At 48.4% G+C, this 57,671-nt stretch carries 55 protein-coding genes (1 of these 55 running past the window's edge); 23 read left to right on the forward strand and 32 right to left on the reverse strand.

Annotated features, from left to right (window positions below):
• Positions 1–15 precede the first annotated feature (15 nt).
• A complete protein-coding gene (locus ACYVAM_RS21525; RefSeq protein WP_461070868.1) occupies positions 16–732 on the reverse strand; it encodes a hypothetical protein in 717 nt (238 codons plus the stop codon).
• Between the two features lie 66 nt (positions 733–798).
• Positions 799–1,011, reverse strand: a complete 213-nt coding sequence (locus ACYVAM_RS21530) for a hypothetical protein (RefSeq protein WP_461070870.1) — start codon at positions 1,009–1,011, stop codon at positions 799–801.
• Between the two features lie 112 nt (positions 1,012–1,123).
• Between ACYVAM_RS21530 and ACYVAM_RS21535 the strand changes: the two genes are divergently transcribed.
• The 3 genes from ACYVAM_RS21535 (at position 1,124) to ACYVAM_RS21545 (ending at position 6,068) form a co-directional block, all read left to right on the forward strand.
• On the forward strand, positions 1,124–1,582 hold the full coding sequence (locus ACYVAM_RS21535; RefSeq protein ID WP_461070872.1) for a helix-turn-helix domain-containing protein: 459 nt from the start codon (positions 1,124–1,126) through the stop codon (positions 1,580–1,582).
• A gap of 33 nt (positions 1,583–1,615) precedes the next feature.
• Positions 1,616–3,574, forward strand: a complete 1,959-nt coding sequence (locus ACYVAM_RS21540) for a DUF262 domain-containing protein (RefSeq protein WP_461070874.1) — start codon at positions 1,616–1,618, stop codon at positions 3,572–3,574.
• A 283-nt stretch (positions 3,575–3,857) separates the two neighbouring features.
• A complete protein-coding gene (locus ACYVAM_RS21545) occupies positions 3,858–6,068 on the forward strand; it encodes an ATP-binding protein (RefSeq protein ID WP_461070876.1) in 2,211 nt (736 codons plus the stop codon).
• Between the two features lie 50 nt (positions 6,069–6,118).
• Here ACYVAM_RS21545 and ACYVAM_RS21550 read toward each other — a convergent pair whose 3' ends face one another.
• From ACYVAM_RS21550 to ACYVAM_RS21570, 5 genes are all read right to left on the reverse strand, one after another.
• Positions 6,119–6,379, reverse strand: a complete 261-nt coding sequence (locus ACYVAM_RS21550) for a hypothetical protein (protein ID WP_461070878.1) — start codon at positions 6,377–6,379, stop codon at positions 6,119–6,121.
• Positions 6,380–6,635: 256 nt separating this feature from the next.
• Positions 6,636–7,652: a fasciclin domain-containing protein gene (locus ACYVAM_RS21555; protein WP_461070880.1), complete on the reverse strand. Its 1,017-nt coding sequence runs from the start codon at positions 7,650–7,652 to the stop codon at positions 6,636–6,638.
• A 670-nt stretch (positions 7,653–8,322) separates the two neighbouring features.
• Positions 8,323–9,825: a TolC family protein gene (locus ACYVAM_RS21560; protein ID WP_461070882.1), complete on the reverse strand. Its 1,503-nt coding sequence runs from the start codon at positions 9,823–9,825 to the stop codon at positions 8,323–8,325.
• Positions 9,822–11,180, reverse strand: coding sequence for an HlyD family secretion protein (locus ACYVAM_RS21565; RefSeq protein ID WP_461070884.1), 1,359 nt, complete (start codon positions 11,178–11,180; stop codon positions 9,822–9,824). Before ACYVAM_RS21565 ends, ACYVAM_RS21560 begins: the two co-directional genes overlap by 4 nt.
• A gap of 25 nt (positions 11,181–11,205) precedes the next feature.
• Positions 11,206–12,207, reverse strand: coding sequence for an ABC transporter transmembrane domain-containing protein (locus tag ACYVAM_RS21570; RefSeq protein ID WP_461070886.1), 1,002 nt, complete (start codon positions 12,205–12,207; stop codon positions 11,206–11,208).
• Between the two features lie 604 nt (positions 12,208–12,811).
• On the opposite strand from ACYVAM_RS21570, the gene ACYVAM_RS21575 reads away from it, so the two are divergent.
• The 5 genes from ACYVAM_RS21575 to ACYVAM_RS21595 all read left to right on the forward strand — a co-directional run bounded on the left by ACYVAM_RS21575 (position 12,812) and on the right by ACYVAM_RS21595 (position 17,801).
• Positions 12,812–13,504 carry a response regulator transcription factor gene (locus ACYVAM_RS21575; RefSeq protein WP_461070888.1) on the forward strand — a complete coding sequence of 231 codons (693 nt, stop codon included), beginning with the start codon at positions 12,812–12,814 and terminating at the stop codon, positions 13,502–13,504.
• 11 nt (positions 13,505–13,515) lie between these two features.
• Positions 13,516–14,880: a HAMP domain-containing sensor histidine kinase gene (locus ACYVAM_RS21580; RefSeq protein ID WP_461070890.1), complete on the forward strand. Its 1,365-nt coding sequence runs from the start codon at positions 13,516–13,518 to the stop codon at positions 14,878–14,880.
• 440 nt (positions 14,881–15,320) lie between these two features.
• Positions 15,321–15,620, forward strand: coding sequence for a hypothetical protein (locus tag ACYVAM_RS21585; RefSeq protein ID WP_461070892.1), 300 nt, complete (start codon positions 15,321–15,323; stop codon positions 15,618–15,620).
• Between the two features lie 89 nt (positions 15,621–15,709).
• A complete protein-coding gene (locus tag ACYVAM_RS21590; RefSeq protein ID WP_461070894.1) occupies positions 15,710–16,105 on the forward strand; it encodes a TerB family tellurite resistance protein in 396 nt (131 codons plus the stop codon).
• A gap of 676 nt (positions 16,106–16,781) precedes the next feature.
• The gene (locus tag ACYVAM_RS21595) at positions 16,782–17,801 is read left to right on the forward strand and encodes an SDR family oxidoreductase (protein WP_461070896.1); all 1,020 of its coding nucleotides are present in this window, start codon (positions 16,782–16,784) and stop codon (positions 17,799–17,801) included.
• Between the two features lie 86 nt (positions 17,802–17,887).
• Here ACYVAM_RS21595 and ACYVAM_RS21600 read toward each other — a convergent pair whose 3' ends face one another.
• The 3 genes from ACYVAM_RS21600 to ACYVAM_RS21610 form a co-directional block, all read right to left on the reverse strand.
• Positions 17,888–18,595: a beta propeller repeat protein gene (locus ACYVAM_RS21600; RefSeq protein WP_461070898.1), complete on the reverse strand. Its 708-nt coding sequence runs from the start codon at positions 18,593–18,595 to the stop codon at positions 17,888–17,890.
• A 167-nt stretch (positions 18,596–18,762) separates the two neighbouring features.
• Positions 18,763–19,674: a CE1 family esterase gene (locus ACYVAM_RS21605; protein ID WP_461070900.1), complete on the reverse strand. Its 912-nt coding sequence runs from the start codon at positions 19,672–19,674 to the stop codon at positions 18,763–18,765.
• Between the two features lie 226 nt (positions 19,675–19,900).
• A complete protein-coding gene (locus tag ACYVAM_RS21610) occupies positions 19,901–20,437 on the reverse strand; it encodes a CAP domain-containing protein (RefSeq protein WP_461070902.1) in 537 nt (178 codons plus the stop codon).
• Positions 20,438–20,452: 15 nt separating this feature from the next.
• Between ACYVAM_RS21610 and ACYVAM_RS21615 the strand changes: the two genes are divergently transcribed.
• The 3 genes from ACYVAM_RS21615 (at position 20,453) to ACYVAM_RS21625 (ending at position 22,092) form a co-directional block, all read left to right on the forward strand.
• Entirely contained in the window at positions 20,453–20,575 is a 123-nt protein-coding gene (locus tag ACYVAM_RS21615; protein WP_461070904.1) for a hypothetical protein, read from the forward strand.
• 125 nt (positions 20,576–20,700) lie between these two features.
• Positions 20,701–21,279 (forward strand): TetR/AcrR family transcriptional regulator, encoded by a 579-nt coding sequence (locus ACYVAM_RS21620; RefSeq protein ID WP_461070906.1) that lies wholly within the window; start codon positions 20,701–20,703, stop codon positions 21,277–21,279.
• 69 nt (positions 21,280–21,348) lie between these two features.
• The gene (locus ACYVAM_RS21625) at positions 21,349–22,092 is read left to right on the forward strand and encodes an SDR family oxidoreductase (RefSeq protein ID WP_461070908.1); all 744 of its coding nucleotides are present in this window, start codon (positions 21,349–21,351) and stop codon (positions 22,090–22,092) included.
• 260 nt (positions 22,093–22,352) lie between these two features.
• Here the strand turns inward: ACYVAM_RS21625 and ACYVAM_RS21630 are convergent, their stop codons facing one another.
• On the reverse strand, positions 22,353–23,240 hold the full coding sequence (locus tag ACYVAM_RS21630; RefSeq protein WP_461070910.1) for a Nif3-like dinuclear metal center hexameric protein: 888 nt from the start codon (positions 23,238–23,240) through the stop codon (positions 22,353–22,355).
• Between the two features lie 218 nt (positions 23,241–23,458).
• Between ACYVAM_RS21630 and ACYVAM_RS21635 the strand changes: the two genes are divergently transcribed.
• The gene (locus tag ACYVAM_RS21635) at positions 23,459–23,770 is read left to right on the forward strand and encodes a hypothetical protein (RefSeq protein WP_461070912.1); all 312 of its coding nucleotides are present in this window, start codon (positions 23,459–23,461) and stop codon (positions 23,768–23,770) included.
• Here ACYVAM_RS21635 and ACYVAM_RS21640 read toward each other — a convergent pair.
• The 5 genes from ACYVAM_RS21640 to ACYVAM_RS21660 form a co-directional block, all read right to left on the reverse strand.
• Entirely contained in the window at positions 23,758–24,228 is a 471-nt protein-coding gene (locus ACYVAM_RS21640) for a response regulator (RefSeq protein WP_461070914.1), read from the reverse strand. The genes ACYVAM_RS21635 and ACYVAM_RS21640 overlap by 13 nt on opposite strands.
• Positions 24,229–24,428: 200 nt before the next feature.
• Positions 24,429–25,421, reverse strand: coding sequence for a nucleoside hydrolase (locus ACYVAM_RS21645; RefSeq protein ID WP_461070916.1), 993 nt, complete (start codon positions 25,419–25,421; stop codon positions 24,429–24,431).
• Between the two features lie 158 nt (positions 25,422–25,579).
• Entirely contained in the window at positions 25,580–26,383 is an 804-nt protein-coding gene (locus ACYVAM_RS21650) for an FkbM family methyltransferase (protein WP_461070918.1), read from the reverse strand.
• A gap of 706 nt (positions 26,384–27,089) precedes the next feature.
• On the reverse strand, positions 27,090–28,790 hold the full coding sequence (locus ACYVAM_RS21655; protein WP_461070920.1) for a tetratricopeptide repeat protein: 1,701 nt from the start codon (positions 28,788–28,790) through the stop codon (positions 27,090–27,092).
• Between the two features lie 73 nt (positions 28,791–28,863).
• Positions 28,864–30,600, reverse strand: a complete 1,737-nt coding sequence (locus ACYVAM_RS21660) for an alpha-L-fucosidase (protein ID WP_461070922.1) — start codon at positions 30,598–30,600, stop codon at positions 28,864–28,866.
• Between the two features lie 274 nt (positions 30,601–30,874).
• On the opposite strand from ACYVAM_RS21660, the gene ACYVAM_RS21665 reads away from it, so the two are divergent.
• The gene (locus ACYVAM_RS21665) at positions 30,875–31,327 is read left to right on the forward strand and encodes an OmpA family protein (RefSeq protein ID WP_461070924.1); all 453 of its coding nucleotides are present in this window, start codon (positions 30,875–30,877) and stop codon (positions 31,325–31,327) included.
• A 74-nt stretch (positions 31,328–31,401) separates the two neighbouring features.
• Here ACYVAM_RS21665 and ACYVAM_RS21670 read toward each other — a convergent pair whose 3' ends face one another.
• Positions 31,402–31,800, reverse strand: coding sequence for a hypothetical protein (locus ACYVAM_RS21670; RefSeq protein ID WP_461070926.1), 399 nt, complete (start codon positions 31,798–31,800; stop codon positions 31,402–31,404).
• A gap of 580 nt (positions 31,801–32,380) precedes the next feature.
• Here ACYVAM_RS21670 and ACYVAM_RS21675 point away from each other — a divergent pair.
• From ACYVAM_RS21675 to ACYVAM_RS21690, 4 genes are all read left to right on the forward strand, one after another.
• Positions 32,381–32,770: a DoxX family protein gene (locus ACYVAM_RS21675; RefSeq protein ID WP_461070928.1), complete on the forward strand. Its 390-nt coding sequence runs from the start codon at positions 32,381–32,383 to the stop codon at positions 32,768–32,770.
• Between the two features lie 145 nt (positions 32,771–32,915).
• Positions 32,916–33,701 (forward strand): 2Fe-2S iron-sulfur cluster-binding protein, encoded by a 786-nt coding sequence (locus ACYVAM_RS21680; protein WP_461070930.1) that lies wholly within the window; start codon positions 32,916–32,918, stop codon positions 33,699–33,701.
• A gap of 20 nt (positions 33,702–33,721) precedes the next feature.
• Complete coding sequence (locus ACYVAM_RS21685; protein ID WP_461070932.1) at positions 33,722–34,741, forward strand: FAD binding domain-containing protein; 1,020 nt, start codon at positions 33,722–33,724, stop codon at positions 34,739–34,741.
• A gap of 21 nt (positions 34,742–34,762) precedes the next feature.
• Positions 34,763–36,883, forward strand: a complete 2,121-nt coding sequence (locus ACYVAM_RS21690; RefSeq protein ID WP_461070934.1) for a xanthine dehydrogenase family protein molybdopterin-binding subunit — start codon at positions 34,763–34,765, stop codon at positions 36,881–36,883.
• Positions 36,884–36,962: 79 nt separating this feature from the next.
• Here the strand turns inward: ACYVAM_RS21690 and ACYVAM_RS21695 are convergent, their stop codons facing one another.
• The 8 genes from ACYVAM_RS21695 to ACYVAM_RS21730 all read right to left on the reverse strand — a co-directional run bounded on the left by ACYVAM_RS21695 (position 36,963) and on the right by ACYVAM_RS21730 (position 46,673).
• Complete coding sequence (locus tag ACYVAM_RS21695; protein ID WP_461070936.1) at positions 36,963–37,400, reverse strand: response regulator; 438 nt, start codon at positions 37,398–37,400, stop codon at positions 36,963–36,965.
• Positions 37,401–37,500: 100 nt separating this feature from the next.
• On the reverse strand, positions 37,501–40,338 hold the full coding sequence (locus ACYVAM_RS21700; RefSeq protein WP_461070938.1) for an ATP-binding protein: 2,838 nt from the start codon (positions 40,336–40,338) through the stop codon (positions 37,501–37,503).
• Positions 40,339–40,695: 357 nt separating this feature from the next.
• Entirely contained in the window at positions 40,696–41,256 is a 561-nt protein-coding gene (locus tag ACYVAM_RS21705) for a DoxX family membrane protein (RefSeq protein WP_461070940.1), read from the reverse strand.
• Between the two features lie 137 nt (positions 41,257–41,393).
• Positions 41,394–41,948, reverse strand: coding sequence for an RNA polymerase sigma factor (locus ACYVAM_RS21710; RefSeq protein WP_461070942.1), 555 nt, complete (start codon positions 41,946–41,948; stop codon positions 41,394–41,396).
• Between the two features lie 305 nt (positions 41,949–42,253).
• Positions 42,254–45,001 carry a family 78 glycoside hydrolase catalytic domain gene (locus ACYVAM_RS21715; protein ID WP_461070944.1) on the reverse strand — a complete coding sequence of 916 codons (2,748 nt, stop codon included), beginning with the start codon at positions 44,999–45,001 and terminating at the stop codon, positions 42,254–42,256.
• A 174-nt stretch (positions 45,002–45,175) separates the two neighbouring features.
• The gene (locus ACYVAM_RS21720; protein WP_461070946.1) at positions 45,176–45,577 is read right to left on the reverse strand and encodes a hypothetical protein; all 402 of its coding nucleotides are present in this window, start codon (positions 45,575–45,577) and stop codon (positions 45,176–45,178) included.
• Positions 45,578–45,842: 265 nt separating this feature from the next.
• Positions 45,843–46,073, reverse strand: coding sequence for a DUF6965 family protein (locus ACYVAM_RS21725; RefSeq protein WP_461070948.1), 231 nt, complete (start codon positions 46,071–46,073; stop codon positions 45,843–45,845).
• A gap of 372 nt (positions 46,074–46,445) precedes the next feature.
• Entirely contained in the window at positions 46,446–46,673 is a 228-nt protein-coding gene (locus tag ACYVAM_RS21730; protein ID WP_461070950.1) for a hypothetical protein, read from the reverse strand.
• Between the two features lie 97 nt (positions 46,674–46,770).
• Between ACYVAM_RS21730 and ACYVAM_RS21735 the strand changes: the two genes are divergently transcribed.
• Positions 46,771–47,811, forward strand: a complete 1,041-nt coding sequence (locus tag ACYVAM_RS21735) for a Gfo/Idh/MocA family oxidoreductase (protein WP_461070952.1) — start codon at positions 46,771–46,773, stop codon at positions 47,809–47,811.
• On the opposite strand, the gene ACYVAM_RS21740 is transcribed toward ACYVAM_RS21735, so the two are convergent.
• Both ACYVAM_RS21740 and ACYVAM_RS21745 read right to left on the reverse strand, forming a co-directional pair.
• Positions 47,808–47,942, reverse strand: a complete 135-nt coding sequence (locus ACYVAM_RS21740) for a hypothetical protein (RefSeq protein ID WP_461070954.1) — start codon at positions 47,940–47,942, stop codon at positions 47,808–47,810. The two genes, ACYVAM_RS21735 and ACYVAM_RS21740, sit on opposite strands and share 4 nt — an antisense overlap.
• 341 nt (positions 47,943–48,283) lie before the next feature.
• Positions 48,284–49,066 carry a hypothetical protein gene (locus ACYVAM_RS21745; RefSeq protein ID WP_461070956.1) on the reverse strand — a complete coding sequence of 261 codons (783 nt, stop codon included), beginning with the start codon at positions 49,064–49,066 and terminating at the stop codon, positions 48,284–48,286.
• Positions 49,067–49,416: 350 nt separating this feature from the next.
• Between ACYVAM_RS21745 and ACYVAM_RS21750 the strand changes: the two genes are divergently transcribed.
• Positions 49,417–49,671, forward strand: coding sequence for a hypothetical protein (locus ACYVAM_RS21750; RefSeq protein WP_461070958.1), 255 nt, complete (start codon positions 49,417–49,419; stop codon positions 49,669–49,671).
• A 224-nt stretch (positions 49,672–49,895) separates the two neighbouring features.
• Entirely contained in the window at positions 49,896–50,138 is a 243-nt protein-coding gene (locus tag ACYVAM_RS21755; RefSeq protein ID WP_461070960.1) for a hypothetical protein, read from the forward strand.
• Positions 50,139–50,305: 167 nt separating this feature from the next.
• On the opposite strand, the gene ACYVAM_RS21760 is transcribed toward ACYVAM_RS21755, so the two are convergent.
• Together ACYVAM_RS21760 and ACYVAM_RS21765 are read right to left on the reverse strand one after the other, a co-directional pair.
• A complete protein-coding gene (locus ACYVAM_RS21760) occupies positions 50,306–50,710 on the reverse strand; it encodes a hypothetical protein (protein WP_461070962.1) in 405 nt (134 codons plus the stop codon).
• Positions 50,711–51,043: 333 nt separating this feature from the next.
• On the reverse strand, positions 51,044–51,175 hold the full coding sequence (locus ACYVAM_RS21765; protein WP_461070964.1) for a hypothetical protein: 132 nt from the start codon (positions 51,173–51,175) through the stop codon (positions 51,044–51,046).
• A gap of 9 nt (positions 51,176–51,184) precedes the next feature.
• Between ACYVAM_RS21765 and ACYVAM_RS21770 the strand changes: the two genes are divergently transcribed.
• Complete coding sequence (locus tag ACYVAM_RS21770; protein ID WP_461070966.1) at positions 51,185–51,958, forward strand: tyrosine-protein phosphatase; 774 nt, start codon at positions 51,185–51,187, stop codon at positions 51,956–51,958.
• Positions 51,959–51,980: 22 nt separating this feature from the next.
• Here ACYVAM_RS21770 and ACYVAM_RS21775 read toward each other — a convergent pair whose 3' ends face one another.
• From ACYVAM_RS21775 to ACYVAM_RS21785, 3 genes are read right to left on the reverse strand one after another with little or no spacing between them, the layout of a single operon-like run.
• Positions 51,981–52,970 carry a glycosyltransferase family 9 protein gene (locus tag ACYVAM_RS21775; protein WP_461070968.1) on the reverse strand — a complete coding sequence of 330 codons (990 nt, stop codon included), beginning with the start codon at positions 52,968–52,970 and terminating at the stop codon, positions 51,981–51,983.
• Positions 52,967–54,586 (reverse strand): hypothetical protein, encoded by a 1,620-nt coding sequence (locus ACYVAM_RS21780; RefSeq protein WP_461070970.1) that lies wholly within the window; start codon positions 54,584–54,586, stop codon positions 52,967–52,969. Before ACYVAM_RS21780 ends, ACYVAM_RS21775 begins: the two co-directional genes overlap by 4 nt.
• 49 nt (positions 54,587–54,635) lie before the next feature.
• Positions 54,636–55,385 carry a hypothetical protein gene (locus tag ACYVAM_RS21785; RefSeq protein ID WP_461070972.1) on the reverse strand — a complete coding sequence of 250 codons (750 nt, stop codon included), beginning with the start codon at positions 55,383–55,385 and terminating at the stop codon, positions 54,636–54,638.
• A 108-nt stretch (positions 55,386–55,493) separates the two neighbouring features.
• On the opposite strand from ACYVAM_RS21785, the gene ACYVAM_RS21790 reads away from it, so the two are divergent.
• Positions 55,494–56,609: an acyloxyacyl hydrolase gene (locus ACYVAM_RS21790; RefSeq protein ID WP_461070974.1), complete on the forward strand. Its 1,116-nt coding sequence runs from the start codon at positions 55,494–55,496 to the stop codon at positions 56,607–56,609.
• A 266-nt stretch (positions 56,610–56,875) separates the two neighbouring features.
• Positions 56,876–57,671: the 5' portion of a capsule assembly Wzi family protein gene (locus tag ACYVAM_RS21795; protein WP_461070976.1), read on the forward strand. The gene runs 719 nt beyond the window's last position; the window shows 796 of its 1,515 coding nt (coding positions 1–796); it begins with the start codon at positions 56,876–56,878; its stop codon lies beyond the right edge, outside the window.

The raw sequence follows: 57,671 nt of genomic DNA on the forward strand, positions 1-57,671 counted from the left end.
CAAAAAACTAAGCAGTTATCGATGCTCAAACGACGGAAAAGTCATATTTTTCAGCGAGTACAAAGCGGTTAAAACCGTCTCATCTCTTTTCACCCGCATCTGTCCACTTTCGGTTGACGACGTACAGTTACAGGTACGCTTTAAAAACTCAGCATGTAGAACCGCATGGTTATGACCATGTCCGAAAGTACGTTTACAGAAGTTGACCAAATTTTGAGCATCGACTAGTTTAAGATCGCTCAGTTTAAGATGTGGGTTGCTGTGATGCGTGATAACGTATTGCTTTATACGTTGCACAATGTACCGTTTCTTCTCAACGGTCTTGTGTTCATAGTCAATGCCCGTTAGAGCTTCAAATTCATTCTTAAAAAAGGTCTCTAAACACTCAGTCAATGTTGGTATCGTTGGGTCTGCACTCAGCTTCTGTAAAACAACATCCTTTATTTTTCTTAAATCAGGAGTTCGCTTTGTTAGTAAGAAGTCAGTAAACGTCCGTTGAAAGTCAGCTCGTAAGTTTTGCAGTAAATTTGTGGCTGATTCATTCCCTTCAATGCTAAAAGCCTTTTTATCCAACTGTTTAGGACGACATGATAAGCCGGTAGAAAAGGAGATGCTTTTCCCGTTATAAGACAGTTTAAGATACAGGTTGGCAACTCGTAAATACGGCTGAACACTTAAGCGGTTCATTCGCTTTTCCTTTGCTGACGGTTCAGCAGGTCTTAACTTTGGCATAATCTATTTAGTGATAGGTTGAGAATTAGCCCTGTACCGCCTGGCCGCGTTACAGGGCTTTTGCGTTTAAAGAAGTTTGTTGGCTGGAATCTGAAAGTGAGCAGCGATTGCATATAGCTCATTCCGTTGTGGCTGTATCTCTCCACGCATGATTTTAGAGAAACGATGCTTATTTATGCCTACCTGCTGGTAAAAGTCTTTGGTAGGCTTAAATTGCATATTAGCAGGTAAAGCTTCACTTATAAGCTCTTTTATTGGCTTTAAAACGTTTGTTTGCATATTATTACAAGTTGATTTATGCAACAAACGTAGACCTAAATCGCATATATACCAAATGTACATATGCGATTTAGGTCTATAAAATGCAATTTAGAATAATTATATATAATAAATGTCTAAAGTATACGATAACATCCGCGCTATTCGTACAGCAAAAAGCCTTAAGCAGGATGAAGTTGCACAGAAGCTAAGTATGGCACAAAGTAACTATGCACGCATGGAGAAAGGGCTAACACAGATTACTGTAGATAGGCTAGAACAGTTAGCAGAGGTATTTGAAATGTCAGTTGCAGCCATTTTAAGTTATGAGGCAGATCAATTACAACATAGTTTAGAGGATATTACCTATTATATTGACTTATGTAAAAAATATGAAAAAACTATTGATAGTCAAAAGAAACGCATTTCTGAGCTTGAAGAAGAAACGGTTAACGATTGGAGCCGTTCAAATAGTGAACTAAAAGCAGCCAAATCTAAAATTAAAGATTTGAACGAACGATTAAAGGAAAAAGAAAAAACAATTCAATTGCTTTCTCAAGCAATTGATACAATTACTAAAATGAAAAACTAACTTAACTCTAATTGTTATATCACTTACTAAACAATGGATAGCCAGCTACAATCAATTTCAAAAATTTTTGTCGATAAACTATATCGTATTCCAGACTATCAGAGAGGGTATGCTTGGGGAGACAAACAGCTTAAAGATTATTGGAGTGATATTGTACAATTAGAAGAGGATAAAAACCATTATATAGGTGTTTTAACGCTTGAACAAGTTCCGAAATTAACCTACGAAAGTTGGGAAGATGATCTTTGGATTATTAAATCGAAAACATTTATACCTTATTTTGTTGTAGATGGTCAACAAAGATTAACAACTACGGTAATTCTTATCCAAGCAATAACAGAAATAATAGGACCTGGTAATACTTTAAATTATACTACAGTAGAAGACATCAGAAAAAGATATATATATGACTCAAAAGATAATGGATTCTCTAGGTCTTATATGTTCGGTTATGAAAAGGACAACCCTAGTTATGAATATTTAAAAACTAAAATATTTAAAGAGGTTTCTAGCAGTGGATATTTGGGAGAACAAACCATTTATACATTAAATTTGATTTATGCAAAAAATTTCTTCTTAGAAAAACTACAAAACATACCCTTATCACAAATAGAAATAATATATAAAAAAGTTACTCAGAATTTATTATTTAATATATATTCAATTTCAAGTGATATTGATGTTTTCGTAGCATTTGAAACAATGAATAATAGAGGGAAGCCTCTCTCAAATTTAGAATTACTTAAGAATAGACTGATTTATTTATCAACTAAATTTGACATTGCAGATTACGAGAAAAGCCGATTAAGGAAAGTAATTAACGATTGCTGGAAGTCTCTTTATCATTTTTTGGGTAAAAATAAAAGTAATCCTTTAGACGATGATCTGTTCTTAAAAGATCATTTTTTCACGTATTTTGGCAAGCAAATCAAAGAGAGCGTACCAAGAGATCAATCAATCAGAAAATTAATAAATTCATATAGAGATGTGTATATGGATTTTTTATTGGACGACAAATTCAATACAAAAAAAATCAATCTCACTGATCTAAACGAGAAGTTGAATATAAAAGACATTAACAAATATGTCGAGAATTTACAACAAGCGATTCCCATTTGGTATAATTTATTTAATCCCCTTGAAACTGATTTTTTCTCAGACGAAGAAAAATATTGGCTAGAAAAACTAAACCGATATGGCTTAAGCAGATATTTGCCTATACTATTAATGCTCTATTTACAAAAACCTACTAAAGAAGAAGCAGTTGAAATCCTCATAAATTTAGAAAAGACCAATTTTCTTATTTCAATATTAGGTTCTAGAATTATTTTCACCGGTGCGGATTCTTATGAGAATCTTTTATATATAAGCTCAAAAAGAAACAAAGTTAAGGAAATCAAGAAATTATCTCAGGATAGATTAAGTAGGATAGCATCTGTATTTGCAACATCTGACAGACTAATAGATGCTTTTAGAAGAGGATTTTATGATTGGGATGGTATAAGATACTTCCTATTCGAATATGATTTAAGCTTACAAAGCAAATCAAAAACACATAGAGAAAAAATCAATTGGGAAGAATATAATAATATTAGCTTTGATTACATCAGTATTGAACATATCTATCCTCAAGAAAGTAGTGATTCTTGTTGGGATATAATTAATAATAAATATAATTTAAAGGAAAGAAGAGCTATAGTTGATTCATTAGGAAATTTATTACCATTGTCTAGACCAAAAAATTCTAGTCTTCAAAACGGATGTTTTAAAGACAAAGTAGATAATGGTAAAGGCTCAATTGGCTACAGGTATGGTTCTTATTCCGAAAATGAAGTAGCCTCTTATCAAGACTGGGATGATGTAGCAATTTTAGAAAGAGGTTTAAAATTATTAGAATTTATGGTGAATAGATGGGATATTCCTCTAGGAGACAGAAAAATGAGAATTAAAATGCTCGGCCTGACTTTTGTTGAAGATAAAAACAAAGTTTAAATAAAACAGATAATTCTACAAAATCAACAACAGTTAACGGCCAGGTACTACTCTTAACAAGTTGGTAATCAGGGACATGATTAGATATATAGATATTTTCAGTTTGAATAATTAGGCACACTCACCGCCCTCTCAAGGTAAGTAGCTGTGAATCAACAAATTATGATAGTAATTTAGACTCAGCTTCGGGAGCAAAAAGCCTCAAAACGTATGTTTTGGGGCTTTTTTGTGTTACGCTGTAACAGAGTGTATTCCTATAAATTATATATAAACTTGACACAGCATGGCCAGCTACGACTTTTCAACTCTTAATAGTATGGATTTGGAGGAGTTAGTACGTGACTTACTGAACGCCAACGAACTTGTTCAGAATACAAACATCGAGTATAGGACTTTCAAAGAAGGAAAAGACCAAGGAATAGATTTTGCATTTTCTACCCAGAAAAATAAATATAAAATAATAGGACAGGTAAAACATTATTGTAAGTCAGGTTTAAATGCTTTACATAGAAGTTTAAAGCAGGAAGTAGAAAAGGTAAAAAATCTAAACCCTGATAGATATATACTTGCAACCTCGGTTGAATTAAGTTTCGCAAATAAAGAAAGAATTCAAAACTTATTTGATCCATACATTAAATCCTTGAGTGATATATATGGGTATGAAGATTTAAATATGTATATAGATAAATTTCCGAAAGTAGTCGAAAAGCATTACAAGCTATGGTATTCAAGCACTAAAGTATTACAAAAGATAATAAACTACGATATTGAAGGCAGATCACTAGAATTTTCAGAAAATGTACTAAAAAGAAAGTTAAGGTTATACGTCACAACTCCTTTATACCATCAAGCTAAAGAGATCTTAGACACTAAAAAAGTATTAATTATTACAGGTGAACCTGGAGTTGGCAAAACGACTCTTGCCGAAATACTTACCTATTATTATATAAAAGAAGATTACAAACTCACATACATATATGACGATGTTAAGGAAGCAGAAAAGATACTTGCCAATGATGACAGTAAGCAAATATTTTACTTTGATGATTTCCTAGGCCATAACGTATTTGAAATGTATAAAGCCAAAGGTAACGAGAATGCTTTATTAAAAATAATGAGAAGAATATCTAATACTAGCAACAAAATATTTATTCTAACTACTAGGACGTTTATCTTAAATTCAGCAATTGAAGAGTCTGAAAACCTACGTTTCTTTAACTTAAAAGCTAAGAGTAGTGTTTTACAGCTTAGCGAATATAGTGAGAAAGTAAAAAGGCATTTATTACAGAACCATATTGAAGAATCTTCAGTAAAGCAAATTCTAAAAGATACTCTAAATAGAAATATTGATTTCATTATTAAACATAAAAATTTTTCTCCTAGATCAGTAGAATTTATCACTTCGGAAGACCAAATAAACAATTTTTCCGCAGCAGAGCTTGAAGAGTTTATTCACTCTAATTTCGATAGTCCTAATGAGATTTGGAGGCACGCATACGAGCAACAAATAAATGATGTAGACCGCTTTTTATTAAATACAATAATTTCTTTTGGTCACTGGGTGTCTTTTGAGGAATTGGAAAACGGATTTAATAGTCGTTTAGATTACGAAGTATCAGTTAACCGGTTTCAGCGTCCCATAGGGGCTTTTAAAAAGTCATTAAATAGAATTGAGGAAGGATTCGTAAAAAAGGATACTGATGATAATTTTGAATTCATAAACCATTCATTAACTGATTTCTTGATTGGAATATTGCACAATAATAAAGATGAAGTTAATAGAATAGTAGAATCAGCATTTTATCTAAAACAACTATACGAAAGAATCTTTTCAATTTATAATTTTTCAAATAAAATACCGGATTCATTAAAACACAAGCTATTAACTAATTACAAATCTTTCATAAAGAATAGCACTGAGAATATTGACAAAATTAATCTTATATTTTTTATTGATACTTATACTTTAGAATCAGAAAACGAAGATGTCATACTTCATTTACTAGGAAGTGTCGACAATTGGAATATCTTCGGAAATGAATATATGTTTGAAGAATATTTTATTATATTTCTAAAAACAGCAAAAAGTAAAAAAATTAAACAATTCATTAAGTCACATTTATTTTTATTCTTAAAATACCTTATTACATCTATAGGCAGCTTCGAAGATTTTGACAAATTATTCGCATTACTAAAATACCGTTTCTGTCTAGATATAAAACATATTATAAGCGAAATAAACTCAAACGAAGTAACACATAAAATAAGCTCTTTACTACAAGATAAATTCGACTTTGAAATGGAAACACTGATTGATAATATAACTAATGTCGATATAGTAGATGAAAAGATGAGGGCTTTTATGAACGCTAGGGAAAAATTAAGGTCTTACAACTTATTCGTTGAAGTAGATTATTCTCAATATAACGACTATAATTGGCAAGAGTTAGCAGATAGCAACTATTTTGATGAACAAATATCAAAAGATGATTAGCTACTTGACTTAAAATAATTGATCGGCGTATGAGTACATACGCCGATCAATTATTTTAAGTCAAGTAGCTTTCTAATTCTAAGATGTGCCTTCTGACAATTCTGACAGCAATAAGTAGTATCAACTCTTCTAGCTTCAAACTCCTTATCACAGTACAAGCATTTCTTAGTATAAAAGAATTTCTTCCACACTTCTTTGTAGTGTCCTAAGTTAGGATCGTAGTGGTCAATAGTTTTACCTTTCTTTACTTCTTCAAAGTAGTAGTTTAGAAGACCGTTTTTCCTTGGCACTAATTTTTTATCTGTTTTCATTTGAATGTACGCTTGTATGGCTGTATAACTAATCTAACATGGGACGGCCCTAATTGAGCCCATGCACCTGGATGTTCGGCATTGGCTCTGGCTATGTCGGGGTGTTAAGTGGTCCATGACCGGCGTGTCAGCTACAATTAGCCGTAATGGGTAAAAATCATTCAAAGAAAAAAGCGGTCGTTCACCGCCATTGAAAGGCAATGAACGACCGCTTCAGTTAAGGAACGCTTAAGCAGTAATCAGACAAACCACTACCCTACGGTAGCAATACCCGGTCAATTTTGTGAACAACGCCGTTGGTTGCGGTAATATCCCGATTTTGAACACCCGTCGCGTTTTGCAGGACGTTGGCTACCTGACCGGCATTACCCGGGCTAAGCAGCGTCAATGCATTGCCGGTGCCTACTATAGCCGTTACGCTGCCGGTGCCGAAGGTAGTGATGGGCCCGCTAACAAGCGTAGGCGAAAACGCACGGCCGGGATTAACCACCACATGATTCGTCAGAATAGCCGTCAGCGCTTCGGCCGGAGCCGCATTGATGGCGGCCACGGTGTTGTATGGGGTTGTGCGAAAGGCGGCATTCGTGGGCGCGAACACCGTCAGTGGGGTTGTACCGGATAGCGCCGTCACAACTGCCGCGCCACCGCGAGCAACAGCTGCACCCAGTAAACTCAGGGTCGTATCGGCCTGAGCAACCTGAAGAACAGTACGCGACGGTGGCATCAGCACCTGGTCGATGGCATGAACAACGCCGTTCGTTGCCTGCACATCGGCCGTAATTACCCGCGCACCATTCACCGACACGCCGGTTCCGGATGTGGCCGTAGCCTTATTAACATAGACGGTACCGTTGAGGCTCAGCGAGGTAGGTAGCGCCGTTTGGCCAGCCTGAATCGCCGATGCCGGATAGGAACCACCAACAACGTGGTATAGCAATATCCGGCGCAGCGTGGTATCCGGCGCAGCACTTACGGCCGCAACATTGGCAAAACCGGCCGCCCGGAACGCATCATCCGTTGGGGCAAAAACAGTAAATGGCCCTGTGCCCGACAGCGTGGTCGTTAAGCCTGCTTTAACAACAGCCGCTTCGAGAAACGTAAACTGGTCACCGGCAACGACCAGATCCGTAATGGTCGACGAACCCGAGGGAGGTGTTGTCGTTGGGTTTTCATCTTTATCTTTACACGAGGTAAGGGACATTGAAAAACCGACTAGAAGAGAGGCTAAAATACCGGCCGCCCGGCGGCTCATTTGACTTGACTTGAACTTCATAGATTGTCGAGAATTTAGAAAAGTTTAAACTAGAGCAATACATTAAAAACGCATGAGGAGTAAGCGTCAGAAAGCTTGTCTCCTCAGCCTATCACACCCATTACAGTAAGTTTTGCTGCTTAGGCAACCCTGACCTGAACGGGCTTGCGGTTAACAGGGTTCGGGTCGTACAGTTACCGCCAGCCCATGATCCTTGCCTGTGGGGCTACGGCTTTTTCAGGCAGCTAAGCCCGGTGAAGAAAGGTGCGGCCAGCGGCCAGGCGCTAACCGTTGATGCGAATCGGATGTGTTTCATAACGATTGATGAAAATGATTAATGAATTAATTGTCTCAAGGGTGTTCACCAAATGCCAGGTGTTGCCGGTTAAGACTGTCGACCAATAGTGCAGCCTTTCCCTTATTTCTCACAAACCATTTCCGTTTTTTTTATTACCCTGAACCGATAACAACAGGCAGAGCAACACAAACTAGGGGTCTGTATCCTTAATCAGGAGAATCGATCGTTGCCTTCTTCTCAGCGTTGAGCTTCCGGTAGCGCCGTTTCAGCTTCTTTCCAGTTTGTGAATTGTCAACGTTTGGCTCCTTGTTCAGTACACTCATTTAACCAGGCAAGCTCCTCTTTTTTAAGTTACCAAGTCATACTCTTGACGCCCCCTTTCACTTAGCCGCGTTATTGATTAGTCAGGCTGCTGCCAGCCACGTAATACAATTCGGCAATGGCCTTTTGGTATTTAGTTTTTAGTTCTTCTCCCTTTACCCGCAGCTCGATCAGCTTGCTTTCGCGGGCGTTAACCAGAAACAGGCTACTTTCGCCGATCTCAAATTTCTGCTGCTCGGCCGCTAACAGCCGCTGCTGATTCTGGATGGCCTGTTGCTGAACACTACCCTGCTGAGCCAGCATCTGTACTTGGTTATAGGCCGCCTGCACCCTAATGGCTACGTCGCGTCCTGTCTGCTGCCGCTCCATGACGACCTGCTGGTTTTTGACCTGCACCTCCCGCAGCTTGCCCCGCTCTTTGCGTAGAAATAAGGGAAACACGAAGTCCACGCCAATTTTGTGGTTTTGCGGTCGGAACGCGTAGTAACTACTCCAGTTGTAAGGTACATCGACGCGGGGCGTTTCACTGAGCAACATCGCATTAAGCAGGATCTGGGGCTGAATCATGGCCCGCCGGAAGCGCTCCTCCAGCAACAACTGCTGATTTTTTACGTCTAATTTCAGTAACTCCGGGTGCTGTTGAGCGGCTCGGTCAAGGAGCGTTTGCAGGCGCGTCTCATCGGGGGGCAAGAGCGACGGCTCCTGCGGAAGCGCCGTTTGGGGTAGTTCAACCGGTTGTCCGGCCGCATTCCACAAAAAAGTACTGACCATTAATCGGGCATTTCGCTCCTCAATATCAGCCTGTTGCCGCTGCACCAATCGGTCCTGCACCGTAATCAGTGCTTCGGTCGTGTCGATCGCGGCCGCGTCGCCCAGCAGCACCCGCTCGCGCAGCGCCCGAAATCGCCGATCGGCCAGGCTATAGCCTTCGGTCAGCAACTGCCGCTGCTGGTGCGCCAGAAACCACTCCCAGTAGGTTTTGGCCGCATCGAACAGGGTCTTGTTGATTTGTTTGAGCCGATCTGCCTGGGCAAGGTTCTGCATGAGCCGCGCCTGCCGAACGGTATTTCGCCGGGCGTCGATGAGCATTGTCTGCCCAATCGGAATCGTTAGCCCAACGCCCGTCAGGCCCGAGCCAGGCGTGCGTTCTTCGGGATTTAAGTACCTCCCCTGTGGATTGTTACGGTCATACGAGAGCGTCAGATCGATTCCACCCAGCCAAAGCGGCACGGCTAATTTGTTTTGCCAGTGGTCATAGTATAAATCGGGGCCGAACTCTTTTCGGTCGTAGTGTGACAACAGTTTCGGATCAAATGCCCCTCGTGCCTGCACCAGGACTTGCCGGGCCTCCTCGTCGAACAGGTTGGCCTGTTTCACAAGGGGATGGTGCTGCCGGATAAGTTCATAAAAAGTCTGCGCCGAAAAGAGCACGCTCGAATCTACAGCTGACCGGGAAACGCCTGGATCGACTGTGGTCGAAGGAGTCGGTGCCAGTTGGGCGGCTGAGGGCCCCGGCTCCGCAGTCAGTAGAACCATGCCCGCCAGCCTAACTCCCCATATCATTAACAGCTTCATTTCTTCGCGGCTTTTTCCTCTTTCGGTTCCTGTTGCAGACTGGGCGGGAAACCGTTTAGCTGCCGCCAGAGTTCGTACCAGACCGGCACATCATCCAGCATCACCCACCCATATACCCCCGATCCGACCCGTAACTGCGGGGGCCAGGGCTGATCGCCTTTACCCGCTTTTGGCCGCACCAATAACCGATATTTTCCCCCCACGCTGCTGACGGCATCGATGACAGCCACCTCGCCCCCAAACGTACCCACGGCGACGGTGGGCCAGCCCGAAAACTGAATGGCTGGCCAGCCGTCGAACTGCAACCGCACTGACCGGCCCCGCTGAATAAGTGGAACATCCATAGCCCGCACATACAGTTCGACTGCCAGGGCAGGATTGGTAGGCTGGAGCGTGGCAATCGACTCACCTTCCTTGATGGTTTCGCCAAGGCCCGCTTTAAAGGCCCGCACAATGTACCCATCTTGCGGGGCGCGTACCACGTACAGTCCACGCCGAACGTCGACGCTGCTGATCTTGTTTTCTAATTTAGAAATTTCTCCGCCGGCCTCTGCCAGATACGACACGGCCGAACTGCGGTCCGACTGCGCCTTCGCTATCTTTTCATTAAAATCTGCTTCAATGGTTGTCAGGTCAAGCCGGGCGTTGATCAGTTCCTGCTGCGAGACATTGAGTTTATTCTCCTGCGAGACAACCTTAGCCCCATCTTCCTGCACCTTCAATCGGCGGGATTCGAGGTCAGTAAGCGAAAATAACCCGTTTTTATAGCCTTTCTCAAATCGGTCGAGCCGATCGAGCGCGATTTGGTAGTTTTTCTGGATCGCCAGTAAATCGGCCTGATCGGCCTTCACTTTAAAGTCGCTCTGTTTTACTTTGTTACGGGCCGCCGACAATTTAACTATTAACCCAGCCCGCAGCGCAGCAAGTTGCCCATCCAATGCCCGTATTTTAGTCTGTGTTGCTTCACGCGTACCCTGCTTTGCCGTTAACTGCTCACCCAGACGCTGGGTTAACTTCGGGTCGAAATATTCATCTTTTATGTCGGAGATGACCAGCAGCGTATCCCCTTTTTTGACCAATTGCCCTTCCTGCACGTTCCAGTGCTCGATTCGGCCCGCAATCGCGTTCTGTACGGTCTGGGAGCGATCTTCGGGCCGGAGCGCGGTTAAGGAACCCTCCCCGTTGATGTTCTGCTGCCAGGGCAGAAACATGACCACGACCCCAATCAGCAGAATAGCAAGCATCCAGCGGCCCAGCCGACGACCCGTGTTGGGATGTGGCAGGGAGCGCAGAGTTTTAAGGGAATAATGACTGAACAGTTCCTGATCAACCCGCTGATTCGATAGGTTAAGCATAAATGAGCGAATAAGTAGTTGAAAATTAGTTTACGTTATGGAGTTCGGCGAGCGGCATATCGGTGATAAAGCCAATTTTTTCGACGGCTGTCAGCAGGTCAAATACCGTGTCGATGCCTGACAGGAGTTTGTCGACCGATCCGGTAATGAGCACAATAACTAGTTCAGCCGCTACAAACTGACCCAATGCCATCTGACGGCTGACGACGAGCGTAGTGCCTACAATCAGCAGCCCCCCCGTTATAATCGTTTTGAAGGCCACTCCGCTGTAGAAGAACCGGCGTAGAATCTGGAAATGGGCGTTCCGGTTCGTGATGTAACTGGCGGCAATGTCATCCATGCGGTCAATTGTTTCCAACGAGTCCATCCGGTGGCGGTGCAGGGGCAGGTCCCGAGCCACGTCTTCCAGCCAGGCGACCACTTTGTATTTATACTTCGACTCAGCCAGACTGGTTTTCAATCCGCTTGGCCCATACACCCAGCAAATGCCAGTAATGACCAGCGCAGTTACTACACCAAAAACCAGAAACACCGGGTGATAGGCCGACAATAGGATCAGACCGAACAGGATTTGTACGGCGGCCGCCGTCAGGTCGATTAGCAGTTTAGGCAACCCTTTCTGAATGGTTAGCACGTCGAAGAAGCGGTTCATTAGTTCGGGAGCCTCGTGGCTCGCCAGCACATCGGGTCGGATGCGCGGAAGACGGTAGGTAAACTCGAAGGCAGCCCGGGCAAACACGCGCTGCTGGAGCACCTCAACCAGCGTCATCTGACCGACCAGCAACATGCCTGAGATTAATACGCCCAGAATGACTAAGCCGATCAGCAAATAGACCGAGCTAAAGACTAATCCGCCCGATACCAGATTGAACAGGGCCTGAATGCCCAGCGGTAGCGATAAACTAATCAACCCCGTAACGAGCGCATACAGATAGATATACACAATATCTTTCTTGTCGTTGCTAAGTAGACGAAACAGCCGTTGTGTGGGTGTGGGTGGCGGTTCAAGGGAGTTGAGAGTAGCCATAAAAATAATGTATAAAGGGTTTAAAAATGAATCGTGGCTTTGGTAACCTACAACGGCCGATGGCGGTTGATTCGAGGGACTTCATCAGGATGGATCATCGGCGATTTCATGGATCGAAATCAGGGTGGATAAGATCGGTACTGAATACCAGTGGCTCATTATTATAAGTATTTATACGCGAAGGATGTGTTAGTAAGAAATTTATTAATGATGACAGCAAAAGTCTCAAGCGCACATTAATCGAGTATTAGCTACTCATTAGAAAGAAATTAGAATATTATTACCAACAAAAAGAAGTAAATAAATAACTACCTCACTATCAATATCTTAGAATAAGAAAACTGGTAACTTTAGCTGGTGTAATAAAATTGACGACCCGAATGTAACCTGGGCACAGGATGAATCCCTTTACGAATGGCAGTAATTAACCCTACACGATCGCTGACAGTGGGTAGGGCTTGTGGTAAGGAGGAACCCGGATGGCCTGTTTCCGAAAAAAGCAGTAGATTGCCAGAAAACGTAGATTAATTACCAGCCTGTTAATGAAAGGGAATAGGCTCAGTACTCCTCTGGAAATTTCTTCGATAACCGCTATAATTCATTCATGAACACGCCCAAACCCCGCCTGCTGGTCGTTGAAGACGAAGCCAAAGTGGCCCTGTTTATCCGAAAGGGACTGGAAATGCAGGGATTCGAGGTTACCCTGGCGACCGATGGACGGGAAGGTAAACGCCTGATTGGCGCCGAGCGGTACGATCTCATCATTCTGGATGTCAACCTGCCCGTCATCAGTGGCCTGGAACTGGCCCAGTACATTCGCACCCACCACACGAACCTGCCGATTCTTATGCTGACGGCCCTCGACTCGACTACCGACAAACTCCTGGGCTTTGAGGCCGGAGCTGACGATTATTTAGCTAAGCCGTTTGATTTCCTAGAGTTGGTGGCCCGTGTCCGGGCCTTGCTGCGCCGAACGGCCCCACCCGAAACTGTCCAGCCCATTCTGCGGCTGGCTGATCTGGAACTGGATCTGCACCAGAAGGTAGCCCGGCGGGCAGGGAGAACCATTGACCTGACAGCTCGCGAATTTGCCCTGTTGGACTACCTGTTGCGCAACCAGGGGCGGGTCGTATCGCGGGTGGATATTGCCGAGCAGGTATGGGACATTGGCTTCGATACCGGCACCAACGTCATCGACGTGTATGTGAACTACTTACGCAACAAGATCGATAAAGACGCGCCGGTCAAGTTGATTCATACCGTAGTTGGCTTCGGCTATGTGCTGAAAGAAAAATAATCGACTGGCCCATGACTCTTCGTAACCGACTGACGGGGCTGTTTACAGCTATCGTATCCGGTCTGCTGCTGGTCTTCTGCATTACCATTTATGTAGTGGCCGAACGCTACCGTGCCAGCGAATTCTACCAGCGGCTGCACGCCGAAGCGCTCGCTTCGGCCGAGCTGCTGTTTGGTCCAGATACGACCGGTCGGCAGTTGTACAAACTGCTGGATAAGAACCACATGACGGTGCTGAATGAGGAGGAGATTATTATTTATAACTACCGCAATCAGATTGTGTACGAGAGTGGTACCGACTACCTGTCGGTACCCAAAAGCCAGCTTGACCAAATCCGGCTTTTGGAGGAGGTACGCTGGCGCATCGGCCAGCGCGAGATCGTAGGCATCCGATTCGGTGAACCGCCCAACCGCTTCGTGGTGCTGGCCTCGGCGGAGGACAAGTACGGGTTCAGCAAGCAGCGTAATTTAGCCTTGCTGCTGGTTATTGGCTGGGGACTTGCTGTCGTGGTCGTATTCGGCGCGGGCCGTTTCTACGCCGGTCGTACATTGCATCCCATCCGGCAGATTATTACCCAGATTGACACTATCACGGCTTCCCAGTTGCAGCAACGGCTCCCGGAAGGCACCGATTCGGACGAGCTCACGCAACTGGCCCGGCGATTCAACCGAATGCTCGACCGACTCGAGGAAGCGTTCCGGCAGCAGCGCATGTTTGTTTCGCACGCGTCGCACGAACTGCGCACGCCCCTGACAGCCATTACGGGCCAGCTGGAGGTAGCCCTGCTGACCGACGAGGGTTTGGATGAGTTACGGTCGACGGTGCATTCCGTGCTGGACGACGTACGGGACATGAACCGGCTGACCAACGGCCTGCTGGCTTTAGCCAACCTAAGCGTGGATGAATCGGCCGTGGCCCTGGGGCTGGTTGCGCTCGACGAACTGGTGTGGCAGGTCCGGTCCGACCTGCTTCGGCTGCGGCCGGACTACACGATAACGGTACGTTTCGGCAACCAGGAAGGGCAACCCGCCGACCTTCGGGTAATGGGTAGTGAATCGCTGCTTCGCACGGCGCTGTTCAACCTAATGGAAAACGGGGGTAAGTTTTCGCCCGAACACAGTGTGGCCGTTGGGCTTACGGCCGGACCCGATACACTCATACTGACGTTCCACAACGATGGACTGCCGATTGAAGCCAGCGAACTGCCCGACATTTTCAAACCCTTCCGGCGAGGCACGAATGGCCGGGCCGTGTCCGGACACGGTATTGGTTTATCACTCACCCAGCGCATCGTGCAGATTCACCGGGGCCGACTGACGGTCTCCTCCGACTCAGTACAGGGTACAACCTTTTCGCTGGAACTTCCCCAAAGCTGAGCGGTCACAAACCAGCTCTTATTGGTTTGCCTAGTCGTTTCTCGTTTCCTGCGGGAGCTTTTCCAGAAACATAAGAGCTTGGCTTTGAGTGGATTATCCGGCATATTGCCACCATCTCCGTTAATTAATACCAACTACATTCGACCGAAACCAGGAACTCAGGGCCGCCATCCTTAAGTGGCCTTGGTCGCTAACTACGCCCGGCCTATTCTCTAATCACTTTCTAATTCAACCCTAATCCGGCTCTAAAAGAGGCAGACCAATTTTGTATCAACAAAGCCGGTCAGTTAGGGGCAAGGTATCGTAAATAGAGGTGACCACCACTACCCTGCTGGTCACCGTCAAGGTTGGTACGCCGACCGATGATTCCTACCGGTTATAGAGCGAAACCAGCTATTGGGCTTATTACGTATGGGCTGTCCCGTTTGTTCTTCCTCGCCATGAACCACTACACACTCGATTTTACCGATCCGGACCCGGTGCCCCGGCCAAGCCGCTCCAACCGATGGACCCGGCAACGCATGTACCGCACGTGTCGGCAGATACCCTGGCTGCTTTGTGGATTAGTGTGCAGCCTTGCGCTGATCGGGCTGTTTCGCCAACGCAGCCAGACGCAGAGGCTCTGCGAACGCTATCAGGCACAAACCATTCAGTACGACTCCCTGCTGGCGGCTAAAGTGGAGGCCGACCGCCAGCTCGACCAGATGCGCATTCGACTGCTTAACTACCATCATCCCTAAACAGGACAAACAACCGTGAAACGCTCCATTCACCTATTTAAAGGTCCTTACGCCCGATATTCCTTCACTAACTAACCCGATTAACTGATATGGACTCGACCAACACAATTACCGAAACCAATGAGCCAGAAAATGGAACGGCCGATCTATACTTAGGCTTAGGCAGCGTTGCCTATGCCCTGGCCAAAGTAGATGGCCGGATTCAACTGGCCGAAATGCAAACCGGCAAAGAACTCCTGGCGGGTGTGCCCCACGGCGATCTGGCACTCTACGCGTTTTTTCTGCGGGAAAGCAGCGGGGAGAGCGTTGAAGAAGCTTACGCCTTTGGCATGCGTCGGTTCACTTATAACCAGAAAGCCCTGACAGAACTCACCAAAAAGCAGTTTATCAATATTCTGATCCGGATTGCCGAAGCCCACGACGATACCTCCCGTAAGGAGAAGGATCTCATTAAGAGGTTCCGGCGTGACCTCCGGCGACTGTAACCTACAGTCCTGTTAAGCTGCAGAACCCTCCGGTTACCCTTCGCATACTGAATCCCGATGGTTTTGCGCTGCACGAGGAGTCGGTTCCAACCGGATATACCGGTGTTCGGGCGACCTTACTCTGTGCAGCCTCCCCAGTGGTATTTATCGGGTAGAAGTGGACGACCTTAAACGGGTGCAGATCGGCCTGATTCTTCTGCGCCCTCAACGCACCCAATGCAGAAACGCCAGCTGTCAATCTGGACCGCTGAATAATGTTCCGGTACCCCGCGCTCAATCGCACGAGGGTATTACTACCCGTCAACCCCACCAATCAGGTTTATTCAATGACGGATAGCACATGGAAGCGCCTATTGGCCAAACTTATTACTAGATCAGCCTCTGCCCAAGGCTCCCAATTTGGTTTGGCCGGGTCGCCAGAGCGGATGAATGGTTATACTTCCACTACGTCGTTCGTGGCCGATACGGCAACCTGCCGTTGATACGTATTATTCATTCAGACCAGAGTGGACAATACGTATCAACGGAGTTAAAAGAGTTTGTATGATCCACTGCGCAACGGCTAAATAAAATGTGCGTAAAATCTAACCTTCGTCTCGCACGACTAGTTTAACCTCTATTCTATAGGAAATATAGTTTAGTACGATAAACATTTACTCAACGACAAAATACAACCATGATTAACGATCATCCAGTAAGCAGACGCCAGGTCATTGGCGGAATCAGCAGCGGTTTGGCCGCCACTGTCGTAGGCGCTACTACGCCAGCATTTGCCACTTCTTTGCCGGGACAAGACCCTCAGGCGGCTGCGCCAGCCGCCCTTGTCGATCCAACTACCAAATATCCGAAGCCACCTTTTAAAGCCCAGCCGCAACCCTGGCCGGGACTGGCCAGCAAAATGGACCCTCGCCCCGATCATGGCGAAACCAGCTACAAAGGGTCGGGGCGTTTACAGGGCCGGAAAGCGCTGATCACCGGCGGAGACTCGGGAATGGGCCGTGCTGCGGCTATTGCCTACGCCCGCGAAGGTGCCGATGTAGCCATCAACTACCTGCCGGCTGAAGAACCCGATGCCCGGGAGGTAATCGATTTGATCAAGAAGGAAGGCCGAAAAGCCATCGCCATACCAGGCGATATTCGGGATGAAGCTTTTTGCAAACGATTGGTCGACGAAGCCGTAAAAGGATTGGGCGGTCTGGATATTCTGGTTAGTAATGCAGCCCGGCAACAAAGCCGTGAATCCATTCTGGATGTCTCTTCGGAAGATTTCGACGCAACCATCAAAACCAATATTTACGCTCCCTTCTGGATCATCAAAGCGGCCTTGCCGCATATGCCCGCTGGCTCGTCTATCATTGGCACTACGTCCGAACAGGCTTATGATCCGTCGCCGAACTTATACGACTATGCCCAGACCAAAGCGGCTACAATGAATTATGTAAAATCGCTGGCGAAACAGCTTGGCCCAAAGGGAATTCGGGTCAATGGCGTAGCGCCGGGGCCCATCTGGACGCCCTTACAACCCAGTGGCGGAGCTACACAGGAAAAACTAAAAACCTTTGGTGGCAATACGCCCCTGGGTCGTCCCGGGCAACCAGCCGAACTGGCGTCGATTTATGTTCAACTGGCCGCTAATGATGGCAGTTATGCGACAGGCCAGGTGTACGGAGCTGCCGGCGGGGGCGGCCAGCCGTAATGATTGTGTACTCGAATGCAGAAAAGCCGCGTCGGATCGCTCCTGACGCGGCTTTTCTGTTCCTGACGGAATGAGTTTCCTGTTTATTAAGGCAAGGGTTTCTTTGAGATGTAGACAACTCCCCGTCCATTCTGGCTATTGCAGAAGGCGAAGTTCTTACCCCGTCCACAAACGGCGTCGGTACCGGCAATATAGAGTCGCTCCTGCTTATCGAAGTATAAACTATGCAGTTGGTGAAGTTGGGGCAGGTCAATTCGGCGACCAGCAGAGGTAATGACGCCAGGTGTCTCAAACGCACCCGTTGTGGCCGTTGGGCCGTCCAAAAAGACCTGATTGATTCGGTAGGTTGCACCCGTGGAGGCCGTAACCGGATCAATAGAGAAAGCACTTGTCGAGCTATTCGACGATGGCTCAAAAATAGGATTTCGTCCCGTATACCGCTGCCAGGTCTCACCATCGTCAATGCTATAGTTACTGGCCTGTATCAAATAGCGATTATTGAGTAGGCCAGTCAGAGCAAAAAGTGTATCCCGGTGTTCAACCACGCCAAACATACCAATCGACTGTCGGTAGACCTGTTGCCAGCTTTTTCCCTGATCCGTTGAGCGAAACAGGCGGTCCCCCGTTGTAATTAAGAGTGTCTTATTGTAATCACCCCATACGCCCTGAATCTCGTGATCGATGGGTGATTTGACGGTGTACCAATCCTTGTATTCAGGTTCCACCGTATCGGACTCCGTCTTTTTGCAAGAAAGAACCGCCAGAAGGAGGCCACAGAAAAGTAGTGTTTTCATACGCATCAGGGGCATAACGGACCAATAATGACTAGTTGAGTTGTTACCAGTCTTAAAAGTCAGTATATGTTAATTTTACCCTTTGTCTGCTACTGAAATTTAGCAAAAAGCCTGAACCACGCCCTTTTTAGCCGCGTAACGACGGACAGTCGTTTTCAGTGGATCTTTTACGGATGAATCTGATGCATGAAGAACGTCAGTGCCTCTACATGCACATCCAGATCGTTGGGATAGTCGTGTTTGCCACCGATCACCTTTAGCAGAACGACGTCCGGTTTCCCTGCTGCCTGATACGTGTACCGTTCAATTGTTTTACCGTCCTGCGGGTCAACGTCAGGCAGCGTCTCTTTTGTGGGCTTGCCCTTATACTGCGCCAGGCTAGCCCAATAGGCCAGCGTGCGGTCAGTCGACTGCACCACACCCATGTCCATGTTCTTACCTAAAACGACCCGACCTCCGAGATAGGGGTTGATTGGGTCCTGGGTACCATTGACAATCATGATGGCCACTGGCTTACCCGTCGGAACGCAATCCATGTTCGTGCTGTCTGGCAGATTGGCAATGATGGCCGTAACGGCCCGAAAAGCCAGGGGCATCGTCAGCGCCAGTTTGTAGGCCATGTGGCCCCCCCCTGATGTTCCGACCACAAACACATGATCGGTATTGACGGCGTAGCGCTGATGGAAATACTGAATCATTCCCTGAAAGAAAGCCTGCTCGTTCACATCTTCCCGGTTGGCCTGCGCCGGTGACGACTTTCGGCATTCGTTCCAGTAGCGCTTATAGCCATCGGGATAAACAACCAGCGTATTGGCTTGCTTCGCCTGTTGTTCCAGCTTACCCGTTGCCTTCATCATCCCCTGGCCATCCCCGCCAGATCCATGCAATACAAAAATAAGGCTAGGCTTATTGAGCGGGGTCGACGGCTGATTAAAGTGAAACACCCGATAATGACCCTCGATCCGCAGCGAATCGTGCGTAACCTGGGCGACTACCGGACAAGATATCAGGTCTGTCGACATCATAAATACGACTAACAGCCGGAGGAAAGTAGACTTGGGTAGGTTCAAACTAGTCATGTTACAGATGTTACCTGGAGCGCCTGAGTAATTAATGTTGCTTGGATTCGGTAGCCTGGGCAGGCTATCTGCCGGTCCGCTTTACTAACTCAATCAAGCAGTAGACTCGATAAAGCTACTTATGGCCGCAGGGCCAACAACGCCCGTTTGGCAGTCTTTACAGCTTCCATTACGTGTAATCGTGTGGGGCCAGGACGTTTTTATCCGTCAGCGAACAGATCAACTTTTATAGCTGAGCACCGAATAACTGGCAGTAATAATAACGATTCTGCTTGCTAGGGCCGGCAATACCAATGCCGATATCCGTGATGCCGCTGGTCAATATGTTTTTTCGGTGCCCTTTCGACTCCATCCACTGGTCGACTACCACAAACCGGCCATCCAGGCGAGTGTTGAGGGCAATATTTTCACTCAGCTGCCGAAATGAATAACCAACGCGGTTAGCTTTATCGACCAAACTCAGCCCGTTCAGCGTGTGGCTCATCTGGTCTTTGGCGGCCATCAGTTCGGCGTATTGCTGAGCCGCCTGCATCAACTTAGAGTCCTGCTTCAGGGCAGGTAAACCTCGACGGACTCGCTGCTGGTTGGTGGCAACCAGAATGGCCTCCTTCTCGCTAGGAAGGTCAGCCCTTTGCACGACACTCATTGCGTGCGCAGAGGGCTTAAGGCCCACGTTTTCTTCAGGAAATGATGCCATTATCCCCAAACCGATCATCAGCCAGCCAGCCAGGGCGATGAAGGCACTATTTTGTAATAAATTCATATATACTTATGCACGATGATGTACCGTCTGCGCTCGTTCTACAACAACGGTCTTACACGGGTAAAAACGATGGATGACCCGGAATTTATCTTTCGCATCGCGCAATTATGGACGGGCGTTTTCGTGGACTTATCGTAAGACTGGGGGTATACAACAGCCAGGACCGCTTTGTAGGGTAGAAAAATAAAAAGTTAATTAATATTGTATCGATTGATACAATACATATATTTGCCTTAGTTTAGTAGCAAAAATCAACGTGTGTCATGGCAGGAAGGCAGAAAATATATGATGAAGAAGCCGCTCTGGATGCGGCCATCAGGGTATTTTGGGAAAAAGGCTATGACAACGCGTCTTCCAGAGATTTACAGAAAGCAATGGGCATTGGCATGGGTAGCTTTTATCTGGCCTATAAGGGGGGAAAGCAGGAGTTGTTCAGCAAGTCGATGCACCGCTTTTTTTCTGTTTATCCAAAAGACTTTTTAGCCCTGCTTGACACCCTGGATAATCCCATAGAAGCCATCCGGCAGTATTATTACGTCCTGGCCGATCCGGAAGGTCTGTTTGGTCAGTTTGGTTGCTATTTCAGCAATACGCTTTTCCAGGCCGACGACAACGAACTCAAACAAGCAGCTATAAAAAATCTCGACACCGTCTCGGATGCCTTCTATCAGGCATTAGTACGGGCCAAGAATGCTGGACGGATCAATCCGAAAATACCAGATGAGTTGTGGAAGATTTACCTCCTGAATTTATGGACCGGATTGAATACAACTAAATTTATCGAAAAGGATATATCGAAACTGAAGGCAATGATCGATTTCAGTTTAAAAGTCTTTGAGTAGGCTTTTTTTTAACCCATATTGTATCGGTCGATACAATATACAAACGTAGTACATAATTCATTTTGCAACATGAACATTTCAAACAAAACAGTATTGATTACAGGTGGCGGATCGGGAATCGGGTTCGAAGTGGCGAAACAGCTGAGTGCTCAGGGCAATAAGGTCATTCTTATCGGCCGAACTGAAAGCACACTCCAGGCAGCGGCCGGGAAGTTGCCCAATACGGTATCGATTCGCTGCGACATTACCGACGAAGACGATGTCGACCAGTTGATCCAACGGGTGTCTGCGGAGTTCCCGACATTGAGTGTGCTCATCAATAATGCCGGCCGTGCTTTTGTTTATACCCATGCTGAAAACGCGGGCGCTTTTGAAAAATCGACAGCCGAATTTGCGACCAATTATTTTTCGCTGATCCGTCTGACCGAAGGTTTTCTTCCCCTCCTGAAAGCCCAACCGGAAGCGGCCATTGTAAATGTAACGTCCATTCTTGCTTTTGCACCGTCGGTCCAACTGCCCTCTTATTCAGACAGTAAGGCGGCAGTTCACTCGTATACGCTCTCACTTCGGCACACGTTGGCCAAAGACACATCGATCAAGGTTTTTGAGTTGATGCCACCGCTGGTCAACACCGAATTTTCAAAAGAAATTGGCGGGGAGCAGAACGGCATTCCTCCAATGGAGGTTGCCCAAGGTCTGATAGACGCCATTGAGCGGGACGAATATGAAATCAAGATCGGTCAAACGGCCGAATTCAGAGCGTTTTATTTGACGGCTCCCAATGAAGCGTTTGCCCTGATGAACCAGGCATAATCACTTAAATCCTCTCTCTCAGGAAAGTACATTGACTTTCCTGAGAGAAATTTTATTTAGAAACCACTGGCAGGACTTCGCACCTACGGGTTAACTGTCAAAGCATACACCCCCGACCCCAACGGAATAATAACCTGTCCATTCGCTTGGTTAACCCTTTCCAGGTGGCATCTGGCAAATGTCATTTTTTAGAAAATCGATTCCAGCCGATAGACCTGATACAGCGCCTGCCGACAGGCCAAAGGAACATCGATGACGCGCTATTTACGCGGCTGATCGGGACGCCAGTAAGGTTCGGTCGCTGCGATGAACTCAACCGGAGTTTCCGCGATGAACCCTTTCAGCCATTCGGCACAGTATTTCATACCAGCTTGCTCAGAAATCAGATGGCCCAGGATGATTAGGGCCTTCTTCTGACCAGACGTGATGGCGTCCTGCACATACTCGACCAGTTCCCACTCGTGCGTCTCTCCCACCACCAGCACATCGGCCTGCGCCAGATAGGGAACCCCCGGCATCAGACTAACATTGCCCCAACTGGCCATAACTCGCCTGATGGGCATCTGAGGATCGCCAATTACCCGCATGGTCCGAATCCCTAATTTCGTGCTCATACCCTGCGCAAAGCGAGCCAGTGAGGTTTCCGGAAAGGTAAACAACCGGGGGTTTTGCGAATCGTTGTTGGTCTCCCAGCCCAGTTCACGAATCATTCCCGTGGCGATACCATCCGGCCGACGGCCGTGCCAGTGGTCGTGGAAATGAAAGACAGCCATGCCTTTCTGCTGGATGAAATCGCGCTTTAGCTGATAGAGCGAATCCTGTTGAACAGGCTCCGTACGATCCTGATGAGAATAATAAGTTGGCTCATGTGTGATGACCATGTTAAGGCCTTTGCTGGCGGCTCGCTGCAGCACATCCAGGGTAGCCATCATGGTGACGGCAACTCCCTTGACGGGTAGTTCCGGTGTACCTGCAATCAGATTATCAACGGTTTGTTCGCGCCATGGAATACCTACGTTGGCTTTGACACGATCGATGACCTGACCAACCGTAAGCACCGGAGGACTTGCGGATTTAGCGGCCCCAACAACGGTAAGACCCAGTGAGGCCATCAGAAACGTGCGACGAGATGGATTCGTATTGGTCATAAGCGAGCGATGCAGGTTAGCAGTTAATCAACTTATTTAAGCCATCAGTTTATTTTAAGTACCAATTAACACATTATAATTGGCTTACTGGAAAAATGAGCGGTTCTTGTCAAAAATTTGCCTGATAGAACGGATCGGGATGGCTTTCCATTGAATGCAGAAACTGCTTCTTGCTTATCTACTCCGTTTCCGGGCGCTGAAAAGCCACACTATGATTCATGAATACAACACTGATTACCACGATTATCACCGAAAATCAAGCCTTTCAACGAATAAAAACGACGGATGGTCCAGCCCCGTTAATGGTGAGCTTCGTAGGAATAAAAACGCTGTTTACAGGCCTACTAAGAGCTGACCCAGACAACCCTCTGATCATTGAGGTCGTTGATCTGCTGCAGGAACAGGGCTGGCAATATGCCTCCAAGATGCTGGATTATTATGAAGAAGAGCAGGAAGAGGATTACCAAATTGCGTTCTTCCGCCTTCAGGCATTGGTTGCCAACGCCGTGAATGTCATTCAACCAACATAACGCAGAGGCAGTGAAACCGTGTCCCACCAATAGCGCCGGAAGGTATAAAAACAATTCAGCCAGTCGTGAAAGCTCCCAGGTTTGACCAGATAAGAAGCTACGCTGAAGCTATAAGCCAATTCCATATCTTCGCGGTCGGCCGAAGCGCTGAGCATCACCACCGGAAGCTTCCGATAAACAGGGTTGGTCTTGATAAACTCCAGTAAATCCAGACCATCTGAGCGTGTCGGTAAATACAAATCCATAAGTATTAGCAACGGCAGACTTGCATTATCTCTTACCTGAGCGTCAACATACGATCGTACCTGCATGGAATGGTTTAGCCAGATAGGTTCTATTTCGGGGAAACACTGATTCAGGACAGCCCGAATGATGAGCCACTGGTCAGCGTTATCCTCGATAACTAAGACAGGAAGTCGACTGGATTTTCGTTTTTGCCGAGTAGTTAATTTACTCACGTATGTTGCAAAATAGCATGAATGTAATCGTTATGAACCTCACGTCAAGTCAATAATTATCCCAACGCTTTATGCTGAACGGGCTGGGTTAAGGAAATGTTTTGGTAGATGCTGGTCGTTGAATGAATTCTGTTTATCGGCATCGAAACCCAGCCTGTGCATTCAGTTAGCAACACCGGTGGCATTACACCACTCGTTAACTATGGATTCATGAGTTCCAGCTTCGCGAAGAAGTCCGTAAACATAAGCGGAATATCCAACTGTGAATACACTCGAATCGGGCGTCCAGCCGGGTTGTATTCATATCCTCCCTGAGCGTTGATTCGGGGGGCGAGTTTGAGCGCATACGTACTTGAGGAAGGATCGGCCTCGAAGGACGATTGCAGAGCCGTTAGCAAAACCAGCGGGCTATCGCCCAGGATGTATGTTTCCCCGATGGCTATTTTATAGCGTTGCAGGCGAGTCATCAACTCCTCAAGGGTACTAGACAGGTAAGCACCCACTTTTCCGCGTGGCTTGACTTTGGTTAACAGGAGCGAATACGGCAATAAAGCTTGCCGATACGCATTTCTGGGTACCTGCCAGATGGGCAATCGGGTACGGTTAAAGATGGCCCTCGCTGCTGGTAGATCAATGTTCAGATTGTACTCAACTGTTGAGTAGTTGGGTGGAGGAAGGGCCAGGTCGGTGTATTCAGGGCCTCCGATCCAGATCAACGTCAGCTTCTCGGCAATCTGGGGAGCCTTCAGAACGGCTGAGGCAATCTCGGTCAGCCCGGCTCCGCAGAGAACATACAGCGGCAGCTGCGTATCGGTCCGCAAGGCTTCGTTGATGATAAACGTGACGGCTTCGCTTCGTACGGGTGTGGTATCATTGACCATACCCGTGTTTGAGCCAGCAATCACCGGAATAGGGCTTTTGACAGCCATCATCTGTAAAACTTCGCGGGCTTTTTTAGCAGCATTGTCGGCTTGAGCAGACGAGTTATCAAACCCATCGCCGACCCGGAGGTGTGAGCCAATAATACCCCTTATGTCGACAGAAGGCGATAATAGTAAATGAACCAGCTGGAATAAGCCATCAGGATCTCCGCTAAAATCATTATCGACAATCACCCGCATTCTGGGTGTGACAATCGTTCGGCTACCGGCTTGTTGTCCCTGGGCAGCCATGGAGACAACAGACAGGAGCATCGCCCAGACTAGGCAAGCGCGTTTACATCTGACAATGACTGTTGGCAAATAAGCTGTTTTCAAACGGCGGGTGTGTTGGTTTTGGTCAGGCGGCAGGACATTTGCTCCGGGTGGTCTTACCCTTACATTACGATAGAAAATGCGCGACAAAGTAAAACCTACTTATAAGCGGCTTCCAGCTTTTCATAAACGTCTTCCCGAACAAATGTACGCTTCATGCTTTCCGTCGAATGGACGAGTACATAACCCGCCTTTTTAAGTTTATCGCACGTTTTTTTGATTCTGAAATGAAACCGTTTGTCGGTAGCATTATGCACTTCATCGAACTCTACCAGGATCACTTTAATATCAAGCTTATCCTCAATTATTGTATCGATAACGGTGTATTCAGCCCCTTCGATTTCTAATTTAAGCAAATCGATTGATGAATGTCCAAGCGTTTTCATCAGATTGCTTAATCGGTCCACTGGTGCTTCTAGGTAGTCACCTGATTCTTTGAAGAGATAGACCGAACGGGATATGTAATTATCTTTTTCGGGCGCAAAGAATTTCAGGGTTGTTTTCTGATCCCAAACGCCAACTTCAACGAATGTTATTTCCTGTACTTCTTCTGGGGTAAGCTGGTAGGTATACGCCCCTTTGCTGTAAGGTGCAACATTATGAATGGTCAGCAGATACCCTTTTTCCGCGTATTCCTTAACCAAGGCGAAGTGATCGATACCTTCGGGAGTAGGGTCGAAAATAAATATCCGGGCATCATACCTCATCTTAAGCTCCGCATCAAAGGAAATATCGGCTCCGGCACCTACACAATAACAAATTGACTCTTTCGTGATAAAAGACTCGGGGATATGGTAGCCATTGTACAAAGAACCCAGATAAATTAACCGGGAAAGTGGTTTGATTCCTTGTTGCGGGTGTACACCCATTAATTGTTTAACCAGTTGTATAATTTTTCCCATTATAAATTGAGTGAACTTGATGTACTTCTGACTTACACATGTGAGACAAAGCCACAAATAAAAAAATTTAATTACTAAATACAAATAAATATATACTAATGGTACCTTTTTCTCACTAATTGACTATTTATTACTAGGCATTGTCACCACATACACACATTGGGATTTAATCATATATGTACAACCCAACTTGACAGCCTAGTACACAAAAATCTGCCTTATCATTTCATCAAGGATACAAAACGACAGCACACACCTCAAATCAATAAGATAAGTAGCTGGTTATGAGCTTATTTAAAATTTCTTTAACCTGTATGCTTGTTTTTCTAAATTAATCACCCCTACCTTTGGGGTATTCTACAATTACTACCTGCAAAGTAGTTGTTATTTAAACTGATTTATCAATAAGCAATAGCCTGGGCTTCTGGCTGCCAGTCTTACTGTTTAATCAGTGCTAGTTTTCGAACTTATAAATAACCAACCATTATGCGTAAGCATTTTATACTTTGCTGTTGTTGTATCACGGGCGACTATCTACAAGCTCTCTGCCCATGTACCGGATGTTGACACATCCCTGTTCGTAAGCCAGGATTTTCCTATCCAACAATTACCTTACTCCTTCACAAGGAGCAGCTTCATCTCAATACCAGACTGGTCGCGGCCAAGTAACCATAAAGGAAGCACCAGTTCAGCGATTACACATAAATCAATAAACCGAAGCCGTGGGAATACGCTCAGCTTTCGAAAAGGCCGATCGGTAATCCGTTTCAATCTTCGTCAGTTCAGCAGATTTACGCTGACGGCTCAGCGCTTTATGAAGCCCTACCAAAGACCAGCCATTGCCCGGATGATGCACCAGATCCTGGCGATACACCGCTTCGGCCTCCTTCACGTTGTTCAACTGGAGTAAGTAGGCGCCCAGAAATTGCCGGACGGGTAAAGGCCAGTCGGCAGGCTCGGTATAGATCAATTGATCTTCCAGGGCAACGGCCTGCTGAAGGCCGGTCACTGCCTGGCCGGGCTTCTTCTCCGCAAACAGAATGGACGACGTCAGAATATGATCGGCGATTTGGGCCACCGGAAGCGGAGCATTGAAGGGTATCCGCCGTTTTTCAAGAATTGGGTCTTTCAGCCTTTCCTGAAGAAGCTGACTTTCTTTTTTTGCTTCCGCCATTTTTCCCGTACTGACCAGCGCCATACCTCTTGAGAAATGATCCAATAAGCTGGCATATCCCCAGGTTTCGTTGGGTTTCTCCGTCGCTAAAATCTCATTCCACTTACCCAGCCTGACCAGCGTTAGCGAGGGCAGCATATACAGGTATTGATCATAAGTATTCTCGGGCGTCGGCGACACTGATTTACGGCAGCGGAGGGCATCGGTCAAGCCGATTTCATACATCCCTCCGGTCAGAGCGCAATACGTCTGGACGGCAAAATAATGGGGTGAATGTTTGACCAGTTTAAGATTAGACGCCAGCGAATCATACCGCAACAGATTGACATCCGCTTCATCATTGACGGTCACGCCCTGTGCAAACAGGCCATTGCGCTGATATTCGTGACTCGCCATGTGTACCATGTGCGCTACACCCGGAAGCCCGGTTTTGAGCTTGTCAGCGTTGGCCAGCGCCACCTGTGGTTTTCGCGAGGCTTCGGTCAGGTGAATCTGATAATGCAGGGCCGCCGGATGATCGGGATGGTCCTTGAGGACAGCTTCACACAGGTCCATCACTTCTTGCGTCCAGGGTTTAGGCGTTCCCTCAGTCGTCCAGAAATCCCAGGCGTGTATCAGCATGATAGCGTCTACGTAGAGCATTTTGATATCCGGGTCATTGAATTCGGACAGCAGTTGTCGAGTAGCCGACGCATACGCCTGATTGAGCTTTTTCCGGTCAGAATCCGTATCAGGTGCATAGCGGGTATTCATCACCTGGATCAGTTTTTTCTCCTTCGGATTGGCCTTCGAAGCCGTTTCATTCATTCGGGTTAGAACAGCGGGCATGTCTGCCGGAACGGTATACAAATGAGCCGCATTGTAGTAAGGGCCTCCGGCCAGCGCCTGCCCCCACCAGGCCATCGGGCAATCGGGGTCCAGACGAGCCGCTTCCTTAAACGAAGCCATCGCTTCTTTCATGTGGTAGCTGTAGTACATCGTTAGGCCCTGGTCGAAATAAAACTGAGCACTGTCATTGGTGGTCGTAATCGTATAGGAGTAGTTTCCCCAACCGGGCAGGGGCACGATAAACTTCCCATTTTCCATTGGACCGATGCGGCCATCGGTTCCGTAGCCGCAAAGAGGTATGGCGTCGTTTCGGTCGAAAACAAGGCTGCGGGCTGAGTTGAACAAAAACAAGGCTGCCAGAGGAGCAGCCACCAAAGCTAGTTTAGGAGATTTTCGGCGCTTCATAATACTCTGATTTTAGACGTATGCTCTTAACGGTGATCTTCACATGTAGGTAATAGGCAGTCTGGCCGAAGCGTTACTGAGTTCCGCCAAACACCTGAAACTCCCGGATGCCTGGATAGCCGGATGACTCTTCGATGAGCAGGCGAATTTTTTGCGCCCTGACCGGGTCAATGGTTTTCGACCAGTCTCCCATTTTAATATCCTGCGCCACCGTCACCCATTGTCCTTTTTTCTGGTACTGAATTTTAAACGATTTAATGGCTGATGTTGACGATGCCTGTTCACTAACCATTAACCGATCAATGGTTTGAGGCTTGCCCAGATCTACTTCCAGCCAGCCCGCGTGCTGAAAAAGATGAATTACTGAATCTGAGAGAAAATGCGCTTTACGACCGTAAAAAGGATCCAGGTTAACATCGGTCCGGCGGCCCATTTTCCAGACCGTATTTGGGTTATCATCAACGGCGGCCGAAGGATCATGCAAAAATTTACCGACGGCGCTGGAAGCACGGGCATTCCGTCCGTAAGACAACGCATGACTACTCGAAAACGGCCTGATCGGCCCCAGCGAAGCCGCTGGCCTATCGAGCGTCAGTTCCACAACCGTTGCCACGGCATCTCGGCCCGTATTGGGTACGCTGACACGAACTTCGTTGGCTTGCTGTTGCACCGACACGGGCGTTCCATCCAGCAAACGGGCGCTCTTTATCGTTGCGGGCAGCTTGGGCAGGCGAATTTCTGTCGGCGCTTCGGGAAAAAGGTACAGGTATACCGTGTTGCCCCGGTACACACTTACGTAGTCTTTAGCTGGCGTATAGGGCCCTCCTCTCGTTTTGTAAATTGCCGGAGCATGCTTACGGATCCAGGTGCCCATCTCGTTGGTACGCTCAACGAACGAAGTCGGAAAAACGCCCGTACTGTCGGGGCCCATGTTAAACAGCAGATTACCATTGCCCCCAATGCACCGCAGCAGCGTTTGCATACACTCGGGAAGCGGGCGGGGTGAGTCGCCAAACTTCCAGGCCCACTGATGGCCCATGTTGGTACAGGTTTCCCAGGGCACGGTTCCGTAGCCTGCCACGAATCCTTCGGGGGTAGCATAGTCGGAATAAGGGCCAACACGGGCGTGTGATTCGTCGGGACTGAACGGTTCGAGCCGGTTGTTGATCAGCATAGCCGGTTGTAAACGGCGAGCCAGCTCATACACCTTGCGGGGATGTACCGGACTGGTCCAGCCATCGTAATCGATCCAGAGCAAACTTATCTTTCCGTAGTTTGTCAACAGCTCACGCACTTGAGTCAGCATTCGCCGGACAAACTGCTCATTGGTAGCCGGGTTCCGGCAATCGGGGTCTTTCCAGTCTCCTACCGAAAAATACCAGCCAATGGGCAGCCCCTCCTGATGAGCGGCTTCGGCCAGTTCTTTACACACATCGCGGCCAAAGGGAGCTGACCTACTATTGTAGGTCGTTGTCTTTGTATCCCACAGGCAAAAGCCATCGTGGTGCTTGGCCGTTAGTACGATCTGCCGGAACCCATTGGCTTTGGCAAGCCTGACCCATTCCCGGGCATTAAAACGAGTCGGATTGAACTGTCGGTAGAGCGAGTCGTACCGGGCGGGTCCATATTCCTGCCGCGACCAGCTAATTTCCTGACCAATTCGCGAAACAGGTCCCCAATGCACAAAAAGACTCAGCCGACTATCCTGCCACCATTGCAACCGTGGGTCTGCCGATAACCTTTTTTGCGCGACAACCCGACCCGTCAGCAACCCTAAAAGAATAGCAAAGCGCACTACGTTTCTGTTCATAAGTTGTCGTACGAGCCCAATTGAAGGAATGGGTCGTTCTGTTGCCAGAGCGTCGATGCGAAAGGCTCCCAATGATACGAGGCTGAATATAGCCGATCAGCCGGTCACATCAAAACGAAGTATCCGTACCGGCTACCTACTCCTATCGTTTCATCAACAGAGAGAATGGCCATAAAATAGTAGCGGGCTTTGGTCCAATTCGGTAAACCTACCCATCGGTATGCTCGTTATCAACCGGCGGAACCAACTAATAACGTTGCCGAACCCTTCATGTATGCATACACGAACTAAATGCGGGTTGAACTTAATCACCTGCCTGTTCTTCCTGTTATTGGTCACTTGCGTACCGGCTGGGGTACGAGCTCAGACCCAGGTAAACTCCGATCTTCCGCTGAGTATTACCATCTTGTATTTCGATCAGAGTAGCCCTCAGCTACGGCCCAATGTCAAAACGATGCTGGATTCGATAGCGCAGCAGTTGGGTGCGAAGCCAACCCTGATCGCTACCGTGACGGGTTACACCGACGATGTAGGCAAGCGTGACTTGAACATGGCTCTAGCGGAACGCCGGGCCAAAGCGGTTGAACAGTATCTTAAGCAGCATGGGGCATCGGCCAATCAGATTAAAACCCAGTGGGAAGGGCCCGACAAACAGGCGTCCGCCAATGATCCGAAGGCCATAAAAACAATCAGCAGGCGAGTCGTCGTTCAACTGTTGCCCAGATAAGCTATCGACCAAAAGAAAGCAGCCACTCGTTCGAATGACTGCTTTTCTCCAGTGTAGGATAGGTGGAAACTTACTTAGTTGATGGCGATCTGGCGACTGGGGGCGCTGGGCTGCGGGGTAGACAACGTCACCGAATAGGTCGTCAACTCTACTCCGTTGTTCATTTGAACTTTGTAATCGCCGTCGGGTAAATCACTCAACGTCAGGCGAAGACGAGCCACCGTTTCTTTTTTGGCGACCCGTTGAGCAAACAACACTTTACCGGCTGCATTCACCAGTTGAATATCGACCGCACCCGTCGCTTCTTTATCGACGGCGATTTGAAGTTTGCCTTCTGCGGTGGTGTACATTCCCGTTTTGTAGCTGGCCACCGTGGCAGGGCGTCCCCCAGGATTGGTATCAGCAAATGAAGCCTGGAACGTAGCGATGGTTAAGGAAAAGGCAATGACGAGGGGATTAATGAGCGCTTTCATGATCTATGTGTTTTGTGATTAATGATCTGTTTTGATAGATCAAAGGTCGGCACACAGCAGAGGAAGCCCTGTCACAAATGAGTCAATCGCTGATACTTTTGGGAATAAATGCCTGAACGGGTCGTAAAAAAAATAGATAAATAAGAGCTATCCTGTTTCAGACCACACAATAAAGCGCTTATACGCCCGTTTTATAGCTGTTACGTTTCTTCTGCTCCAGGGTTCCTACTCGTGGAGCTTTTTTTATGCCCGTTCAGCAGCCGTCAAATCTATACGGAACCAATTTCCCCTTCCTGCTGACGCCTTTACTTGGCTCTCTTCACCCGTCTATTTTTCCATTTATCAAGAAGTTGAGGTCTTTGTGCAGGCAGGTTTGAGAAACCGCACAAGGTCTGATTTGAGAAGTTGGCCTCACAAAGGCGCCATAATGCCTTGCGAATTAATTTACACAAAAAGCGCCTAAACCCTGAGACGACACAAACAGTTACTACAAACAAGTATAAACAGTATCCATCAAGCGCTAAGCCCTGGTATAAACGCAGTCGTGTTGAGGGTTGATTGAGTGTAAACCAAAGAAAAAATGGACGATAAAACGGCAAAAAAGATAGCCAGAATTTTTTTAGGGGGTACGTTGATCTTTGCTGGTGTGAGCCACCTGACATTTGCCCGGAAGGCATTCAAAGCGCAGGTACCCGATGTTATCCCGTTGAAGAAAGACGACACAGTGCTGTATTCTGGTGTGGCCGAAATTGCGCTGGGCAGTAGTCTGGTGTTGACCAATGAAAAATATCAGGAAACGGTGGGGAAAGTAGCGGCTGCGTTCTTCACAGCGGTTTTTCCTGGCAACATTGCTCAATTCGCTAATCGGCGGAGCGCATCTGGTCTGGATACCGATGCCAAACGGTTCGTTCGTTTATTCTTCCAGCCTGTATTGGTCTTCTGGGCCCTGAAAAGCACGGACAAAAATTAATCAACAGCTAAGCTATTCGCCAAGTGGGCAGTGAGATCACCGCCTGTAGACCCCAAAGTAAACCTATAAGGTTTCTAAAACCTTATAGGTTGTATAGTATTTACAAGCCTTTTACAGTCAAACCCGGTATCTCTCCGAGACGTCCATGAAGGAAGACAAGCAAGTGCCTCAATTGACCGAGGACGAAAAAAAGCTATTTGAAGAGCTGATGCCAGAGGATCTAAACGAGATTCTCGATACAGGCGTAAACAGGCGTCATTTTTTAAAACTCATGACCCTGGCGGGCGGTGGCATTCTGGCGGCCCAGTCAGCCGTTGCCGAGCAGGTGTTAACCCGCCCCCTGAACGGCCCATTGGTCGATCAGGTACCGGCAACGCTGGAAAACGGCGTCAATGTATCCTTCAAGGTCAATGGTGAAGCCCGAAAGCTGATGGTCGACTCCCGAATGACCTTGCTGGATACCCTGCGGGAACGACTTGGCCTGACTGGCTCCAAAAAAGGCTGCGACCACGGCCAGTGCGGGGCCTGTACGGTTATCGTCGACGGTCGGCGCGTGTTGTCCTGCCTTACCCTGGCGGCAAGCTGCGAGGGAAAGACGGTCAAAACGATCGAAGGCATTGCACAGGGCAATCAACTGCATCCAGTACAGGCCGCTTTCCTGAAACACGATGGCTTCCAGTGCGGATTCTGTACACCCGGACAAATCTGCTCGGCGGTGGCGCTGATGGACGAAGCCAAAAACGGGGACGCCAGTTATGTGACGAAAGACGTTCGAAAGAAAGCGGGGCCGGTTCAGCTATCGACCGAAGAGATACGGGAGCGAATGTCGGGCAACCTGTGCCGCTGTGGTGCCTACCCCAATATCGTGGCCGCCATTCAGGAAGTACACAGCGGAAAACCCGTTGAACAGATCTGGCAATTTGTCGGCTAACCCCTCACTCACAGCACCCCATGAGACCCTTTAAATATACCAACGCCAAAGATGCTACCTCGGCGGTGAAGCTTCTGACGGTGAACCCAAATGCCCGATTTCTGGCGGGCGGCACGAACCTGCTGGACCTGATGAAGGAGGATGTCGAACGCCCCGACGAGCTGATCGACATTACGCGACTATCCCTGACGCAGATCAAGTCTATTCCATCTGGAGCCAATCACGGCGGTGTTTCTCTTGGTAGCCTGGGCAAGAATACGGATGCAGCCAATCACCCGCTGATTCGTGAAAACTATCCGTTGCTCACCCAGGCGATTCTGGCGGGAGCATCCGGTCAGATCAGAAATATGGCAACCAACGGCGGTAATCTGCTGCAACGAACCCGCTGCCCGTATTTCTATGATGTCGCCATGCCCTGCAATAAACGCGAACCGGGAAGTGGCTGTGGAGCGCTGGAGGGCGTTAACCGGCTACACGCCATCTTTGGCTGGTCCGAGAAATGCGTCGCCGTTCATCCCTCCGATATGGCCGTTGCGCTGGCCGCACTGGATGCCGTTGTTCGTGTTAAAAAGGCAGATGGTCAGGAACGGACGATCAACTTTGCCGATTTCCATCGACTCCCTGGTGATTCGCCGGAGAAAGATACCAACCTGAACCATGATGAGTTGATTACGGCCATCGAATTACCCAAAACAACCCTGGCCAATCACTCCTACTACCTGAAAGTTCGTGATCGGGCTTCGTATGCGTTTGCGCTGGTTTCAGTGGCTGCAGCTCTGGAAATAGATTCGTCGCGGCCCGGCGGCCGGATCGTTCAGGCCCGGATTGCCATGGGTGGTGTTGCCCACAAACCCTGGCGAGCGTTTACCGCTGAAAAAATGCTGGTTGGCAAAGAAGCGACAGAAGCGAATTTCAAGTTGGCAGCCGATGCCGAAATGGCGAATGCGAAGCCGTTGGCTCATAACAAATTCAAAGTTGACTTAGGCAACCGGAGTATTGTGAACGCTCTCCAACTCGCCCTGGAAGGCAATAAGGCCTAACGTCCGTAAAAAATCATTGCCATGCAGGAAAGAAACAAACTAACCGGCACGCCGGTCAGCCGTATAGATGGGATTCTGAAAGTGACTGGCAAAGCCGATTACTCGACCGATCATCCCGTGAAGAACGTTGCCTATGCCGTTCTGTTCAAGAGCACGATTGCAGCCGGATCCATTGCGTCTATGGACGTGACGGAGGCCGAAAAAGCGCCGGGCGTTCTGGCTGTAATCACCCACATGAATGCTCCGAAACTCAACGTGAAGGGTGGCCTTCGGGGCGGTGCCATGCTCCAGAGCCCAACCATCGAGTTTTATGGACAGCATATTGGTCTGGTCGTTGCCGAAACGTTCGAACAGGCCCGGCATGCGTCGCATCTGATTAATGTAAACTACACGAAGTCAACGCCAAATGTCGACTTTGACAAGCTGGCGAAACAGGCTGTACCCGCCAAAGACCCCAAAGAAGAAAAACGGGGAGATACCCAGTCGGCCCTGAACTCGGCCGATTACAAGGTTGAAGAAGTGTACGCGACACCAATCGAACACCATCATCCGCTGGAACCCCACGCTACGATTGCCGAATGGAACGGCGACCATGTGACCTTGTACAATAGCTCGCAAATTGTCAACGGAGCTCAAAGTGCAGCGGCCGCCACGCTGGGCATCAAACCCGAAAACGTTCGGATCGTTTCGCCGTATATCGGGGGCGGATTTGGTTCCAAAGGTGGTCAGTGGGCAAATCTGGTGCTGGCTGCCGTTGCGGCAAAGGCCGTCAATCGGCCCGTAAAGCTGGCCCTTACCCGTCAGCAAATGGTCAATTCAGTCGGGCTGCGGCAACGAAATTTTCAGAAAGTGAGCCTGGCCGCTACGAAAGATGGCAAATTGACCGCGCTCTCGCATCAGATCACGACGCACGCTGCCATAAACGATGAGTTTGTGGAGCCTTGCGGAGATTGCTCGAAAGTTATGTACGACGTCCCCAACTCGCTCATCAGCTACCGGGTTGTGCCGATGAACCTGATTTTGCCGACCTACACGCGCGGTCCGGGGAAATCGACGGGAAGCTTCGCGCTTGAATCGGCGATGGATGAACTGGCCTATAAGCTAAAGATGGACCCTATCGAGCTGCGCCTGAAAAACGAGCCGGAACGCGATCCGTCCAGCGGCAAGCCCTGGTCTTCGCGCAAAGCGGTTGAATGCCTGAAAGAAGGCGCGAAAGCTTTTGGGTGGGAAAAACGGAAGCCGGAGCCCCGCCAGAACCAGCAGGGCGATTACCTGATTGGTTACGGCGTAGCCTGCGGAACCTACCCGGCTCACCAGCGACCAAGCTCCGCCATCGTGAAACTAAAACGGGAAGGGAGCGACATTACGGCAAGTGTCGAACTGGCGGCTGCCGACCTGGGAACGGGAACATACACCATTCTGGCCCAAACGGCTGCCGATGCGCTGGACCTGCCCTTGTCGAAAATAAGCGTCAAGATCGGCGACTCCGATTTGCCGCCAGCCGCTGGTTCGGTGGGTTCAGTGGGCGCAACCAGTTATGCCAATGTGGTCAATGATGCCTGCATAAAGATTACTGATGAGCTGATCGCCCGATCAGGCAAACAGTATTTCGCCCGCCCTACGGCTTCTCAGTTGATGATTTCCGAAAAGGTCAGCACGTATCAAACTCGCGTGGAGTCGAAAGCGCCTGACAATGCCGAAGACTACTCAGCGCATAGCTTCAACGCCAATTTTGCGGAAGTACGGGTCAATAAATGGACGGGTATGGTCAGGGTTTCCCGCTTTCTGGCCGTTACGGGCGCGGGCAAAATCCTGAATCCCAAAACGGCCCGTTCGCAGATCATTGGCGGAAATATCTGGGGAATCGGTATGGCGCTCACCGAAGAATCAATCGTTGATCCGCGCTGGGGTAACTTTGTCACGCGTTCATTGGCCGATTATCACGTACCGGCCAACCTGGATATTGGTACGATGGAAGCCATCTTCATCCGCGAAGAAGATACCCTTTCCAACAAATTAGGCGTGAAAGGCATTGGCGAAGTCGGTATTGTTGGCGTAGCAGCCGCCGTTGCCAACGCCATTTTCAATGCCACGGGCAAACGCATCCGGGAGTTACCTATAACCCCAGACAAACTGCTGTAAGTCGACGATCTCTGTGCATGAAGCTGGTGCTTATCCGATTAAGCAAAGCTTCATGCACAGGACTCATGGTAGGCTATGTCTATTTTGTTCCCGGTGATTGATAGGACATAATGAGTTTTAGCAGACGATCAGCCTGGAGCGGCTTCGTCAGGATATCATTCAGCCCGTTTGCCTGAACCTGGTTCTCGATGTCTACTGTTGTATCCGCCGTTAGGGCGATAATGGGCAGGGTTTCGCCCCGTTCCCGCATCCGTCTTGCCGACTCATAACCGTCCATAACCGGCATCTGCAGGTCCATCAATACCATCGTATGCCTGCCTGGGTCCAGCATTTCCAGAGCTTGCTGCCCATTGGTGGCAACATCGATGTGCCCACCCCACCCCTCCAGCAACCGCCTGGCAAACAGAATATTTAATGGATAATCCTCCACAACCAGGAAGGACATGCCCAGCAGGGGCTTTCTGTTGGCTGGGGGCACGGGTTGCGGGGTGGACGAATTACTTAAAGCCTCACTCATTCGGTAAACAGATTAACAATTAAACATACAGTTACTGATAGGACTCCGTAACATAACCAGGCTGAATGAGTAATAACCCTGTTTTACCGCATCAATCTGGTCAGTCGGTCACTATATCTTTTTGCATCGTCGCTAAAGCAACCTGCATGGCCGGTAGCTCATTTTTAAGCATCGACACATACTGGCCAATCAAGGTGTCTATCTCGGGTGAGTCTTTATGAGCTGCTATCTGCTTTTCCAGGGTCTCAATCAACAGACTGATAGGCGTCAGGCCAAATGTACGAATAGGCACCTTCTGGGTATGAATCAGTGAGCCAATAGCCGCTATGTTACGTTCGGAATGGAACTGCGTAATCTGGTCCAGTTCGGCGGGTGTCTGTTGCAGGAACAGGTCGACTAGTTCAGCAGCAAAAGCAACATCGTTATCCACAGAACGCAGTAAGGGCTCAATCGAGAAACCAGCCGGTGGCTTTATCGACGCTTTGGCCCCCTCCGGTACAATAGCCTTTCCAGGAGATGGAGTATATTTCCGCATTACCCGCTGTAACTCTTCGATCTGGAAGGGTTTGGGAATAAAATCATTCATGCCCGCCTGCAGGCACTGCTCCCGTTCACTGGCCAGTGCATGAGCCGTCATGGCAATAATGGGTACGTTGCTTTGCAGCGTCGTTCGAATCTGGCGGGTAGCGGTATACCCATCCATAACGGGCATTTGAATATCCATCAACACTACATCATACGTCCCCGTCTGTAAGTAATCGAGCGCCTGCTGTCCGTTTTCAGCAATCTGGGCCAGGTAGCCCAACCGTTTGAGTACCTGTAGCGCCAGTTTCTGATTGATCAGGTTATCTTCTACCACCAGAATTCTGACTTTATGGCCATCAGGAGACAAAGGTTCCATGGATAAGTCGACGGTGGGCTCCTGCACGTCTGTGGCCAATTTATAAGGTATTTCGAGGGTAAAGCACGAGCCTTCCTCCGGCACACTCGACACCCGTACCCAACCACCCTGCATCTCAGTAAGGGATTTTACAATACTAAGACCCAGACCCGTTCCGCCATAATACCGGGTCGTAAAGTCATTGGCCTGTCGAAATCGGTCAAAAATGTGGGGCAATATGTTGGGGGCCATACCGATTCCCGTATCCTGCACACTGAAACGGACGCGGACCGAATCATCTGTTTCCCCGACCTTGTCGATCCGGACGGTTACCTGCCCGTATTTTGTAAACTTAATGGCATTGCTGAGCAGATTCAGCAAGATCTGCGTTAGCCGGGTTGGATCGCCCAGAACGACGGCAGGCAGCGTTGGATCGGTTTCTACCACCAGCGACAGATTTTTATCGGTCGCTACTGGCAGGATCATGGTTCGAATCGAATCGACCAACAAATTAAGGCTGAAGGGAATGGACTCCAGCGGCAACATACCCGCTTCGATCTTGGCAATATCCAGAATATCATTAACAATGGTCAGCAGGTTTTTACCCGCCGTCCGGATATAGTGAAGAGACTCCTTTTGCTCTCCGTTCAGAGGGGCCGTTTCCAGCATTTCCGAAAAGCCGAGTATAGCGTTGAGGGGCGTCCGGATCTCATGGCTCATATTGGCCAGAAATTGTTTTTCTGTGTACCGTGCCTCATTCAGGGCATGGGCAAAACGAAACGCCAGCACCAGCGATTGCAGAAAGAAAAAGCCCAGATAACCGACAAACAGCTCGATCATCAGCGGAGATATTAACCCAAAATATTGACTAAGAATCAGGCTAAAGACGGTCAACAACAGGCCGGTGCTCATGAGTGAGAAGCGGGAGCCGGGCCTACGGTGTCGAAACGCTTTCCAGTACACATAGAGCGCGTAGCCGATATACCAAACCATCAACCCCAGGAACGGGTCCATCAGCCGACTAAACTGGATGGGCGGTAACACCAGGACGGTTGCTGCGAAGGCAAAACAAATCCAGATCATGACTTTGATGATCGTCGGGTGTACGTCCTTGGGGTACAGGGCTTTAGAATAAGCAGTAAAAAGCCCTATACCCAGGTATAAGGTAATATACTCCAGCCGGACACTAATGGCCCAGGGTATATTGGGAAACAGCGTGTGGAGGACATAATGATCCGTTCCGATCAAGCGGTAGCTGTAGGTAAGGCAAAACAAGCCATAATACAACATGGGCCGGTCCATGAAGCTAAACGCGAATAAGCCCAGAAAGAACAAGCCGCTCATCAGGACAAAGCCGGTCAAAAAAACGGACATGGCCTGCTCTATGGCTAGCTTTGAATCCAGTTTTCCCGACTCGCCCAGAACCATTGATTTAGTAACTCCTCCTTTGGCGTGCTGGAAATTAGCCAGTTGTAATAAAAGCGTGACCGTATCGCCCGTTGCATGTAAGGAAACCAGCTGAGTAGACCAATGGGGTTTCGTAGTCTCCGGACTTGTCGTGGGATTTCCATTATGGGCGGCTTCCTTTCCATTTATGAACAGCCGGTAGGCGGTGTTGTAATCGGGCACTTCCAGGTTGAGCGGCACGGATCTGGAGGGCAATAAAATTGTCAGGCTATAAGTGGCAAAACCCTGTCCGGGAAGGGTTTTCTGCTGCCATGTGCTGTTGGCCCAAAGTCGGGGAAGAGTAATGTATTCAGCTCTTGATTCGGGTTGGCCGGGCAACCGAAGCTGATGCCAGTACCATTTCCACTCACCCGTCAACTCAACATACTGCCGGGTGAAATCTACAGTTCTCAGATCGAGAACTCCCTGGCGGGCAAGGGGTTGTTCCTGGGCTTGTGCCAACGGCATACCCATGCCTATCAGGAGCAGCGGCAGTAGTACGCCCCAAAGGATTAAAAATGCGACACTGTCGGCTAGCTTTCGCTGCCGACTCAAGCGGTTCTCAGAATTATTCGCAAACCGGACGAAGTCAGTAAAGTGGTTATACGACACTGGTAAAGAATCTGTATAAGGTAATTGATCGGGCGGATTTATGAAGAAGTTGAGTAGACATTAGATAATAAAGTTACGAATATATATATACTTTTTGTTATCTAAATAAAAACAACCATAACTAATATATATACTTACTACTTATTAAGTAATGGCCTATTAACCAGTCAGCGTTCGTACGGGTGAAGAATCCAAGCTTCACCCGTACGAACGCTGACTGGTTATCAACTTGTCTGGTCTTTCTCTCTTAGCCGATGATCGCGTTTGTTCGCCAGGCAATGTATCCGTAACTAACTCTTATAAAACTGCCCTTCAAGTAGATACTTACCGGTTCCTGGACCTGTTATCTTTTACGGTCTAGGCAACAGCAGTAACTGTCTCTACGGGTCGGTAAACTTTGGGTAATCGTTTGCCTAAACTACTGGCCAGGCTCGTTGGCTCGGCTACCAGACGGGCTCCGGTCCAGGTAGATGCGATCACCATGCCAGCAGCGATCAGGATAATGTCTTTCAGAATATACTGAGCAGCCAGGGAGGGCGCGTGTAGCGGGCCAGGGAACAGTTCAGCCGGAAAAAATACTAACGGAGACATAGCCCCAATCATCTGAGCGGCCATCAGCCACACACCTACCCGAAGAAAGCGCCCACTAATGAAGCATATGCCGATGATGCATTCCAGGCCAGCAACCAGATCCATAGCCGCATGCCCCGTTACCTGCCCCAGTGTTAACACAACCGTCGTCCGGGTAGCTAAATCCTCAATAGGACTGATGCCAGGAAAAAACTTAAGAAAGCCGAAGCCTAAAAAGACAATACCTAAACACACGCGTAGAATAACGATGCTGTTGACGACCAGCCACCGATTGATTGACGTATCCAGGCGATCAAATTGGGTAAACAAATTAGCTAGCGTTTTCATAATCGTTGAGATTTAGTTTACTACTTTGTCTCCATCTACGACAACTGGTTATAAATAGATTTGTAAAAAGAGAAGAAAGTAGTATTGCTCAGTGGCTCAACAAACTATGGGGTACTCCTATGACCTTCCCGAAAGTATTAACTTGCCTGGTAATGATAGATATCATTTCTGAAGTGTGAACGAAGCTCCTGGATCGCTTTTCGAACTCGTGTCTTAACAGTACCCAAAGGTAATTCCAATTTCTCTGCGGCCTCCAGACTCGTATAATCCCGGTAATACATCAGCTCTACAACAGCTTGATACTTAGGTGCCAGATGGCTCAATAGTGCCCGATCTACTTTACCTTCGGGTAGGGCGGGCCTTACCTCTTTATCCGAACGGTCGTACATGTAGGTGCTGGCAGCCGTCCGAACCTTCTGGGCCCGTAACTCATCCAGCGCTACATGTCTCGTAATGGTTAATAGCCAGGTGAACAGACGACCCTGTTTGGGATCGAAGTGCTCTCTATTTGACCAGATTTTGATAAAGGCATCCTGAAGCAAATCTTCGGCTCGGGCCTGGTCGTGAACCAGACGCAGTAAAACCCCATACAGTGCTGGCGAGTAGGCGTCATAAAGCAACGCAAAAGAGGTGGAAGTAGGGTCCAGCAAGGCCCTTACTAAGCGCATTTCTGTCTGATCGGAAAGGTTCATGCAAGCAGGAGCGTAGGTATAATGGTAGGGTGAGTGTGTCCTGTTGCGCCGGAATTAACGCAATGGACTACACTTACAACCATTAAAATCATGCCAGTGTAACCTACCGGCTTATAAAGCAGGACTAGGACCAAAAAAACTCACTTTAAATGCTTATGCAACTAAAATACATTCATTTACCTGGGGCCGATATTCCCCAGAAATGTAGAAGCGATGAGAACGAAATTAAACAATTACAAACCTATTGTTTCCATATTTTCCGTATAAATTATAAGGTTACGGACCTCACTATTGATATCGGGGAATTACCTAGCTCCGGTAGTGAACGTGTAAACGCCTGAGCCAGTCTTCAGTACTACATAACCGGGCTCAGTACCGGCTACGGTTAAACCTGACGCTGCCAGTGCCTTCCCTCCTTCCTGAACAGCCGCTGCACTGCTGGCGGGTACATAGATCGTGGCCGTTGTGTTGGCGGGTACCTCAACGGTTAGGGTTAGTTTACCGGCTTCGGTCTTCCAGGTCGAGCGGAGAGTGCCGTAATACGTTTGCAGACTGGCGCTGGCGGAGGTCAATTTTCCACCCGGCTGAGGTTTAATGATGCTGTGCTTATAACCCGGGCCTGCTTCATCGGTGTCGATACCCGTAATGGTCCGGTACATCCAGTCGCCAACGGCCCCGTAAGCATAGTGGTTGAAGGAGGTCATCGACGGACTCTGGAAGGTGCTGTCGGGCTTCATCGAATCCCAGCGCTCCCAGATGGTTGTAGCTCCCATTTTTACCGGGTATAGCCAGGATGGATAGGTTTCCTGCAGGAGCAGATCATAGGCAACGTCGGTACGGCCGAAACGGCTAAGTACCGGACACAAAAAGGGCGTTCCTAGAAAACCCGTTGTCAGGTGGTTTTTGTATTTTTTGATGTTCTCGACCAGGCGGCCAACTGCCTGCGGACGCAGCGTTTCGGGGAGCATATCGAACTGCAACGCCAGCACATAGGCGGTTTGCGTATCGGAGATCAGGCGGCCGTTTGGTGTCATATACGCGTTTTGAAAGGCCGTTTTGATGCGCTCCAATAGCGTCGCGTAGTGGGTTGCCTCTTCGGTTTTACCCAGCAAAGCAGCGGCTTTCCGCATCAGGTCTGTGTTGTATGCGTAGAAACACTGGGCGACTAGATGCACATCTGTAAAGGCCGATTTGGCTTCAAAAGCCGGACTGCCTTCGGTATCGACAAAGGAGAGCCAGTCGCCGAACTGGAACCCTTCGCTCCAAAGATTGTCTTTGGCCACGCTTTCCATATAGCCTTCGTAGGCTTTCATACTGGCATATTGTTGCTCCAGAATGCGCCGGTCACCATACGATACGTACATATTCCAGGGAATGATAATGCTCGCATCCGACCAGCCAGCTGCCCCCATGGGGGTTTGGCCGAAAGCACCCGTTTTGGTGAGTACATCGGGGATAACAAAAGGAACAGCTCCATTGGCAAACTGGTCGGCCGCGACGTCTTTGAGCCATTTTGCAAAGAAATTATTGACGCCAAAATTGAAAGCCGCCGTTCGCGAAAATACTTCGGCATCACCCGTCCAGCCCAGTCGCTCGTCGCGCTGTGGGCAGTCGGTTGGTACATCGAGGAAATTACCCCGCTGGCCCCATTGAATGTTGCTTTGCAACTGATTAACCAGCGCGTTGGAAGTAGTAAAGTCGCCGGTTTTCGGCATGTCCGAATACAGGGCTATTGCCGTGAAATCGGCAGGATTAACCGGGCCGGTCAGTCCTTCAACACGCACGTAACGAAAGCCGAAAAAGGTAAAGTGCGGTTCGAGCGTTTCCGTTCCACCTTTGAGCAGGTAAGTGGCCTGAGCTTTGGCCGTCCGCAGGTTTTCGAAATACGGATTGCCAAATTTGTCGAGCATTTCAACGTGCGAAAGTACGACCTTATCCCCCGCCTTGCCAGTCGCCCGAAACTTCACCCAGCCCACCATATTCTGGCCGAAATCCAGGACCGTTTCGCCCTTTGGCGTGGTCAGTACCTTCACTGGCTGACGGGTTTCGTGCTTACGAATAGGCTCATTATAAGCCGCAACCAGGTTCGTATAGCCAAACGGTTTGGTTGTTACTCCCGACCAGTTCGCATCGGCAAAACCGGTGGTTGCCCAGCCTTGCTGTTCAAGCCGTGAATCGCTGATTTCGCCGTCGTAGATCTCGGACATGCGAATAGCGCCCGTCGATGATTTCCAGCTTTCATCCGTCAGAATCATTTCCGTACTGCCATCGGTATACGTAATAGCCAGTTGGCCAAGCAGCGCCAGATCTTTGCCGTATATGTTCCGCTGATTCTGCCAGGCAAGCCGCCCCCGGTACCAACCACTGGCGAGTGTTACGCCGATGGCATTCTGGCCGGTCACCAGCAAGTTGGTTACGTCATAAGTCTGGTATTGGAGGTGGCTGTTGTAGCTTGTCCAGCCGGGCGTCAGAAAGGCATCGCCAACACGCTTTCCGTTGATCTGTGCTTCATAGAGGCCATGTGCGGTCATGAACAGCGTGGCCGATTTCACTTTTTTGGGAGCCGCAAACACCTTCCGGAGCATGGGGCTGGGCTGATTTATCGTGTCTTCTGCAAAGCTGGGCTGAATCCAGCTGGCTTTCCAGTTAGCCCCTGTCAGTAGCCCCGTTTGCCAATGGGCCGGGCTGCTCCAGGCCGATGGTTTTGTGGTTGTGTTATCCCAGACACGCACCTGCCAAACATAGTGCTGACCAGGTTGCAGGGCCGGTCCGGCATAAGGGACGTGCACCGATTGATCCGACGACACACGACCAGATTGCCAGATCGTACCTTTGGCAAGGGAAGCCGCATCGGTACCAACCCGGACTTCATAAGCCGTTTGCCGAACGTTTTGTCTGGCCGATGTGAGTTGCCAGCTCAGACGCGGCATCGATACATCGATGCCAATTGGATCGACGCGGTTTTCGGTCAGTAATTTCTGAACGTTCACCTGAGCGAATGTCCAGATCGTGACCAGTTCAAAAAAGACGAATAAGGAGAGGAATCGTTTCATAAAAAAAGGTAAGCTTGATCTTTTGGATATAATCCTTAAAAATCAAGCTTACCTAAGTAAACACCTTCCTGTACCCACCTAGTAATCTACTTATTTGCACATAGACACCAACGGGCTTGCTGGCTTCTGCGATCACAATTTCAGAGTCAGGGCAGCCCCAGCTTGTGCGTTAACTTACCGCTTCGTCGTTAAGATAATATCCCCGTTTGGATACGTAATGTTGGCGTCGTTTTCGGCCGTAATATAAACCTCTTTGGGCTTATCGGTCGATGTCGTCCTCAACTCCCCTTTGAGTGCCTTTGACCGTGGAGCAATCTGACCTAACTTCTTCACGGAGTTCTCATCCGATTCCATCCAGACGACATACGTTTCTTTGGGTGGCGTAAGCTGCTTTGGCTCAGCCAGATTCATGACGCTTACATTCAGGATATAATTATTATTCTTATCTTTTTTTACCGTTATACCTCCTGTCGCTGCCGGAGCAATCGTGGAATTGAGGAAAGTCATTTTGGGCGTACATGAACTTAGCGCCACAACCATTAAGAAAATATGGCCGATTGATTTGATTGGTTTCATACTGTTGATTGATTAATTAACCGATAAACAGGTGGAACCATGCAGATGTTTACCTGACTAGGGTATGGGGAGCCATGGCGCCCTTGCTAGTAATGACACTGCGCTGCCAACTATAGCCAGGTTTTACTTGCAAAAAGGCCTTAGTCACTTCTATATAAGTGAGCCTCACAGGTAATTAACAGGCTACCTGTAAATCAATCAATGGCGCTCAACAGCCCACAGATAAGCCTGGTTTTAGTACAGACGAACGGCAGGTTCCTACAGATCAGTGTACATTCATATTCCGACAGAAGTCCGTTGAATGCTTCTCCAGAAGCTCCCGAATTCGTTTGAGCTTAATCAAACTCGTCTTATTACCAGCTTTAGCCAGTTCCATCGACAGGGCAACACACTTATGCAGATTGGACGTCGCCGTTTGTTTGGTGATTCGAAATGGAGTTTCCGGCAGGACAAGGCCGGAGAAATAAGCAATTACGTCGTTTGTGTTCTCATTCATGAAAACAAAACTAAATATTATATAAATTAAATGTATACCGAATAATTAATATTGAAACTAAATATTTATTTAAGTCCCACTTTAGACTAATTCAGGAACTGCTTGAGCGAGTTAGTTTCTCAAGCAGTTCCTGACTGGTTTTATCCCCATTTCCTCACTATCAACAGCCATATGAACAAGCCCACTCCACGATTGTATTGCACTTGTGTAGTATAATTTAAGGTGGGGTACTGACAGCCGCTGTCTTCTAGATAGCGGTTGTTTTGTTTATAAACAGTTACCCCTTACCTCCTCTTGCCCGTTGCGCCGTGTTTAACGCGTCCACTCCTTATTGGCAGAACTTTTTCGACCAATCAATTGACTACCAGATAGTTATTTGCAGGTTGTGGTAACCGTCAGGCTGCTGTTATTCGTTGAGTTGGCAATCGTGTAAGCAGCTATTTCATCATCGCCACAAACCTGCTGCCGGTTCGTGTTGACAAGTCCCGCTTTACCGTATGTCAATGTCTCACACTCTTTGCAGTTCTTTTTTTTGAAGGAGCCGCCTTCGCAGGAGGCCAGGGCCATTAGCGCCACCATTGCAATCAGAATTTGTTTCATCAGTCGTTGAGTTGGGTTACCAGTACGTTATAACAACGCTGATATACCAGCAAATCTTACCTTTGTGCTCTATTCTCTGATCCTTACTTCGTTGGCTATGTCTACCATTATTCAGGTTGGTTTGGTGGGGTTCGGTTTGTCCGGACGGTATTTCCACGCGCCGTTTTTATCGGTCAATCCGCGCTTTCGTCTAAAGAAAATCGCCAGCAGTCGGCCCGAAGCTGTTCATGCCTTCGATACCGCAATTGAATGGGTTGCTACAGCGGAGGAGTTGTTTGCAGATCCGTCCATCGACCTGGTTTTTATCTGTACACCCAACGAAACCCACGTCGATTATGCTCGCCGGGCATTGGAACACAAAAAACATGTGGTTATCGAGAAGCCGTTTGCGCTTTCGGAACAGGAGGCCCGCCAACTTCTGGAACTGGCCCGGCAACAAGGCCGTGTGGTTACGGCGTACCAAAATCGCCGGTGGGATTCTGACTTTTTAACCATTAAACGATTACTCGCCGAGGGCGCTTTAGGTAATCTGGTTGAGTTCGAAAGCCGTTATGACCGTTATTCACCCGTGAATTTACGGGCGCATAGCTGGAAAGAGCAACCGGGTGCCGGGCGCGGCAATCTCTATAACTTGGGGCCGCATCTGCTCGATCAGGCGCTGCATCTCTTTGGCAAACCCGACACGGTAGAGGCCACCATCCGGATCATTCGCCCCGATAGCCTCATCAACGATTATTTTGACATAAAACTGGGCTATTCAGATAAGGTGGTTCGTCTGAAATCCAGCCTATTGGTTTATCACAATCAATTGCGCTACAGCCTGCACGGTACGGATGGCTCCTTCCTGAAAAGTGGATTAGATCCGCAGGAAGAACGGCTTCGCCTTGACCAATTGCCCAATGACAAAACTAGCTGGGGCACAGAACCAGATGATCGGTGGGGAACGCTTTACCGGGATGGACGGGCCGAGTCGATCACCAGCGAACGGGGTAACTATATGCCTTTTTACGATAACCTGTATGAGGCAATCGTAAACAATGCTGAGCCCGCTATAAGCCCGACCGATATCTGGCAACTTGCCCGAATCATCGACCTGGCTGTACTGAGTAGTGAATCACAGCAGACCAAGCGTTTTTAAGCTGGCTTAGCCCCCTTTCCGGACCAGGCTACCAGTGAGTTAAGGCGAATAATGGCGGCATTCCGGTTGAATTGATCATACGTCAACCGGACGATGTAGGCGACAGACACTACTTTTAACCACAGAGCCACAAAGGTTTATGGAGGAGGCAAGTAGGCTGTTAAACCTCTGTGACTCTGCGGTCAATTTTTTAATCGATTCGCTCATCAACGAGACTGGTTGAGTTACGAGAACAAAAAAGCCCGACCACATCAGGGTAGCCGGGCTTAAAGCACCATCAAATTAATTCAACCACTGATTTAGACCGAGTTAGTCTGGCTATGGTCACCTTGGGTATGATCAATTCAATTGCCCTATTCGAACTCCCAATGGCGTATTGGCTTTTATTTTTAATAGAGATTATTTTTATACGGTATCCGATTGGGCGCCGAATGATTTCTCACACCAGGACGGTGGCTCTTCGGTCCGGAACCTACGTAAACGGGTACTCACTGAGACTCGACTGGCGAACGCAAAAATCGTATCCAAACCGAATGGTTGAATCCCGAACCAGTTTAACAAACCAGTTCGGTGCCTCCGGCGCTATACGAACCGATTCAATCAGGGCCTGCAAATCAACAGCCACCGTCTCGAACACCCGCGTTGAGTCATTTAAAATAAACGCATTTGGGTCTTTGCTATCCTGCTGAAACTCATAGGTATCGATGTAACAAATACGAAGCTCCCGTTCATGGGCAAAGGATTTTCGTTTATACATGCTGTTGAAAAATCCTTCTTTGGCTTCGTTGATGTAGGTTTGATGATCAACGTAATTGACTTCCCCAATATGAAAACTGGGGGGCAATGCCTGTCTTAATTTCGTATACGTCGTTTGAATGGCAATGGTATCATCTGATTGCGCATACAATCGCCACATGGCCGCCGACTCACAGGCACTGATGTGCCAGCAGTTTATGTATACATACTGGCGCTGGTATTTTCTCCATAGCCTTCCCAATATGGCCGGTAATTCCCCGGCGCTGTAGGTATTTTTGTTTGCAAATTCATTTCGGTACTCGTCCAGCCGCGCCCGACTGTCGTGCTGCCGTGCCGACCCTTCAAAATGATCATCGAATTGATCACACCTTGTCAGATGCAGACTTCCCGAATTGAGTAAAGCCATAAACCGGGTGAAATCCATGTAGCGCCAGATGGTGGTATTTTCATCAGAAGGGGGACGAAACAAAGTGCTTTCAAACTCGTCAAATCGTTCCATAGCAAAGCAGAGCAATGTTAGGGTATCAGCTTATACAGCTTTTACGGTGATGGATAGCTTTATAAGGTGATACCTGCAATATCGTACAACTAAAATATACTAATTAATAAAAACTACTTTGGCTCTGGCTCTTTTATTACTTTTTTGCTAATTTTTTCCTCATTAATCATAAATTAATCAGTAGCTAACGTGGCTTTGTCACTTATTTACCGTCTAAGGAGTTAGAAAAATAAAACTATATAGCCAGGAGCAGAAGACCGTATAAAGTGATTAAGGTTCTATTAAGAAACAGAATTTTCTGAAACATTAGTCATTTAACCGGGTTTGGCTTCATACTATAGTCTATTGATATGAAATCAACGGTAGATAACATCAAAAATCTTTGGTTCGGCGCGGATACACCCATCCGTCAGAATAAAATCAAATTGCATCCTGAATTGTGGGCCGCCTGTCAGCGGGTCAACCAGCATTTTACGCCCCCATCGGGAGCGCTGCATATAGAGCAGTACCGGAAATCAGATCGGCTGGCCTTTGCACGGGCCGTCCTGAAAGAATTAAATCAAGAGCAGTCAGTTACCGAGCCAAGAGTTTATCACATGGCCTAAACGCCACCGTTTACTTACCCCTGTCTTTATCCAGTTTACAGCCTGTGTGGCAGACGAAGCGCTCGGCTAGTCTGACACACAGGCCATTTGGTTGTCGGCCCATACCACCTGAACGCTCTATCGGACGCGCCATTATCTTATTGTAAAACCAGGTCAGTCTGTTTGGTCTGTAGCTTTGTTTCGTTAACTTTATCACCAAAACGACCATAAAAAAACCTTTGCGAATGATCAGTAATAAAGACGAAGCCCAACTAGCAAACGCGCTTACTCACGACATCAACGACGCGTTGAACCGCCGGATCGAAGAACGCTTTCGCGCTGCGCTGTTTCTGGCCGACCCTGGCCTGGACATGGACACCGTTACCATTGTTAGTAATGTAGAAAACGATAATGAACTAACGATTGATGGCGTCGACGACGAAACGATTGATAAAGCCATGGCTATTTTTGAATCGCAGGCAGACTAAAAACGCCAACTGACTTAACTTAGCTGTACTGAACACTGAATCATCTTTCGGGACGGTTCAGCCTGTTTACTTTTTACGACAAGAGCGCCCAGACGATCGATCTTCACGTCGGGGCGCTCTTATTATTTCCTGACCGCCGGTTGCAACGGTTAGATAAACAGAAAGCTTTACTTGGCTTTATCGTCAACCTTTGGCTTCAGGGTGCCTCGGGCAATTGGCTCTGGCTTCGATTTAGGCGTTGTATACCGCATCAGGGTCGCTACGGGAAACTCTTCTTTCGGCGACTTAGCAATCAACAACTGGTAAGAGCGGGTGCCAATGACCAGATTAGAGTAACTGATGTACCGGCTGGACTCCTGTAGCAGTCCCCAGTTGGCCAGGGGTTCCTTGGCAATCAGGGCTTCGTCTTCATCCGAAAGAGCTGCATAGGCTGTATCAGGCAGAAAGCGCTTCCCCGACACCCCTTCAATAACCGACACAACGGATGGTGGCGTAGCCGTTGCTGGTTTCGTTTGTGCCATTGCCGATACACCCAGTAAAAGCAAGGCCACTATGGTTAGCAATTGTTTCATGGCGTTGGGAGAAAGTAAGGCTTGTTGATGTATGTTCCAATGGCCGTTAGCCTATCGGAATACTCCTATAAAGAACCCTAACCAGCATTAATTGTTTTAATCGATAGCCCATGAGCAGTTCCCCTCAGGTCATTCTCATTATGCCTGTTACACTACGTTTTTCCACTGAATATAGGCCAATCTGCACAACCAGGCTGGCTTTTCGCTCTTTCGAACCTGCGGTCTAGCTGGACGAAGCCTTTATAAGTCATTAAGTTGGAATTAAAACAAAATTAAAGCCGAATAACAAATAATAGTCAGCACGACGACCGAAGCGATAAGGCATAAAGCAATTCAAATGACGTATTTAGCGCCTTTTCGGTCTAACGCGCCCATCTGCAGGCGAACCGTTCGGGACGTCGAAGAGAGTGGGTTCCATTCATCCTGTTTTTTGTTAGCCAACTGATTTAGTAAATTTGGGGACATTACGCAACTATGAACGCTTGGGAACGATTTAAGAAACGGTTTATTCCGACTTCAGGTAACGACCTGGGATCAACAGAGGAGGCTTGTTTCTGGAAGGTAGATATGCATTCGCACTTACTCCCTGCGGTTGACGATGGAGTCAAAGATCCAGAACAAACACTTATTTGTTTACGGCAAATGATGGGATGGGGCATTGAACGGATTATTACGACTCCACACGTTAGCCGCGACTGGTACCCTAACTCCTCCGCTCTGTTACGGGAAGGCCAGGCGCAATTGCAGGCTTTGGCCGATGCCAACGACTTACCGATTCAGATTGACGTGGCCGCCGAATACATGCTCGATGAGTTCTTTCCGGATCTGCTCAACAACGATGACCTGCTCACGTTTGGCGCCGAGCGTTATCTGCTTGTTGAAACAGGCTGGGCGGCTGCACCACAACAACTGGAAGATGTTTTATTCCGTATTCAAACCCGCGGCTACACGCCGGTGCTGGCTCATCCGGAACGCTATACCTATTATCACGGCGATGACGCTTCGTTAGCCCGTATACGTGATGTTGGCTGTTTATTTCAGCTCAACTGGCTGTCCTTAACCGGTCGGTACGGCAATAAGGTCCGCGCACAGGCACAGCGAATCCTTAAAAATAATTGGGTAGATTTCATCGGCAGTGATCTCCATCGGCCCGAAGATTTACCGGCACTGGGCTCGTTGTTTTCGCTTTCCGACTATGATCTGCTTCGTTCGCAACCTCTACGAAACGCGTCGCTACTAACTCCCTAATCCGTCCGGGTAGCCTTCTAGGTCAGTATTGATCCTGCAGTTCATTGCTTCGTACAAAGGCCGGATCAATGCTGAACGATAAGTCATTCATGCACTTGAAGTGCCCCTGCGGACATTTATCATGGCCTATTTTCGAGCAGGGCCGACAGTTGAGCGCCTTGTTCTCCACAATCAAGTGACGGGTTTTGTAGGGATACATGCCTAGTTGGGGCGTTGTGCTCCCCCAAATCGACACAATTGGTTTTTTGAGCGCTGCGGCAATGTGCATGAGCCCTGTATCGTGGCTATAAACCATCTGCGCGCCCCCGATCAACGAAGCCGACTGATTCACCGAAAATAAATCGCAGGCATTGTAGATCAAGTCATCACCCAGCACAGTCCGGATAAGTTCGCCCGTCTGGCGGTCATGCTGATCGCCCAGCAACACAATGGGTCTATCTATTTTTCGGCACAGGTCAATCATACGCTCTACGGGCAGTCGCTTGGTGGCGTGCTGCCCACCCAGCGCGTAGGCCACGTAGGATGACTGGTGCGTCGGTGGCAATTGACTGATGGGCACCTGGTCTTCAGCTGCGATGAAATAGTCGAGCCCTTTTCCGTCATTGCTGGCCCCCAATGGGGCAATTGTATCCATGTAGCGATCAACAATATGTACAGGGGGCATTGTATTAGCCTTGAACCGAACATAAAGCCACTTCTGAATATTGATCTTATTGACGGTAAACGACCGCTTCGCCAGCATGCTTTTGATCAGGCGGGTACGTAAACTATTGTGCAGGTCAATGACCAGATCATAGCGTTCGCTCCGTAATTGCCCGACTAACCGCATCAGACTGTCGTCCAGGTAATGACACTTATCGATGTATGGATTGTGGGCAATCAGTTCCTGATACCGGCGCTTGGTGCAGTAGTGAATCTCCACCCCTTCCATGGTTTGTCGCAAACACCGAATCACGGGACTTGTCAGCACAATGTCGCCAATAGACGAAAAGCGTAGGATGAGGATTTTCATTTGCAGTACATTTCTGCCCGGATTTTGAGTGTCCATTCGGGCTTGTCAACTAAATAATTATTCTGATGCAGAGGCCAGGTGGCACCGCCATCCGTACTGGCTCGAAAATCGTAGGAACGGCCAACCTTCAGTTTATACGATGTCGCTTTTCGATAGGTACGTGTAGCCGTTATGAGGTCATGCCATTTTTCCTGACCAACTTCGCTATACTGGGTTCTGATCTGTGCCGGTAATAGAGACTCATCCAGCGTGGTACCGCCGGGGCAGGAAAAGGAAAACTCCAGTTTCATGACGGGGGGTATCGGTAAGGGCGCCAGGTTGATCGCCACCGGGGTTTGATCACAGGTGATGCCCGGCCCGGACTCGGCGATTATGCCGCCTTTAGTGCCTTTACCCCACGCATCGGTTTCGTCGTATACCTGCAACTTCAGTTTTTTATTTTTCGACTGATTCCCGATCCGGATAAGCGAGCCGTTGTTAACGTTGGCATAAAAGGAAGCGACCTGCTTGCCGGTAGCCACATCGATCAGCTTGCAGAGGTAATTCACATCCACACCAGCCAGCTTGCTGCTTACCTTAAAAATGGGTCCTACATCACAGATCGATTCTGTCCAGCCAACGACGTAGGCGGCTGCGTTGGCGGCTGCGGCCTGGTACTGCAACCGGCCCGTTTGTGGATTCTGGACCACGACGCCCGGTTTTTCTTCCTGCCAGCGATTCGTGAACTCATCATAACTGAACAAGGGAATCGAATCGCCCGGCTGTATGGACCTATTTTGGCTCACATTGTAGGCAAGCGGATTAAGATCCATTGTCCACCTAGCGGCTGGCAACAGGCTCCTGGCTAATGCATACTGGTCGTTATATAGCTGGATCGTTACCGAACCAGCCACAGACAGGAGCCTCACCGTTCCCGGTGCAGCCCCCCCATCCCGACCTGCGACAGCCGTCATCACGCCCCCGCCCGGAATGTAACTGGTGGCTTCATCGTTGCGGGCATTGGTATGAATGACCGCCAGCGTTAGAGCGCCCCCTACAGCATTTCCATTCCGATCGGTGAGTTTGGTTCCCGGCGACAGGGTGACCGCTGCCCGATCAGCGTCGGTATTTTGTGGTGTAGTCGTTACGTTCAGGCTGGCTGTAACCGTTCCATCGGTGCCAGCGCTTCCCGTTGTGCGGGCTGCGTTGAGCGTTCGGGGTGGCTTGAGCATATTGATTCGCCGGATCGTGCGCGTTTGCCGACTCCCATTCGTGAGCACGAACGGTTGAACAACGGCTAAATAATCCGGAGACTCCACAACGACTGTAAACTGGAAGGGGTCTTGCGGAGAAAGCGTGGCCGTTGGGGAAGCCGCCAGCAATAAATTTCCATCGCTGTTGATTTTATACTTTGTCGTGTTCAACGTTGTCACGACTCTGGAGGCCGCGGGACCAGCTATTTTCACCAGATTATCGGTTGGCAACGGATTCCCTGCCGGATCATAAAAGCGGCACTCCACAACCCCATCCTCTATAGGATCTTTCAGGCCAATAGTCAAGCCGTCGAGGGGGTTATGACAGGAATCGGTAAAGACCATAAACACCAGCAGGCCACATACTAGAGAACGAATTTTCATAACGTAGGATCTGGGCGTAAGCGAGTGATCGATTGGCTTATCTGTCGACTCATTTAAGCTTGAGTTTGTACGAAAGCGTTACGTTAATGGAAGGCAGATAGCGGTAATTGGACAAGTTACGCTCTACGATAGGCACCTGCTGATCAATGGTTGTCGTTTCCAGAAAACCCTCATAATCGAGTTGTACACTGGGCTTGCCGATATAAAACACACCCATCTCGAAGCCAACGCCCAGGCGTTTGTTGGGTATACTCCGGCCAAATCCCCAACCGAGGTAACCCACGATCGGATGCCAGCGAAAACCAAGATTAACCGTTCCTACATCCTCGGGGGTTAGCTCCAGCCCGTCCAGATTCAATTTATTCTCGGCGGTTATAACAAACCGCATATCCGGATGCCAGGTGTAGCCGAGCCCGCCCGTAATGAAAAACGAACTCCGTTGAAACGGATGCCATTTCACATTGGCCTGGGCAATCCCGATCGTTAAATCAGGTTTGATGTGGATGTACGAATCCGTAGCGGCTTCTACCCGAATAAGTTTTCGATAGGCAAAATACTGTCCCCCTACCCGAAGCGTCAGTCGATTGGATCGGCTCAGCAACCGATTGTAGTAGATGCCGGGGCCTGTCGTACCGACCTGAACACTAACTGAGTGGTAGGCCGACTGAGTGATTATGGAATCTGGTGGCACGACCTGAGCGGCTTTAAGTTTCTCCTGACTTAGCCAGCATATGCATACATACAGGCAAATACGAACCATAGTATCGACCATTTTCGGCTTACAGCCATTAGTAAGCATACTGTAAATTTATGTTTTTATTAATTTACATCCTTATTTTATCTGATTTGTTTCAAAAGTTAACTTATTGAACGAATATAGCCCATTCAACCCTATTAACCGTCTTGCATGGATACTCACCACTACATGGCTAAATTGAGATACCTCTTAACCGCTTGCCTCGTTATCAGCAACACGCTGCTGGCAATTGGCCAGATAAATGAACCAGATGAAGAACGGGAACTTGGTGTGATTGCGCTGCAAGGGTTAAATAAATCCACCCATATCACACCGGTTTCTACCCAAACACCGGTTGGTGTTGAGTTACGTTACAGCCGCCTGCACATGCGTCGGGAATCGTGGGAGCAATGCCAGTGCTTTTTTCGGTCGGGTGTTTTTGTCAATGCTTATTCGTTTCGCAATCCGACAGCGCTCGGCCAGTCGATTGGGGCCGGGCTTTTTTATGAACCCGTCCTGGTGCATGGGGCTCGCTGGGGACTCTCCGTCCGTGCTTTAGCCGGACTAGCCTATGTATCGCGCCATTATGATGTCGACACCAACCCCGGCAACCGCGCGTTTGGAACGGCCATAAACGGGTTGATCGGCGCGGGACTTTATGCCCGTTATACCCTCGCAACAGGTTGGCGATTACTGGCTGGTTTTGATTATAAACACATATCGAATGCGGGCGTTCGCCTTCCGAACCAGGGCCTGAACATACCAGCCTTAGCCATTGGTATACAGCGCTATATGGGCTCGTCAACCTTACCCGACCCACGAGATTGGCGTACAACCAATCCGGCTAAACGCTGGATGTTCCGCGTACTGGCTTTAGGCTCAGTCAAAGTACTGGAAGCGACTAAAGAACATCCGGAACGCGGCTATCCGGTGTACGGGCTGAACCTGATTGGCGGGTATCACTTGACCCGAACGCATGTTTTATCGGGTGGTATCGAACTGCTCGATGACCACTATTTTAAGGAGCAAATCAACCAATGGACGGGCCGCTACCAACCTTACCGACAGGGAACCTTACTGGCAGGTTACGAATTCTGGCAGGGGCATTTTTCGTTTACGGCCCACATGGGCTGGAATGTAGCACGCCCACTTTGGTACAAGCCAGCCACCTACCAGAAGTATGGCTTACTGTATAGGTTTTCGAATGGGTTCACGGGCGGGGTAGCGGTAAAAGCCTATGGCGATAATACTAAAAACTTTCAGGCCGTTGCCGGTATGACTTTTTAAAACAGCTGGTTCTTCAACAAAATAACAGGGCGATGAACGTTCATTTAGCGAAAAAACCAATTTATAAGACTGCCCTAATTTAGTTAACATTTTTATAATTTATTTTACTAATACAATATAATAATCACTATATAGATACTAATTATTATCTTTAAAAATATAATAGTTCATTACTAGTTATTACCTAAACAGCCCTGATCCGGTTTCACTAAATCATTTTACAGGATCCCGGATACAGTCTGGCCGCTACACAAGCCCTTTACTCAATGGTTAACAAACTACTCGTTCCTCTCTTATTATCCTTACCTCTAGTATTCACTCATGACCTGAGCGGACAGGCCATTCCAGACACCGTAACCGCTCAGCAAAGCCTTATGGCTGAAGTAGGTGGATTTGGCTCCTCCGCTACGCAAACGCCCTTCTGGTTCCGCTCACGACAGTATGGAACGGTTCCCTTATCTGGACCTGCGGGTATTCTGCGTCTTGGGGTGACAAGGCAATTCGGCGATTTACAGAACACCCGCCGACTACACGCAAAAGTGTCGGTTGAGGGCGTCGCGAATGTCGGTTCCAGTTCGCAGCTCATCTTGCCGGTGGCCTATGCGAGTGTGTTTACGAAGAATTTTGAACTGTACGCGGGCCGTCGGCGGGAAGTATTTGGGCTCGTCGATACGCTGCTTTCGTCGGGCTCCTATGCCTGGTCGGGCAATTCCCTGCCGCTCTATAAACTTCAATTCGGAACGCGTGGCTATGTGCCGTTGGGATTCACAAAGGGCGTAGTTGCCTTAAATGGGATGTATGCGCACGGCTGGTTCAGCAATACCGATTCCATTCAGAACTCGTTTCTGCACCAGAAAGCTTTGTTTGTTCGGATCAGTCTTTTCCGCAATCGAGTGCGCCTGTACGGAGGAATGACCCACGTAGCCCAATGGGGTGGTTCATCAACTGTTTATAAGGACGGGATAACGGTTAATGGAAAAATTCCCAGTTCACTCGATACGTATAAGGATATTATCCTGGTCAGGCAGCCCCCCAACGATCCGACGCAGTATAGCAATTTTG

Source organism: Spirosoma horti (assembly GCF_054776595.1).

Bases quoted from the DNA above. Each gene is read 5' to 3' on its own strand.
- ACYVAM_RS21685 (WP_461070932.1), top strand. From the start codon at position 33,722: ATGAGACCCTTTAAATATACCAACGCCAAAGATGCTACCTCGGCGGTG.
- ACYVAM_RS21595 (WP_461070896.1), top strand. From the start codon at position 16,782: ATGATTAACGATCATCCAGTAAGCAGACGCCAGGTCATTGGCGGAATC.
- ACYVAM_RS21680 (WP_461070930.1), top strand. From the start codon at position 32,916: ATGAAGGAAGACAAGCAAGTGCCTCAATTGACCGAGGACGAAAAAAAG.
- ACYVAM_RS21735 (WP_461070952.1), top strand. From the start codon at position 46,771: ATGTCTACCATTATTCAGGTTGGTTTGGTGGGGTTCGGTTTGTCCGGA.
- ACYVAM_RS21720 (WP_461070946.1), bottom strand. From the start codon at position 45,577: ATGAAACCAATCAAATCAATCGGCCATATTTTCTTAATGGTTGTGGCG.
- ACYVAM_RS21625 (WP_461070908.1), top strand. From the start codon at position 21,349: ATGAACATTTCAAACAAAACAGTATTGATTACAGGTGGCGGATCGGGA.
- ACYVAM_RS21790 (WP_461070974.1), top strand. From the start codon at position 55,494: ATGGATACTCACCACTACATGGCTAAATTGAGATACCTCTTAACCGCT.
- ACYVAM_RS21780 (WP_461070970.1), bottom strand. From the start codon at position 54,586: ATGAAAATTCGTTCTCTAGTATGTGGCCTGCTGGTGTTTATGGTCTTT.
- ACYVAM_RS21725 (WP_461070948.1), bottom strand. From the start codon at position 46,073: ATGAATGAGAACACAAACGACGTAATTGCTTATTTCTCCGGCCTTGTC.
- ACYVAM_RS21555 (WP_461070880.1), bottom strand. From the start codon at position 7,652: ATGAAGTTCAAGTCAAGTCAAATGAGCCGCCGGGCGGCCGGTATTTTA.
- ACYVAM_RS21530 (WP_461070870.1), bottom strand. From the start codon at position 1,011: ATGCAAACAAACGTTTTAAAGCCAATAAAAGAGCTTATAAGTGAAGCT.
- ACYVAM_RS21580 (WP_461070890.1), top strand. From the start codon at position 13,516: ATGACTCTTCGTAACCGACTGACGGGGCTGTTTACAGCTATCGTATCC.
- ACYVAM_RS21750 (WP_461070958.1), top strand. From the start codon at position 49,417: ATGAAATCAACGGTAGATAACATCAAAAATCTTTGGTTCGGCGCGGAT.
- ACYVAM_RS21760 (WP_461070962.1), bottom strand. From the start codon at position 50,710: ATGAAACAATTGCTAACCATAGTGGCCTTGCTTTTACTGGGTGTATCG.
- ACYVAM_RS21715 (WP_461070944.1), bottom strand. From the start codon at position 45,001: ATGAAACGATTCCTCTCCTTATTCGTCTTTTTTGAACTGGTCACGATC.
- ACYVAM_RS21565 (WP_461070884.1), bottom strand. From the start codon at position 11,180: ATGCTTAACCTATCGAATCAGCGGGTTGATCAGGAACTGTTCAGTCAT.
- ACYVAM_RS21705 (WP_461070940.1), bottom strand. From the start codon at position 41,256: ATGAAAACGCTAGCTAATTTGTTTACCCAATTTGATCGCCTGGATACG.
- ACYVAM_RS21610 (WP_461070902.1), bottom strand. From the start codon at position 20,437: ATGAATTTATTACAAAATAGTGCCTTCATCGCCCTGGCTGGCTGGCTG.
- ACYVAM_RS21635 (WP_461070912.1), top strand. From the start codon at position 23,459: ATGAATACAACACTGATTACCACGATTATCACCGAAAATCAAGCCTTT.
- ACYVAM_RS21670 (WP_461070926.1), bottom strand. From the start codon at position 31,800: ATGAAAGCGCTCATTAATCCCCTCGTCATTGCCTTTTCCTTAACCATC.
- ACYVAM_RS21765 (WP_461070964.1), bottom strand. From the start codon at position 51,175: ATGTCCCCAAATTTACTAAATCAGTTGGCTAACAAAAAACAGGATGAA.
- ACYVAM_RS21570 (WP_461070886.1), bottom strand. From the start codon at position 12,207: ATGGCTACTCTCAACTCCCTTGAACCGCCACCCACACCCACACAACGG.
- ACYVAM_RS21770 (WP_461070966.1), top strand. From the start codon at position 51,185: ATGAACGCTTGGGAACGATTTAAGAAACGGTTTATTCCGACTTCAGGT.
- ACYVAM_RS21615 (WP_461070904.1), top strand. From the start codon at position 20,453: ATGATGTACCGTCTGCGCTCGTTCTACAACAACGGTCTTACACGGGTA.
- ACYVAM_RS21645 (WP_461070916.1), bottom strand. From the start codon at position 25,421: ATGCTCCTGTCTGTTGTCTCCATGGCTGCCCAGGGACAACAAGCCGGT.
- ACYVAM_RS21650 (WP_461070918.1), bottom strand. From the start codon at position 26,383: ATGGGAAAAATTATACAACTGGTTAAACAATTAATGGGTGTACACCCG.
- ACYVAM_RS21540 (WP_461070874.1), top strand. From the start codon at position 1,616: ATGGATAGCCAGCTACAATCAATTTCAAAAATTTTTGTCGATAAACTA.
- ACYVAM_RS21590 (WP_461070894.1), top strand. From the start codon at position 15,710: ATGGACTCGACCAACACAATTACCGAAACCAATGAGCCAGAAAATGGA.
- ACYVAM_RS21630 (WP_461070910.1), bottom strand. From the start codon at position 23,240: ATGACCAATACGAATCCATCTCGTCGCACGTTTCTGATGGCCTCACTG.
- ACYVAM_RS21730 (WP_461070950.1), bottom strand. From the start codon at position 46,673: ATGAAACAAATTCTGATTGCAATGGTGGCGCTAATGGCCCTGGCCTCC.
- ACYVAM_RS21535 (WP_461070872.1), top strand. From the start codon at position 1,124: ATGTCTAAAGTATACGATAACATCCGCGCTATTCGTACAGCAAAAAGC.
- ACYVAM_RS21775 (WP_461070968.1), bottom strand. From the start codon at position 52,970: ATGAAAATCCTCATCCTACGCTTTTCGTCTATTGGCGACATTGTGCTG.
- ACYVAM_RS21655 (WP_461070920.1), bottom strand. From the start codon at position 28,790: ATGAAGCGCCGAAAATCTCCTAAACTAGCTTTGGTGGCTGCTCCTCTG.
- ACYVAM_RS21745 (WP_461070956.1), bottom strand. From the start codon at position 49,066: ATGGAACGATTTGACGAGTTTGAAAGCACTTTGTTTCGTCCCCCTTCT.
- ACYVAM_RS21550 (WP_461070878.1), bottom strand. From the start codon at position 6,379: ATGAAAACAGATAAAAAATTAGTGCCAAGGAAAAACGGTCTTCTAAAC.
- ACYVAM_RS21605 (WP_461070900.1), bottom strand. From the start codon at position 19,674: ATGACTAGTTTGAACCTACCCAAGTCTACTTTCCTCCGGCTGTTAGTC.
- ACYVAM_RS21690 (WP_461070934.1), top strand. From the start codon at position 34,763: ATGCAGGAAAGAAACAAACTAACCGGCACGCCGGTCAGCCGTATAGAT.
- ACYVAM_RS21620 (WP_461070906.1), top strand. From the start codon at position 20,701: ATGGCAGGAAGGCAGAAAATATATGATGAAGAAGCCGCTCTGGATGCG.
- ACYVAM_RS21525 (WP_461070868.1), bottom strand. From the start codon at position 732: ATGCCAAAGTTAAGACCTGCTGAACCGTCAGCAAAGGAAAAGCGAATG.
- ACYVAM_RS21545 (WP_461070876.1), top strand. From the start codon at position 3,858: ATGGCCAGCTACGACTTTTCAACTCTTAATAGTATGGATTTGGAGGAG.
- ACYVAM_RS21710 (WP_461070942.1), bottom strand. From the start codon at position 41,948: ATGAACCTTTCCGATCAGACAGAAATGCGCTTAGTAAGGGCCTTGCTG.
- ACYVAM_RS21585 (WP_461070892.1), top strand. From the start codon at position 15,321: ATGAACCACTACACACTCGATTTTACCGATCCGGACCCGGTGCCCCGG.
- ACYVAM_RS21560 (WP_461070882.1), bottom strand. From the start codon at position 9,825: ATGAAGCTGTTAATGATATGGGGAGTTAGGCTGGCGGGCATGGTTCTA.
- ACYVAM_RS21600 (WP_461070898.1), bottom strand. From the start codon at position 18,595: ATGAAAACACTACTTTTCTGTGGCCTCCTTCTGGCGGTTCTTTCTTGC.
- ACYVAM_RS21755 (WP_461070960.1), top strand. From the start codon at position 49,896: ATGATCAGTAATAAAGACGAAGCCCAACTAGCAAACGCGCTTACTCAC.
- ACYVAM_RS21665 (WP_461070924.1), top strand. From the start codon at position 30,875: ATGCATACACGAACTAAATGCGGGTTGAACTTAATCACCTGCCTGTTC.
- ACYVAM_RS21695 (WP_461070936.1), bottom strand. From the start codon at position 37,400: ATGAGTGAGGCTTTAAGTAATTCGTCCACCCCGCAACCCGTGCCCCCA.
- ACYVAM_RS21575 (WP_461070888.1), top strand. From the start codon at position 12,812: ATGAACACGCCCAAACCCCGCCTGCTGGTCGTTGAAGACGAAGCCAAA.
- ACYVAM_RS21785 (WP_461070972.1), bottom strand. From the start codon at position 55,385: ATGCTTACTAATGGCTGTAAGCCGAAAATGGTCGATACTATGGTTCGT.
- ACYVAM_RS21675 (WP_461070928.1), top strand. From the start codon at position 32,381: ATGGACGATAAAACGGCAAAAAAGATAGCCAGAATTTTTTTAGGGGGT.
- ACYVAM_RS21660 (WP_461070922.1), bottom strand. From the start codon at position 30,600: ATGAACAGAAACGTAGTGCGCTTTGCTATTCTTTTAGGGTTGCTGACG.